Source organism: Pedobacter sp., from assembly GCF_040513095.1.
Classification (GTDB): Bacteria; Bacteroidota; Bacteroidia; order Sphingobacteriales; family Sphingobacteriaceae; genus Pedobacter.
Window position 1 is genome coordinate 57672 of record NZ_JBEVDX010000011.1, and the last position, 57671, is coordinate 115342.

Below are 57671 nucleotides of genomic sequence, written 5' to 3' on the forward strand. Positions count from 1 at the left end.
GGTGCCCTGAAGCGGAGAAGATCAAATTCAGCAGCCTTTACATACAAGGCTTTGGCCGATCTAAAATCACCTTTGGAAAAGGATAAATTAGCCCTTTGATAATACTTATCAGCAGAAAGTTTGTCAGCATTACTGATAAAGGGCTTTAAGTCTTTTTCATTGCTGACCAGTGTACTTAAAAAAACAGGAATATGCGCTGCCGACATCTTCTGACACAACTCATCCATATTCAGTTCAAATTGTTCAATTCCCTTTTGATAATCAGCAGATCCATAAGCTATTTGCTGGCTGAGGGCCATTCTTTTCATCAGATTATCACGAGTATCGGCTTTATGATTTTTGAAAGGCTGCTGAACAAAGCGGATTCCATTTTCTATCAATTGCACCAGCCTGAATTGCCGCAGCTCCAATATTGTGTTAATCCAGAAATGATTGCCTGCAATACGGCTGGTTGAACCTATTCCCAGGGCACCATAGTATTCATTGTGACCGGCATATATCAGTACCGCATCGGGCTGATAATGAATAACCTGCTTGCCGAAATCCAAAACGGTCCAGGAATTAACTGCAGTAAGTGATACATTGATCACTTCAAAATTAAGATTTGGAAGGGTATGCATCAGTCTGTACTGTAACCAGCGGTGAAACGAACCATTATGCATGTAAGGATACCCCGAGGTAGTAGATTCCCCCAAAACAAAGATTCTAAAAGTACCATGAGCTTTAACAGTTTTGAACCGCTCATGATTACCCCTTGTTGAGTTGACAGGATCGGAGAAAAATTTCGCAGAAGCTTCAGGGTTCATCACCAGACAGGTCTTATCATCGGGGTCCTTTACAAAAAGTGCTGTAGTGTACCCATAGTTACATAACCTGAGCAGTAATTCGGACAGGCATAACAAAACTACGGGCACCAGCAGAGCGAACACCTTAAACCAGGCTAACCTTCTTTTATTCAAAACCTTTTGATTAATTAGTCAACTTCTTTGTTCTGTTTTTCGGCTGGCATTTTAGCTGGAGCGGGTTTGGACAGATACAATTTGGACGAAGGAAACCAGACGGTCATTTCACCCTCACCACGGTTTGCCCATCCATAATAAGGTATGGCTGTCAGGATTTTACTTTTTAACACATTTACCCCGCCTAACAGATCTGGTTCAAACTGAGTTTTAAATACCGTTTTCGGTGGCAGTATCAAATTGCTTACCCTGCCGTCATTGTCTTTCCATTCCGCGCAATAAACCAGCGGGCCTCTTTGTAAGGCAGACTTTCCGATATCATCTTTAATATTTTTACTGGCCACTACCTGACGCACTTGCATTGGAAGATCCATCTGTACCATGTCGTTTGGTTTCCATGTGCGCGAGATTACCGCATAACCCGCATCAGTAGTATATTTTACAGCTTCACCGTTGATCTTAATGATAACCGGCCTGTTATTCTGATTACTAAAGCTGTACAAATCTGAAGGAATGGCCTGGTTTCTGGTCCAGCCCGGAAGACGGAAACGCAAAGTAAAGTCCTGTTCGCTTTTAGGCATGATATGGAAGGTTAACAAGCCGTTCCAGGGATAATTGTTTTGCTGATCAATAGTCACAGGCTGACCTGCAATCTGGAGTTCCGCACTTCCGCTGATATACAAATTGATATACGTGTCTTTATTGCGCTGCGCATAAATATATCCCGGCAACGAAGGCAGGAAGCGTGCAATATTAGTTGGGCAGCAAGAGCATTCAAACCATCCCGAACGTCCTGCTTCCAGTGCTTTGTGCGTAAATCCTTTTGTTACCTGTAACGCATTGGTATAAAAGAAAGACTTTCCATCAAGCCCCACTCCCGAGATCAGGCCATTATAGAGCACCTTTTCCATCACGTCGGCATATTTAGCATCCCCATGCAGTAAGAACATTCGCTGGTTCCAGAAAACGTTTCCAATAGCTGCACAGGTCTCATTATAGGCAGTTGCATTTGGCAGATCGTAATCTTCGCCAAAACGCTCACCATTTGGCACTGCACCAATTCCTCCCTGGACATAGATTTTTTTTCCAATCATATTGTTCCAGATCCGGTCAATAGCTTCGATATAGGCTTTATCGCCAGTGAGCGCCGCTACATCAGCCATGCCACTGTACAAATACATAGCACGGACGGCGTGGCCTTCCGCTTCATCCTGATCCGTTACAGGCTCATTATCCTGAAAATAACTGCCATTTTTCCATACATCTTTACTGTTTTTGTCATAGGTTCTTTTGCCGCGTTCGTCAATAAAGAATTTCGCCAGTTGCAGGTAATCCTGTTTTCCGGTGATGCGGTACAGCCGCACAAGCCCCATCTCTACAATTTCGTGTCCCGGCGCTACGTGTCTTTTGCCGGGACCAAAAGTCTGCACAAGCAGATCAGCGTTAAACAGAGCAATATCAAGAAAGTTGCGTTTTCCGGTAGCCTGGTAATGCGCTGCGGCAGCTTCAAACAAATGTCCTGAGTTATAAAGTTCATGGCTCATATTGTTCTCCTGAACCCATCTTTCCGGGCCTGACCAGGGGTGAGGATGCAGGGGATCAATCGTACGGGCCGTATACAGGTAACCATCGGGCTCCTGCGCAGCTTTCACCTTTGTAATCAGCGAATCAACGTATGCATCGAGTTTCGCATCGGGATGCATTGCCAGTGAATAGGATGCCCCCTCAATAGTTTTGTATATATCAGTATCATCAAAAGGAAATACCGTACAGAACTTGCCTTTTTTTGCCGCCGCCATTTCAAAATTTTTGATCCTGCCTGTATTTTCGCAGCGGGCAAATGACGCCGGAATAGTTACTGTGCGGTTTGTTTCTATGCGGGGCGACCAGAAAGTATCATCCAGCTTTACCTTTGTAAATGACAGCGGCTGAATCGGGTAGTCCTTCTGCTGCGCATATGTTAAGCCACTGAAGGCTAAGCCCAGCATTACTAAAATCGCTTTTTTCTTCATCTCTAAATTTATGAAATAAATATCTTGATATCTATACATCTTTAAGTTGTTTCATTAGTATCCGGCATTCTGTTTCAGATTGGCATTTTTAGCCAGTTCGTTCCTTGGTATCGGCAACAAAGTCCTGTAATCCCCATTAGGCGAATGGGAAAACCATGATTTTTTCGTGTAAATACCAAAGCGGATCATATCCTGTCGCCTGCGGCCCTCAGTAGTGAATTCCCAGCCAAGTTCATCAAGGAAACGCCCGTACTGAACATCTGTTCCTCCTTCTACCGTACTTCTCAGGTGGTTTCGCAATCCATAATTATAAGAACTTCCAGCGGAAAGCTGCGCCCCTGTAACTGTAGCTTTAGCGGGATTGCTACTGAATGATCTTTGCCGAACCTGAGTGACCAGAGCAGCGGCACCCCCGGCATCCCCGGTCCTTAGTAGTGCTTCCGCTTTCATCATCAGCACATCTGCATATCTCAACAAGGGAAAATCGTTGCTTAAACCAACCAATGCTCCCTTTTTGTATTCAAACTTTCCTAAACGGTAGCCATGCACTTCTTCGGAAGAATCTACCCCCGGTACCTCGTTCACGTATTTCAGGGGCTGACCATTGTTGGCACCAAACGTGCAGAGAATTGCCGTTCCGGCCGAAGTAAATTGCTGTCCCTGTACAAAATCATCTTTTAAACGGCTGTCATCGGCATCGAATGTGTTAATAAATTGCGGTGTAGCACAAATGCCGCCCCATGGCGAATTCTGAAAGTTATAGGTCTGCTGATTTTCTGGCTGCAGGGTTTCCATGTGGAGGGTAAAAGCATTTAAATTGTCAGGAGTGTACTGCTCGTCAAAAGGGATTGCAAAGATGATTTCTTTTGAATTTTCATTTTCTGTTAAAAACACGCTTTTCTGGTTCGCTTCCAGGATAAAAGTACCGGAGCTGATAATGTCGTTGCAGGCAGCAATACATTCTGCCCATGCCGGAGTTCCTGTATATACCTGTGCATTAAGATATACTTTAGCAAGAAGTGCACTTGCCGCCCAGTAGTTGAAGCGACCGTATGTCGCCGTAGTATTTGCCTTGGTCAGATTGGGGAGGCTTTCCTTGAGTTCTTTTACAATGAAAGCGTATACCTGTGCCCGGCTGCTCTGGGCAGGAAGAAATCCGACGGGAAGATCAAACTTTTCTACAATCGGCACATTTCCGAAAAAGTCACACAGTGCGTAATAATAGGAAGCCCTTAAAGCCCGTACTTCGGCTAAGGCAGCATCCTTGCCCGTAGCAATCGGAATGTTTCCGCTTTCGATCTGGTAGATAATGCGGTTACACGTGGTGATCCCCGCAAATGAATTGTTCCAGATCTGATAAGAGTTATCTTCATCGGATGTCCACTTATGTTCATGGACCCTGCGGTAACCTCCACCGTCTACCCAACCGTTAGGACGTGCGGGAAGGACCGCTTCATCACTGGAAATCTCACTTGTTCTGAAAATTGAGTTATTGCTTCTCCCGAGCATCAGGGGACGCCAGTAAGTGTAACCTGCACCAACCAATGCATCCACATCCGAACTGGTGGGTTTGAACTGATCTGTAATAATGGTACTGTAATTATCATCCTTTAGTTTAGTACAGGAAGCAAGCAGGATAAGAAATGCACTGCTTAAAAGAATGTTACTTAATATGTATTTAGTTTTCATCTTGTTCGGTTAAAAATTAGCAGAAAAACCAAGGGTAAAAGTCCTTGCTGTAGGATATTTGTCACGGTTATCGTTACCAGGTGCAAGTCCGCTGCGGTCAACTTCAGGATCAATACCTTTATATCCTGTGATCACAAAAGAATTGAGTGATGAAGCATAGATCCGTGGCGAATGGATAAACTTGGATTTCAAGTGATTAAATGTATAACCCAGGGTGATATTATCCACCTTCCAGAAATCGCCGTTTTCCACATAATAACTGTTAAATTCCAAAGGCATATTCCTGTTCAGTACAGCTGTGCCGAAAACAGGATCGTAGGCAGATTTTAAGCGGTTGTAATTCTGTACACTGGTATTTTCATAATACATGCGCTGAAAGTTGAGCACCTGATACCCAAAAGCCCCACGCATAGTAACTGCAAGGTCGAAATCTTTATACCTGATGTTATTGTTCCATCCTGCATAGTATTTTGGCAATCCGTTACCCAAAACCTTTTTGTCTTCGAAGGAATGATTAAACTGGTCGTATGGAACTTGCTCTCCATTTTTACCCTCATAAATCCATTTCCCGTCAGATGATACACCAACTACTTTAAAACCATAAAAATCACCGATATTCTGTCCAATCCGCACGATATTGGTAAAAGTGGTAATTGGAGAGCCGGTGTTGCCTGTTGTAAAATAATCACTTGTAGCCTGATAAAGATCATTGGACAAACTCACCAGTTTATTTGCGTTGGTAGAGAAGTTAAAACTGGTAGTCCATTCAAAATCCTTCTTACGGACAGGTGTAATATTAATCAGTACCTCAATTCCTTTATTTTGCATAGTACCTACGTTGGCGCGGGTAGTGTTATACAAGTTTGGTGGGCTTGGCACCTGATAATCATATAAAAGGCCCTTGATCTTACGGTCGTACAGATCTACTGTACCTGTGACCATTCCTTTCATCATGCTGAAATCCACCCCTACATCTGTTTCATGTTTCTCTTCCCATCTCAGGTCGGGGTTAGGATTCTGTGATGGCCCCAAGGCCTGTATCCATTGGCCATTGGAAAGAACATAATCATTATAGTTCAGCAGAGCAACTGCACCAAACCCATTAAGCGGTTGATTTCCGGTTACACCATAGCCAGCCCTGAACTTGATATCATCGAAAAACTTCTGGCCCTGCATAAAGCTTTCCTGCGTCAGCCTCCAGCCTACCTGTACAGCTGGGAAATTACCATAGGGAGATTTTGCACCATAGAACTGGCTGGCTCCCTCTCTTCTTATACTTGCAAGCAACAGGTACCTGTCTTTATAGTTATAGGTTAAACGGCTAAAATAACTGATCAGGTTAGTGGTGGAGTAATTGCTGTACAATGTTCCCAGGCCCCGGCCGGCTGCCCGTCCCTGTCCGATATTGTAATAACTGAAAATATCTGTGGGAAAATCATAGTTACGTTCATAAAAAATCAAAGTCTCATTTTCCTGGTAACTATATCCGCCTAATAAAGACATGCGGTGATCACCAAACTTTTTATCATATTGGGCTGTAAATTCCATCAGGCGATCAATACTCTGCCTGCTTCCGATACTGGCATAGCCGTTGAGATTATTCCGTATAGTCGAGATATTGTGTTTTGTTTCGGAATATCCGCTATTCTCATTATAGCGGGTGTAAGAGCCCAGTGCGTTAAATTTTAAGTCTTTGATTGGTGTATAAGTAATTTGGGTACTCAATCTCTGAAGTGTATTTTGATTGCGGCCATCGCTTTCATATAATCGCGCTACGGGATTATCATACTCAAAGTTATTGGGTTCTTCAAAATAATAACCGTCTTCTCCGCGCAGGGGCGAAGTTGGATTACGGATCAGCGCCTGACGATAGACATAACCCGTAAAACTTCCGCCATCGGTGGATTGTGTAAATTTATTCTCCTGGTTTAAAATTCCGAGGTTAATCTTCAGTTTATCATTAAACACGTAATGATTGATATCTGCACGGGCGGTTAATGTCGTATTATCCGATTTTTTAAAGATCCCATTCAATGAACGGTAATTTACCGAAGCGAGGTAATTCGTTTTACTATTGCCACCACGAAAAGTGAGGTTGTGGATGTTGGTGATCGGAGTTTCATTGGTGATCTCCTTTAACCAGTCTACCGAAGAACCCAAATCATAAGATTTGTCACGCGTACCTGCAGCAATCTGTGCCCTGTAATCATCAGCGGTAAACATCTTTGGCGACCTGTAAATAGACTGTGTGCTTACAGAGCCACTGTATTCTACGGTATTGGCAAATTTGCCGCTCGCTCTTTTAGTTGTGATGATAATGACGCCATTTGTTCCGCGAACACCGTAAATAGCTGCAGCAGAGCCATCTTTCAATACATCTATCGATTCAATATCTTCAGGGGCTACTGTTTTTAACGTACTGGGAATTCCATCAACCAAAACCAGCGGATCGGCATTGGCACCAAAGAGGGTGGTATTCCCTCTCAATTGGATCTGACTACCTGATGTAGGGTCACCGCTGGGTGCGGATACCGTCAATCCTGCAACTTTACCCTGGATCAGCTGTCCGGCATCCAGCACCGGAGCCTTTACAAAATTCTCGGATTTAATAGTTGCTACAGAGCTTGTAATATCGCCTTTGCGCTGTTGTCCGTAACCAATCACCACAACATCTTCCAGGGATCTGAGATTAACTTTGAGCTGGATACTCACTTGTGTTCTCCCGCTTAAAGGCACTTCCTGGGTGGTATAACCGATAGAAGAAAAAACCAGCACTGCATTGGCATCGGGAACACGTATAACATACTTTCCATTTGGGTCGGTCTGCGTGCCAGTTCTGCTCCCCTTGATTAAAACGCTTACGCCTGGCATGGGCCTGTTTTCATCATCAGTGACCGTTCCGCTGATAGTGATATCCTGTTTTTCATTGATAATCATACCCGCGGAGCTTTTTCGCTGAATAATTACATTTCTTTCATCCACCTGGTAAGTGATCGGTTGGTCTTTCAGACAAAGTTCAAGAGCCTCCTTTATAGAAGCATGGTTTAGTTTTAGGTCAACCGGCCTGGTATTCGTCAGCATTTGCTCTGTATACAGAAACTGATAACCCGTCTGGTGTTCAATTTCTTTGAAAATTTTTTCTACAGGTGCATTTTTAACAGACATGGTTATGTTCTGGCCACTGCTTGCCAGGGAAACCTGCAGCAAAACAGTGATCAGTAAAACAAACGTAAGTTTCATAACCAGCAGATATTTATGAATACAGGCAGGAAACCTATACCCGGTTAGCGTATAAAAGTTCATATCTTTGTAAGGTTTGGATTTTATATTTGGTTGTTATTATTAGCTTAATGATATCGGTTGCCATCCAAACAAATTGGTCAGGGTGTTCGCAGCACTCTGGCCTTTGTGTTTTATGAATTAAGCGCACCATGAGTAGTTTTTTAATTCATGACTATCACACTCCTTTCCCTTATTTTAAATCTTACTAAACCTGTCAGTTCCAGTTTATGCAGTACATCTGTCAGCTCTTTTGAGCGTGGGATGATGCCTACAAACTCTTCTTCGGTAATATTCCCCTGATATTGAATATCAACATCATACCAGCGGGAGATCTTTTTCATCACTACTCCGATCTTCTCATGGTCAAAGGTGAAATTTCCATTTTTCCAGCCTACCACCTGAGACGTATCTACCGGCCGTATTTTAATTTGCTTTTCAACTACAGCCTGCTGTCCGGGCACCATGTCTCTGCTATCAGCATCAATGCTGATTCTTACAGAACCCTCTAATAAGGTTGTACGGGTTGCCGGTTCATCGGTGTATCCCATGATATTGAAATGGGTGCCCAGAACTTTGACCTCAGTATGGTTAACGCTGACTATGAATGGCATGGATTTGTTTTTAGCCACTTCAAAATATGCTTCACCAGCTAATTCTATACGCCGTTCCCTTCCTTTAAATACAACAGGAAACTTCAAAGTGCTGGCAGCATTCAGCCATACTTTCGTTCCGTCAGGCAGCATTATTTTATACTGACCGCCTCTGGGGGTAGCAAGAACATTGTATTGCATCTCCGTATCATTTGACTCTGCTTTCTTATTGCTGTAGACCAGTTCTCCTTCTTTAACTTTATGCACCGTAAAATCCTGCTGCTGCACCAGCTGACCGTCCGCGGCATCTGAAAGGATAATCTTTTTGCCATTTGCGAGTGTCAACACTGCCTTATTGCCTCCTGGTAAAATTTTGGTATGTCTTAAAGCGATGATGTTTTGGTGTCCCTTTTGTATCTGCCTGGAAGAATTAAAATACAGGAACAGCAGACCGCATATCAGGGCCACGGCAGCGGCACTCCAATAAACCATGCGGTGGCCCGGTGTGCTGATCTTTTTGTACTGGTGCTGGTCACCTTCGTCCAGCTTCCCTTCGATAACTCCGATAAGGTTTTCATATTGCGGGACAAAAAAATCAGTTTGCTGTTCAAAAAAATAACCGCAGCGGTCCAAAACCTCCTTTGCTTCCTCATCCGGCAGCGAATTCAGCCAATCCACAAATTCCTGGTGTTCCACGGCAGAAGCCTGGTTTGAAGCGAACCTTTCAAGAAATGCGTTTAGTGATTTTTCGTCCATACCGGAGAAAGACGAATCAAAAATGAAAAAGAACCCCCCGAAGAAAAAATAAACTAGGAGTGATCAAGCTTGTGGATATAATCACGAACGAAATTCATTCCACTATAAAGCTGTTTCTTTACTACAGACTTGGAAATACTGAGCTGCGCAGCAATTTCGTCCAAAGACAGATCTTCCTGTGTTCTGAGTTCAACTATACGCTTGCGTTTTTCAGGCAGCCTGCTGATTGCTTCTATGGTGAACTGTTTGTATTGATTACAGATGATGTTGCTATCCGAACTCTCGGTATGCTCCATATCAGTGCGCAGCACCAATTCTTTTGCTTTAACCTCGACCTGGGATTTCCGTACCCTGTCCAGCAATAAATTTCTGGCAGAGCGGTAGAGATAAGGTTTAAAATGCCGGATATGCTCCAGGTTCTTGCGGTTAAGCCAGATTTTCAGAAATAGGTCCTGGACAACCTCCTCTGTAGTTTCCCTTGATTTGCAGATCAAGTGGATGTAGCTGTAAACATTATGCATATGCCTCCGGTAAAGTTCATTGAAACTTACACGGTCGCCCTCTGCAATTCTGATCAATAAATGTGTATCATCCAAGGGATTGTCCATACATCATGAATAAGTATAAGCTTACCACTACACCCAGGTAGTTGTTTATAATTGGTATACTAATGTACCAACAGATTTTTAATAAAAAAACTATTTAGCGTCAAAAAGACGATTATTATTTCATCATTAATTATTCAGCAATGAACTGCCCTTGTTTTGCTTCCTTCCAAATGGAATTAAGGCTTCAGGGTCATTATTTAAATACTTATTTTTGCAACTTCTATCAGCACACTGATAGGCTGATCAGATGCATTATGGTAAATTTAGAGTGGTACAGAACTTTCAAGGCGATTTATAAAACAGGGACCCTCACCGGGGCAGCACAGTCGCTCTTCATTTCGCAGCCGGGAGTGAGCCTGCACCTGAGTTCCCTGGAAAGTTATATAGGCTATAAACTGTTCGACCGCACCGGCAGGAAGATGGTGCCCACAGAGAAAGGGAAAGTATTTTACAATTTTATCATCGAGGCACTGGCAAAACTGGAAGATGCTGAAAAGAACTTTCAGCGCAGCACAGAAAAACATACGCCTACTATCAGTGTGGGTATGTGTTTCGAGACTTTCCAGATGACGCTTGAACCTTATGTTTCATCACTGCCCTTTAACCTGATCATACAGTTTGGAGAATACCCGGAAATGTTGGAGAACCTGGATAAGGGAATCCTGGACCTGATTATTACACCGCAAACCGGGACAACTACCAACATAGAACATGAGCCATTTTCTTCTGAAAGGATAGTTTTACTTGGCGGCATCCATGTAAACCAGGATGAGTTTAATGAATTGCTGGAAAAAGGCGACAAAAACAAAATCCTGGACTGGCTCAATCAGCACAAATGGTATGGTACCACCGGGGATATGGAACACCTGCGAAGGTTCTGGCAGCTGAACTTCAATAAATATCCTGATTTCAGGCCAAACTACATCGTTCCCAATATCAACTCTATCGTTCGCTGCTTAAGTGGCAGCAATGGACTGGCAGTAATCCCTAACCACCTTGGCAAGAAAGAAATTGAAGATGAACAGGTGAAAGTGATCTGGGAAGGCAGTCCGCTTCTGGAAAACACATTATACTTTGCCACACGTAAAAAGAACTTGTATACTGAGGAGACGCAGGCGATTAAAGAGCTGATCAGAAAAGTGATGTAAGAATTACAAAGAAATCTGGCAGCGTTCATTCTGCAAAACCTCCAGAAAGCTATCCCTGTCATATACCTTTTTCAAAAGCGCTTCCTCCCTTTTATAGGTGCTTTTTAACTCTTTCCTGTCCATTGCCTGCGAAAAACGCCTGATGTCATCCTGACTGCGCAGTGTCAGTCCGGGAACCTGTTTAGGCTTGTTATCATCACCAATAGCCACCATTGTGAAATAACTGGTATTGGTATGTTTCACCACATGCGTTTTCAGGTTCTCTGAGATAACCCTGATGCCAATGATCATCGAGGTATTTCCCACGTAATTCACCGAGGCCATTAAAGACACCAGCTCCCCCACTTCTACCGGGGCAAGAAAGTTCACCACATCAATGGAAGCAGTAATGCAGTAGCCATCAGAATGTTTGGCTGCGCAAACATAGGCCACTTTATCCATTAAACTTAGAATGATGCCCCCATGGATCTTGCCGCCAAAATTTGAATAAGAAGGGATCATGAGCTCAGTAAGCGTAATCTGGGAATCTCCAACAGCTTTGAAGTCTTGCATTGATAATGGAATTAGGCCTGCAATTTAGTTTTTTTTGCAGGACAGACAAATCTGAAGGGCATGATTATTGACGAAAACTGGCAAATCCTCACACATGTCTGCTCCCCAAAAGCGTTTTCAGGCTATTCCTTTTCTGATCAGTATCCTCATTCCAATGATCTTTGGCGCATTGGGCGGCCTGATTACCATCAGATCGGTAAAAACATGGTACCCGGGTATAGCAAAGCCATCTTTTAATCCGCCAGACTGGCTTTTCGGACCCGTATGGTCAACTTTATTTGTCATCATTGGCATAGCGGCTTATCTTGTCTGGATTAAAAGAACACAGGTTGTACATTTCCCAAGAACCGCAGCTATATATTTCATCCAGCTAATCCTCAATCTTGCCTGGTCATTCTTATTCTTTTACAACCATTTGATAGGGGCCGCGCTCATAGAAATATTTGCATTGCTGGCAGTAATCGTTATCAATGGAATCGTTTTTTATAAAATCGACAGAACCGCCGGATTACTGTTTATTCCCTATTTTCTGTGGGTAAGTTTCGCCAGCATCCTCAATTATAATATTTTTATTTTGAATCAGGTCTGAAAGAAAACCTGTAATTTAGGAAGGTGGTCTCTTCAAGAATACGCTTATTATTTATCCTTTGTTTTTGGACATTTCACGCTAATGGCCAGAAGGTTGGCCTTGTGCTGAGTGGAGGAGGCGCAAAAGGCCTTTCACATATCGGCACTTTGAAGGCTTTAGAAGAGAACCACATCCCCATAGATTATATTACAGGCACTTCCATGGGCGGCATCGTGGGCGCGCTGTATGCTGCGGGATATTCGCCTGCACAGATCGAAAAGATTGCTCTCACCACTGAGTTTCAGGATTGGGTTAACGGGAGGTATAAAAGTGATTACAGCTACTATTTTCAGAAGAGCAGTTCCAATGCATCGCTGATCACTGCAAAAATACAGGTAGATACCGCACTTAGAATGAGCATCAGGAACAACCTGGTGAATGATATACCTTTGAATTTTGCATTGATAGAACTGCTGTCGCAAGCCTCTGCCATAGCTAAAGATAATTTTGATAACCTGTTCGTTCCCTACCGCTGTATGGTATCTGACGTTTTCTCACAAACAAGTATCACGGTAAAAAGTGGAAGCCTGGCCGAAGCTGTACGGGCAACAATGACTGTTCCTCTGATTTACAGACCCATTAAACTGGATAATAAATATGTTTTTGACGGGGGATTATACAATAATTTTCCTGCTGATATCATGCAGAAAGAGTTTAGACCCGATTACATCATAGGGGTAAACGTATCCGCCAAGAACTTTAATGAATACCCTAAAACCGGTGACGAACGCCTAATGAACCGGATTATGATGTTCATGTTCCTCGCGAAATCAGATTCTACCCTGATAGGCAAAAACGGAATTTATATCCAGCCCAATGTACAGGATTATAGCGCAAGCAATTTCTATCCGGTGGCGGAGCTGATCAAAAAGGGTTACGACGCAACGATGGCAGACATGCCAAGGCTATTGCAGGCGGTACGCAGAAGAACGGACCCAAAAGATCTTGCCCTCAAAAGAAACGCTTTCAACAATAAAAAGCCGCAGCTCAAATTCAATGAAGTGGTAGTCACCGGCGTAAACAGTCAGCAGAAACGTTACATACAGCGGCTTTTCAAGCGCGATAAAGCTACATTCGACCTGGCTGATATCCGTCAGGGATATTATAAGCTGGTTGCGGATGAAACCTTTGAAACGATTTACCCCAAGATATCTTATCATCCTGCCTCGGACAGCTATACCTTCGAAATTGTAGCTCAGCCAAAACACAGTTTTAAACTTGACCTTGGCGGTAACATTTCAACCAGGCCCATCAGTACTGTTTTCCTCGGGCTGCAGTACAATTACCTCGACCGCAAGGCATATACTTTTGGCACAGAGTTCTATTCAGGCCGTTTTTATGAATCCGCACAGCTGAACGCAAGGATTGATTACCCTTCGCGCCTTCCCTTCTTCCTGGCAGCAGAGTTTACCTATAACCACTTCAACTATTACAATACAAGTAAGATCTTTATAGAAAATCCACATCCAACTTATATTGAACAGTCTGACAGGAAAGTTGAGATTAAGGGAGGAATACCGCTTAACCGGAATACAAGGATCACACTGAGTACTTCATTTATCAATAATGACGATAATTATAGTCCGACCAACAGTTTCAATACGGGAGATATCCTTGACCAGACGATTTTCAACGGACTGAGATCCGGCCTGGCCTTTGAGCAGAACACATTTAACCGTAAACAATATGCCGACCGTGGCAGAAACTTCCTCTTTGCCATCAACTACTTTACCGGCAAGGAAAACTATACACCGGGCAATATTTCGAGGAATATTCCTACGGCAGTTCCGGATATCACCGTCATCCGGAAATTCAGACAGTGGATGAGCCTGAAGATCAGCGATGAGAATTATTTCTTCCATAAAGGAAACTATACACTTGGATATGTTGCTGAGGGCGTGATATCGAGTCAGCCATTGTTCTCTAATTACTATGCAACTTTGCTGGCAAGCCCTGCCTTTTACCCCCTGCAGGACAGCCGGTCGCTCTTTCTTGAAAAGTTCAGGGCATCAACTTACCTGGCAGGAGGCTTAAAAAATGTTTACCGGTTGAGAAGAAATGTGGATTTCAGGATAGAGGGTTTTGTGTTCCTTCCTTACCAGGAAATTACGCAGATGGGATTCCAGGAGGTAAAAAACTCCCCCACCTTTAACCGGGTACATTACGCAGGGACAACCGGGCTTGTTTACCATACTCCCGTAGGTCCGGTTAGCTTAAGCTATAATTTGTATGATGATCCGATAAAAAGAAACGGCATTTTGTTACATTTGGGCTACCTGATCTACAATAAGCGATCTATAGAATAACAAAAATAAATCACCAGGATAAAAAATGAAAACGATCTTCTACTGTTTGTTACTCTCTCTGATCTCAGTATCAGCTTTTGCCCAAAAATCAGATATCAATAATTTTATTGTAAAGGAAAGCCTGCTGAAAAACAGCAAACTGGCCATTATTGCTGCAGATTCCCTGGAGCAGCCCGTAGAAACTATTAACGGGCTGTATACATTTACGGTAAGCGGATTTACGCAGCCCCTGAAATTCAATGATGGAGTGGCTATCCTTCCGATGCAGCTGGACAAATCGTCTTTTGTTTACATCAAGCACCAGAACGACTCCGGAACGCACAGCAAGTTACTGTATATTTATAAAAAAGACGGCAGCTTAAACCCATTTACGATCAATAGTCTATGGCTTGTTCTATTCCCACTGCTGCTGATCTTTCTGGCTTTTGCTTTCAGGAAACTGATTATCATTGTGGTGATTATTTTGCTGGTCTATATCTATTTTAACCACAGCAACGGCTTGCAGCTTTCTACTTTCTTTGAATCTATCTTTGACAGTTTGAAACGTGCCTTTTAGAAAGGCAGGCCAATACCAAAATTGTACTGGAAGAAATGGTAACCGTCCGGACTGTTTCTTTCCAGGTAGTTATCCTTGAATTCTTTGGTACCGCTGAACATTTTTGAAATTACCCACTGATCTGCCGGAGCGAACTGCGGGTCACGGAGTTTAAGCCCGACATCAAAACGGAAGACAAAATACTGCAGGTCATACCGCAATCCCATTCCTGTGCCTACCCCAATCTGGTTGCCAAGGTTCTTGAAATCAAAGTAGGTTTCGGGCTGTGAATTTCCGGAGGAGATGTTCCATACGTTACCTGCATCCAGAAAAGCTGCACCGTTTAACTTGGAGCCGAAAAAGTTATCCAGCAGTCTCCATCGGTATTCAAGATTCGCCTCAATATGCATCTGTCCCAGCTGGTCTATCCCGTACAGGGTTGTTCTTGCCTCTTCGGTAGTTAACCTGTCGCCACGGTTGTAATTACCCGGCCCGAGTGTTCTTGCCTGCCAGGCCCTAACGCCGCTTGCACCACCTGCAAAGAACAGCTTTTCAAAAGGAATCGCTGTAGAGTTTCCATAGGCGTAACCTACCCCTCCGTTTATCCTGGCGATGAACTGCCTGGTTGCACTTATATTCTTATACCAGCGCAAATCTACTTCGGGTCGAACATATTGGTTGTAGGGCAGCCCCAGCACACTTGCATAATCGCCGGCTTCAGGATTATGTTTGCTGCCAAACAGTTTATTTGCCGCAGCAAGGCCGTTACCGGCAATATCTATATTCCCCCTGAAATACACAAAGCTGTTTCCGGGCAGCAAGAGTTTATTGGCGTTTAGGGTATAGGCATATTTCATGCCCAGGGTGATGTCTTTTCTTGCCAGCAGCGTAATATTATACCGGTAATCCCTGTAAAGATTCTGCCCTTGTACGGTATTTGAATCGATCAGTAAACCACCAAAACGGTATTCAAAATTCAGAGGGGTAAATGAGTGCAGTTTCGATTTGGTTTCTACCCATTGATAAGTGAGTGAATTCAGGAATACCCGGCGTACAAAAAGGTCTTTTTGAAGGGAATACACATAACTGGTGGAAAAAATCGTATAAGGCATTCCGTTCTTGCCCATCATAGGGATATCAAAGGGAACCATCAGGCGCGGTACGGCCAGACTGGCACTCAGCGAGAAATCGCGCTGGTAAATATCGTTAAACAGAGAACCCTGGCCTATGCGCGACTGCAATCCGCCTTTGATCTGGAACTCAAAACGCTCGGCTCCCCTGAAAATATTGTTATTAACGTAAGTATTACTGAGTGTAAAACCTACGGTTCCGGCATTGAAAGGAACCTCTCCCTCCACCCTGTTGCTCATTCGTTTTTGCGGAGTAAGCTGAATAACCGGCTGCAGTATTGCACTATCCTTAGCCTTTACATACTCAATCTTTACGTTTTTAAACACATTCAGTTCATAGAGCCTGTCATAGGTCAGGTTTTCCTTCGAAATATCATAGGTTTCGCCCATTTTGATAAAGTCATACCTCACCACAGGGTTCCTTCTGAAACGCTTTGACAAATCGGTATACCTGATCCCTCTAAAAATGCGTTCATTCAATTTAATTGAATCCGGAAAACCTTCTGTTGTAGGGGCAATTACAATATTTGTTTCTCCTATTTTATACTGTTTGTGTTTAGTAGAATCCGGATCATCGATATAAAGGACAACATGAGTTGTGCTGTTACGCAGTGCAGAATCTACTGTAAACCTGACATAGGGACGGGAAAAATCATAATATCCGTTTTCCTTCATTACCTGATAGATCTGTTCGCGCTCATAGGATAGAGAATCATCGTCATACTGCATGTTCTCATGCAGATGCGTAAACTTCGATTTCCCATTCATATATACCTGGCGAACAGCAGAATCGGGTATTGAGTAAGCTACTTTTGCTATTTTGAAGGCAGGACCGGTATTGGCTTTAAACTCTACCTGCGCGCGCTGTTTTTTGATGCGGATATCTGATTTCACTTTAGCCATGAAGTAACCTTTGCTGATCAGGTATTTCTCGATCTGGTTCCTGGAGATCTCTACAAGCGTGCTGTCCAGCAAAGGTGCAGGTTTACCTACTGACTTGATTTTGAAAACCGTATAGAAAAAATTGTACAGACCTACATTGATACCCAGCTTGGATGCAGGCCGAATATCCTTCTGAATGTAGTTCAGTGCCTCCTCTTTATACTTGCCGGGAATACTGTCTATTTCTACCTTCTTTACGATCGACTGGTTGTCTTCAATCAACTTTGTAGAGGAGCAGGCACATATAAAAAGAATAATAAATAGTAATATTGCGGGAAACTGGAATTTATTTTTATAAATAGGATATGCTTTCAAAGTCTCAGATAGGGTTTATAAAATCATTACATCAAAAAAAGTACCGTAAAGAGCTTGGGATATTTATTATCGAGGGAATAAAATCAATTGCAGAGTTTATTCCTTCGGACTATCAGATCCATAGTGTATATTTTCTGCCACAATATCAATCTTTACTACCCAAATTACCAGCAAATATAAAGTTATTTGAAGTAACGAGTGCCGAACTGGAGAAGATAAGTACATTACAGGCCCCCCAAGGCATTCTTGCGCTGGTTAATATTCCTGAAACCTCTGCGATTGATAAGGCTACACTCAGAAATAATTTCTCGCTTGTGCTTGACGGGGTGCAGGATCCGGGCAATCTGGGCACAATTATCAGAACGGCCGACTGGTTTGGATTGAAACATGTCATCTGTTCCCCCAATACGGTAGAAGTTTACAATCCCAAAACAGTACAGGCAACGATGGGTTCCCTCTGCAGGGTTAATGTGAGCTACCATAGTCTGCCTGAGTTGCTAAAGGATATTGACATCCCGGTATTTGGGGCAATGCTCAACGGCAGCAGCCTGTATGAGACACAATGGGGCATTGAAGGCTTGGTGATCCTTGGCAACGAAGGACAGGGCATTAGTCCGGAGATTATCGATTTGATCAGCCGCCCGGTAACTATTCCGAGAGTGGGACAGGCTGAATCATTGAATGTTGCGGTATCGGCAGCAATATTTTGCGCCGATATTAGCAGAAATATGAATAAATAAATTGCATCTTAAGTATTAATTGCTATTTTTGCAGCCTGAATTTCAACAGGTCGAGTGGCCGAGTGGCTAGGCAGAGGTCTGCAAAACCTCGTACAGCGGTTCGAATCCGCTCTCGACCTCCAGATTTATATAAATTAAAAAAACTAAAGGTTAAGACCATGGCAGTTACCAGATTAAAAAGAAAAGACAGACAAAACCACGTAACTTCACGTTTAGAAGTTAAAACGTTGAAACTAGCTACAAACATCGAATTAGGCAGCCGTTCAAAACAGTCTAAAAAAGATCAGTTAGCTAAAAACAACCTGTTGTTAGATCAACTTTCTGCAGCTTTAAGAGCTTAAGTTCTTTTTGTTAAAAATAAAAAAGCCTTTCAGGACATCCTGAAGGGCTTTTTTCTTGGAGTCGAAATTCTACTTTACCAGCTCTTTACAGATCCGCTTTACAATACCCGGCCCCTCATAGATAAAGCCGGTATATAGCTGAACCAGCGAAGCACCTGCTTCAAGTTTATCTTTTGCATCCTGAGGAGAATGTATTCCTCCCACCCCGATGATAGGAAATGCCTTGTCTGACTTTTCTGATAAGTAACGGATAACTTCTGTTGAGCGTTTAGTAAGTGGTTTTCCGCTTAACCCGCCATTTTCTGCAGAAAGCTCAGGAGCCGTATATAAACCGCTTCTGTCGATAGTGGTATTTGTGGCGATAACTCCTGCAATCCCCGTCTCCTTTACGATGTCAACTATATCATCCAGCTGCTCATTAGTAAGATCTGGTGCAATTTTTAAAAGAATAGGCCTGGATATACCGTTTTTATGATTACGCTCCTGCAGCGTCTTTAAAAGCAGCGTCAGAGGACCCTTCTCCTGCAAAGCCCTTAAGCCGGGAGTATTTGGAGAACTTACATTGACTACGAAATAATCTACTACATCAAACAAGCGGTCGAAACACTTTACATAATCACTGACCGCATCTTCGTTAGGCGTATTTTTATTCTTGCCGATATTTCCGCCTACTACGATCGTCTTGTCTTTTGCTTTCAATGTTCTTAGCCTTTCAGCCAGTGTATCCACACCTTTGTTATTGAAACCCATCCTGTTGATCAGTGCTGAATCATCCGGCAACCTGAACATCCGTGGCAGGTCATTGCCGGGCTGCGGAAGCGGTGTTACAGTTCCCACTTCGATAAAGCCAAAGCCCAGGTCACTCAGCGCCTCTACATATTCTCCATTTTTATCAAACCCAGCCGCAAGGCCTACAGGATTTTTAAACTTTACCCCAAACACCTCGCGTTCCAGTCCTTTGACATGGATATCAAAACTGCTGCGTAAGATGGTCTTTCCCATCGGGAAATGTTCATGAAACCATTGCAGTCTTTTTACTACGAAATGGTGAACTTTCTCAGGATCAAACTGAAAAAATATAGGTTTAATAAGGCGATACATGCCACGAAGATAAAGAATATGTAATAAAAACGTAGTAATTCAGCAGAGATGCGCTTGAATATCAAACGAAATGCGCCTAAAAATTGTATTTTTGCACCTAACATGATTTCGATAAACGACTTAACATTCCTCATAGGTTCCAGAGCTTTATATGACGAAGCAAACTGGCACATTAAACCAGGAGAAAGAATTGGCCTTATTGGCGCAAATGGAACGGGAAAATCCACTTTACTAAAAATAATTGTCGGAGAATACGCGCCTTCCTCAGGAAGTATTTCTATGTCAAAGGACCTGAAAATCGGCTACCTGAACCAGGATTTACTTTCCTACGAATCCCACCATACGATTTTGCATGTTGCCATGGAAGCTTTTGAGCGCCAGAACCAGATACACGATGAAATTGAAGAGCTCTTAAAAAAGATAGAAACTGATTATTCTGAAGAAGTATTAAACAAACTGAGCGATAAGCAGCAGGAGTTTGAAGCTTTGGACGGTTATAACATCGAGTATAAAGCAAACGAAATCCTTGCTGGTCTGGGTTTCAGTACCGCGGATCAGCACCGCCCGCTAAATACCTTCTCCGGAGGATGGAGAATGCGTGTAATGCTGGCAAAAATTCTTTTGCAGACACCTGACATCCTGTTACTGGATGAGCCTACCAACCACATGGATTTACCTTCCATCAAATGGCTGGAAACTTACCTGGCAGGATTCGAAGGCGCCATTGTGATTGTATCCCATGACAGGTACTTCCTGGACAAGATTGTGAACCGTACAGTAGAATCCCGCAAGGGAAAACTGACCACTTATGCAGGTAACTATACCTTCTACCTGGAAGAAAAATCACTTCGCGGTGAGATCCAGAAAGGTGAGTTTAAAAACCAGCAGGCCAAGATCAAGCAGGAAGAAAAACTGATCGAGCGTTTCAAAGCCAAAGCGAGTAAAGCTAAAATGGCACAGTCACGCATGAAGGCACTGGACAAAATGGAACGCGTTGAGGATGTGGATGACGACAACCCTACAGTAAATTTCAGCTTCAAGTTTACTAAACCTTCTGGCCGCCACGTAATCAGAATTGAGAATGCCACAAAAAAATATCCGAATATAGATATCCTCGAGAACGCTGAAGCGGTCATTGAGAAAGGCGACAAAATTGCCCTGATTGGTGCCAACGGTAAAGGAAAATCAACCCTGCTAAGGATGGTTGCCGGCGTAGAGAAATTTGACGGAACCTGCGAGACAGGTCATAATGTAACCACTACTTTTTTTGCCCAGCATCAGCTGGAATCACTGCACCTGGGCAATACCATCCTGGAAGAGCTGCAGGCATTTGCACCTAAACATACAGATACAGAATTACGTGGTATCCTGGGCTGTTTCCTGTTTAGCGGAGACGATGTATTCAAGAAGATCAAGGTACTCTCAGGAGGAGAAAAATCAAGGGTTGCACTGGCGAAGTCATTAACAACAGACTCCAATTTCCTGATCCTTGATGAGCCTACGAATCACCTGGATATACAGTCGGTAAATATCCTGATCCAGGCTTTAAAGCAGTTTGAAGGAACTTTTATAGCAGTATCCCACGACAGGTATTTCCTGGATAATGTAGCCAACAAAATCTGGTTTATCGAAGAAGAACAGATCAAACAATATCCTGGTACTTATGCAGAGTATGAAATCTGGAACAGCAAACGCGTGCCGCCTGTTGCAAAGAGTATCCCTGTAAAACCTGTAGAGAAAGAAGTAAAGCCTAAAGCAGAACCAAAACCGGTGACAGCCAACAGTCAGCAGCAACTGAAAAAACTGAACGATCAGTTACAGAAGATTGAACTGGAAACTGTTGAACTGGATAAGGATGTTAAAACTATTGAAGCTGAGCTGGCTGATGAAAAAGTTTACAGTGACCAGGCCAGGCTCGCAGAGGCGAACAAAAAATATATGACAGCAAAACAGCTGCTGGATACTGCCCAGAACAAATGGGAAGAACTGGCTGCTGAAATTATGGAACTGGAAAGCAACTAATGATTAAACAGGGAGTATTGCTTTTTTTAAGTTTGTTCATCCTACAGATTGCCGCAGCGCAGCAGCAATTTGTGTACGACAATAAAGTGTATAATACACAGATCAAAACCGTACAATGTTACAATTCTCAGAAAGAGCAATCCATCCCGGTCATTACCCTTGGCTCTTCGGAGCAATTGCTTTTTTCATTTGACGACCTGCGGGGCGGCAGTAAAAACTACTGGTATACGGTAGAGCACTGCACTTACGACTGGAAATCATCGGGCATTTCTGCCCTGGATTACCTGCAAGGGACTACTGAGGACAGGATCATTGATTATGCCTATTCTTCCAAAACCCTGCAGAAGTTCACGCACTACACCCTAAGTTTACCCAACGATCAGATCAAGCCAAAACTATCAGGAAATTACCTGCTCAAAGTTTATGAAGATGGCGATCAGAGAAAGCCTGTATGTTCACAGCGTTTTTTCATTGCTGATAAATTGGTGAACATCAATACACAGGTCATACCGAGCAACGAGGTCTCTTTGCGTTTCAGTAATCAGAAACTGAATGTGACTGTTACCTATACCATGACTATCCAGAATCCCTATCAGGATTTGAAAATGGTATTGATGCAGAATGGCAACCCGCTGACGGCGAACCTGAATACAAAGCCTACATTTGTGAAACCCGGCTCCGTAATTTACAACGATCTGGGCAGTAATGACTTCCCCGGAAGCAATGAGTTCAGGAAATTTGACTCCCGCAGCATTCGTTTTAAAGGCGAACATGTGCAGGAAATCTCTACTGACAGCATCAATAATGTCATCCTGTTCCAGGATTTGAATGGCAACACTCCTAAATACACACAGATCAACGATGACAACGGGGCTTTCTTTGTACGTAACCAGGATAATATCGACAATGATACTGACAGCGATTATCAGCACGTCCTCTTTACGCTAAACGCAAAAACGCCTTCTGAAAACGGAAGTATCTATGTTGTGGGCAGGTTTAACAATTACACTTTGAGCGAGGAGAATAAACTGAGATTTGATCCTGCAAAGAAGAAATTCCTGACCAGCCTTTACCTGAAGCAGGGCGTTTACGATTATCAGTACGTATGGAAGGACAATACCAATAGCAAAGCCGATAATACAACTTTTGAAGGTTCTTTTTTTGAAACTGAAAACGATTATCAGGCTTTTGTTTACTACCGCAAACCCGGCAGCCGCTGGGATGAACTGATTGGGTACAACCTTGTCAGCACAGTACAGAAATAAGCTAAATTACATCTTTGATTTAGCTTATTTCTGTAAAGGTTGAGCAAGATAACGAACCTTATGAGGCCAATCAATAAGGCACCGTTAATTCAACTTCAGTACCCAGATTGACACGCTTCCGGCCTGACAGAAAAACTCCGCCCATCCGTCTTCTGCAACTGTAATCTCTTCAGTTCTGTAACCTAAAGCATCCACGAACACCTTACCCGCTTGCGCCGGGCCCATTTCCATATGTTTAGAGCCTTCTTCCCCATTGCTTAATACTACCGCAACTCCGGAGTTTTTCTGCTCAGCAGTTCCTTCTCTTGTAAAGCCGATACAATTCGGATGATCAAAGTATTCACGCTGGATACCATGCGCAGCATCACGGCGGGTTCTGAGCATTACATCCAGTTGTGGCACACCAATAAGCTCCACATCGGCATCGTTGCCATCAGTATCTTTATCTATATATTTTGCACCATAAAGATCGGGGTAGAACACACATGGTATTCCCTGTTCCCTGAGCAGGATCAATGCATAGGCTAAGGGACGGAACCAGAAATCTATATAAGCCTCGAGCGACTGCAGTGGTTGCGAATCATGGTTATCAACAAAAGTGACAGAGAGTTGCGGATGTGATTCTACCAGGGTATCATTAAAGATTGTACTCATATCATAATCACTGCCCTGTTTTCCTGCCTGATAAAAATTATGGTGAAGCATAGAGTCAAAAAGCTGCATCCTGCCCTCCGTCAAATCCACATAATCTCTCAATTTCTGTACATCATCAAGAATCCAGTTCTCTGCAACAATAAAGAAATCTTTATCAAATTTGGATTTCATATGATCCAGCCATTCCTTCAGATATCTTGGGGAAATATGTTTAACAGCATCAAGTCTGAAACCGCCCATACCGCAGGTTTCATAGTACCATTCGCCCCATCTTTTTAACTCCTCCCGTACAGCTTTATTTCTAAACTCAATATCGTTGAACATGAGGTAATCATAGTTGCCCATTTCATCAGAGGGCACATCTTCCCATCCGTCGCCGTATTCATTTTGTATAGAAAATATAGCGGATTCCTGCAGGTCTTCGGCCCAGTCGATTCCGCTGAAACAGCTTTTATCCCAAATAAACGCTGAGTATTTTCCCTTCCTTCCGGGAAAAGTAAACTTTGTCCAGGCCTCTATTTCAAACTGATCCGATGTAAATTCAGAACGATTATCGGGGTTTACACGTTTAACCGGCACTTTTTCAAGTTCATCTGCCCCTGCCTTATGATTAAACACCACATCAGCGACTACCATAATGTCCTGATCATGCAAATCTTTTATAGCCTGCAGATATTCTTCCTTATTACCATACCTTGTAGGCACACTATTCTTTTGATCAAACTCTCCAAGATCATACAAATCATAACAATCATATCCTACAGAGTTGCTCCCTTCAGTACATTTATATGCAGGTGGGAGCCATGCTCCTGTTATGCCTATATCTTTAAGTGTTTTAGCCTCTGCTGAGACTTTTTTCCATAACTTTAATTCGTCGTTGTAATACCAGTGAAAATACTGTATCAGAGTTTGATTGATCATTATCCTTTATACGTTATTTGATTGAGCGTACAGGGATAACATGAAGTCTTAGTTTTTGTTTACTTTTGCAGCCAATATGGGCACAATAGCTAAACATCCTAAGAATTCATTTACAGTGATGAATGAACTGGTTTTACCAAATGACACCAATACGCTGAATAACCTGATGGGTGGCAGGTTACTGCACTGGATGGATATTGCCGCAGCTATCTCTGCACAAAAACATTGTAACCGGATCGTGGTGACAGCCTCAGTGGATAATGTTTCTTTTCAGCATGCCATAAAACTGGGCGATGTGATTACTATTGAAGCCAAGGTAACCCGTGCTTTTCATACCTCCGTAGAGGTTCGTATGGATGTATGGGCAGAAAATATTCCTTCGGGAAGCCGTATAAAATCAAATGAAGCTTATTATACCTTCGTTGCGGTAGACCAGAGCGGACGGCCGATCCCGGTACCTGAACTTTCTCCGGAAACTGAAGAAGAGATTGAGTTATTTGCAGGTGCCTTACGGAGAAGACAACTGCGCCTGATTCTTGCAGGCAAGATGGATGCGAACGATGCCAAAGAACTGAAGGCATTATTCTTCAAAGAGTAAGTTCAGCCGAGTACCGAAAAATAATGCTGAAGGCAGCTTATCAGCTGCCCATTTCAAGTATTTTATCAAATTCGGTTGCTTTCAGCTGCATTACCGATAGCCTGCCCTGTTTAACGAGAGAAATATCTTTCAGGCTTTCTTCTGCCTTGATTTGCTCCAGTGACACGGGATTTTTGAGGCTTTCTACGGGCGATAAGTCTACCACTACCCAGTTTGCGTCATCTGTTGTTGGATCCTGATAAAATTCGCGTACTACCTTTGCAATCCCCACTACATTTTTTCCTTCATTGCTGTGATAAAAAAGAACCAGGTCGCCCTCCTTCATCAGCTTGATATTATTTCGGGCCTGATAATTTCTTACGCCGTCCCAAAATGTACGTCCGTCTTTGTTAAACTGGTCCCAGCTGTATTTAAAAGGTTCTGATTTGACTAAAAAATAGTTCATTGTATTGTATAATGGTAATTGGATTAATGTATCATTTTAAACAGCAGCTCCTTCAGGAGTTCCCCGTCGGTTACGTTGCCGGTACTGTCTACTCCTTTGCTTTTCAGGTCATATTCCCGCAGTAAACTGATAATATCAAAGGTTTTATTCATGTTGTAATTTCTTGCAGCCAGTTCATAATCTTTCACGAAATAAGGATTTACACCTAACTCTTTGGCCGCATCATTCTTGTTCTGCAGATAATGGTATTTCAGTATTTTGGAGAAGTAAGAATTCAGGTTTGCCATCACCATGACCATGGGATTTGCCTTGGGGTTGTCTGCAAAATAGTTGATAATCTGGTTAGATTTTAATACGTTTCTGGCCGCCAGTGCCTTCTGTAATTCGAACACATTATACTCCTTACTGATTCCTATATTTTTCTGCACAAGATCAGTATCAATAGTCGTTTCTTTACTAATATTGAGCATCAGTTTTTCCAGCTCATTGGAGATCTTGGACAGGTCAGCCCCCAGATATTCAGCCATCATGGCCGAAGCCTGGGGCGCGATCTTCATACCCTTTTCTTTAACCAGATCTTCGATCCACTGGGCAAGCTTATAATCCCTCACTGGATCCGACTGAAACACTACCCCATTTTTGGTGATAGATTTGAAGAGCTTCTTGCGTTTATCAAAATTGGCATATTTAAAGCCTAGTACCAGAATGGTGCTGCTGAGCGGGTTTTCAAAATAGTTCTGTACAAACTCGGCCTGTTTGCTGCTGCCTTCGGTTTCTTTTGACCACTTCAGGTCCTGCGCTTCTTTTACCACGATCAGCTGGTAGTCTGACATCATTGGATAGCGTTTTGCCGCATTCAGGATTGTGGCCATATCCGTATCCTTACCATACAAAACCGTCTGGTTAAAACCTTTTTCCATTTCATTCAGGATATGCTGTTCCATATAATGAATGATCTGATCAATATAGTAGGGTTCTTCACCATGTAACAGGTAAACAGGCTTAAACTTTTTAGCTTTAAGGTCTTTTATAATATCGGAAGCAGTCATAAATTATTCAAATGTAACGGCTTAAAACTAATTATTAAAGGTTATTTTTGCACAAATGGCATTTACACCAACCGCACTGAACCTTCCGCCGTATCCTTTCAGGATTACTTTGAAAGAGGACCAGCACTTCATTTTTGATGAAGTAAGGAGAAAGCACCTGGTTTTAACTCCCGAGGAGTGGGTAAGGCAACATTTTATTCATTATCTGATCAGAGACAAAAAATTCCCGAGGTCGCTGATTCAGATTGAAGGCGGCCTCAGCTTAAATCAGTTACAGAAACGTACGGACATTGTGATTTTTAACACGGCTGGCGAGAGGATTATGGTTATTGAATGTAAGGCCCCAGCTGTAAAAATTTCGCAGGGAGTATTTGATCAGGCTGCACGTTACAATTCCGTACATCAGGCAAAATGGCTGGTGGTCACCAACGGACTGAAACATTGTTATGCGCAAATTGATCATATCACCTCTCAGTTTTTATTCTTTGAAGAACTGCCGGAATATAGTATGCTCTAGAACAAAAAAGACATATAGATATCAGTGTATCTATATGTCTCAATATATATGACTATACTTTAAAGCGCTGCTAAGGAGTCTTCAATAATCTTGATTTTCGCATCAGCATCCGCCTTCTTGTTTCTTTCGTTCTGAATAATCTCCGGCTTGGCGTTCTGCACAAAGCGATCATTGCCAAGCTTCGCATCTACAGATTTCAAAAATCCCTGTAAATACACAAGTTCCGCGTTTAAGCGTTCCCTTTCTGCTTCTACGTCAATCGTTTCATTCAGCTGGATAAAGAATTCATCGTTGCCTACCATAAATGCTGAGGCGCCAGTTACTTTATCATTTACAAAATCAACTTCAGTAATATTCGCCAGCTTGGAAATGATCGTTAACCATTTGTCGTAAGCTATCGCAGAGTTCACTTTTATGCTCAAAGGCAAAGCTTCTTTTGGTGAGATTTGTTTTGTGTTTCTAATATTACGGACTTCAGCAACAATCCCTTTCACTATTTCAACATCCTTCAATAAGGGCAGATCAGCATTCCCTACAACAGGATAAGGAGCAACGATAATACAATCCAGTTCGCCTTTTTCGCCAAAAATGTCATCATGCCAGAGTTCTTCTGTAATAAAGGGCATGAAAGGGTGTAAAAGGCTCAGGACTTTTTCGAAGAAACCAATTGTCGCATTCAAAGTGGCCGCATCAACGGGATGTTGGTAAACGGGTTTTACCATTTCGAGGTACCATGCACAGAAATCATCCCATACCAGTTTGTAGGTAGTCATTAGTGCTTCAGACAAACGGTATTGTTTAAAGTTATCTTCAATTTCGGCCAAGGCTTCATTGAAGCGGTTTTCAAACCAGAGGATCGCCTGCTCATTTGGATTAGGAAGATTTTCATCAACTTCCCATCCTTTGATCAGGCGGAAAGCATTCCATATTTTATTGGCAAAATTCCGGCCCTGCTCACAATAGCTTTCATCAAACATGAGGTCGTTACCTGCAGGAGAGCATAACAGCATTCCTACCCGAACCCCATCAGCACCATATTTTTCAATCAGGCCAATCGGATCAGGTGAATTGCCCAGTGATTTCGACATTTTGCGGCCCAGCTTGTCACGAACGATCCCTGTAAGGTATACATTGGTAAATGGCTTTTTGCCCATAAACTCGTGTCCTGCCATGATCATACGCGCTACCCAGAAGAAAAGAATCTCCGGAGCAGTTACCAGGTCATTCGTTGGATAATAGTAGTTGATATCTTTATTTCCGGGTTCTTTGAAACCATTGAATACCGATATCGGCCACAACCACGAAGAGAACCAGGTGTCCATTACATCATCGTCCTGCCTGATAAAAGTTGCCAGCTGATGTTTAAAGCCATTGGCTTCTTCTTCAGAGAATTTACCGTCAATATCTTTTACCTTGAGGAATTCGTTCAATGCGTCTTCTTTGGTTTTAGCAACTACCCAGTTGCCTTTATCATCGTACCATGCCGGGATACGCTGGCCCCACCACAGCTGGCGGCTGATGTTCCAGTCGCGCACATTCTCCATCCAGTGACGGTAAGTGTTCACAAACTTTTCCGGAATCAGTTTTACATCACCGTTCAGTACATCTGCCAATGCGGGTTTAGCCATTTCATCCATCTTGCAGAACCACTGCATCGACAGTTTTGGCTCGATAGCCGCATCCGTACGCTCAGAAAATCCTACCTGTGACTTATAGTCTTCTACCTTATCCAGGTGGCCCGCTTCATCCAGCAACACCGCAATCTTCTTTCTAGCAACGAAGCGGTCTTCACCTACCAGGATCACTGCCAGTTCGTTAAGCGTTCCATCGTCATTCAGTATATCTATCACCGGGAGCTTGTGTTTTACCCCAAGTTCATAGTCGTTCAGATCATGTGCAGGCGTTACTTTTAAGCAACCCGTACCGAAATCCATTGTTACATATTCATCCTCTATTACCGGAATTTCGCGGTTGATCAGGGGTACGAATACCGATTTACCCTTCAGGTGCGTATAACGCTCATCATTTGGATTGATACAGATTGCTGCATCAGCCATAATCGTCTCCGGACGTGTAGTAGCAATGGTAAGATATTCAACATTGCCATCCGCATTTGCAGGGGCAATTGAGTATTTAATATAATAGAGCTTCTGGTTTACTTCCTTACGGATTACTTCTTCATCAGAGACTGCTGTTTTACCAGCCGGGTCCCAGTTTACCATACGGATACCGCGGTAGATCCTCCCCTTTTTGTACAGATCCACGAAGCAGTCGATCACAGCTTCGGAGAGATCTTCTTCCATCGTGAAACGCGTACGTTCCCAGTCGCAGCTCGCTCCCAGTTTTTTCAGCTGGTCAAGAATAATGCCTCCGTATTTTTCTTTCCACTCCCATGCGTAAGCCATAAACTGGTCACGGGTAAGGTCTTTTTTACTAATTCCTCTTTCCTTCAACATGGCCACCACCTTGGCCTCAGTAGCAATAGATGCGTGATCAGTTCCAGGTACCCAGCAGGCATTCTTGCCCTGCATCCTTGCACGGCGGATCATCACGTCCTGAATTGTATTGTTCAGCATGTGGCCCATATGCAGGACTCCCGTTACGTTTGGCGGAGGGATTACAATGGTATAAGGCTCACGTTCATCAGGTTCTGAATGAAAAAAGTTCTTTTCCAGCCAGTAGCTGTACCACTTATCTTCGGTTTCGGCAGGATCGTATTTAGTAGAAATGCTCATTATCGTATAAAAAATATCGGAGTTGAATTACAAAAATAGGGTTTTTGAGGGAAAATGTTTATGCTTTCCACTCTTCATCGAGAATAGCAAATTCAAAACTGTCCATCCAGCCGGTTTTCAGGGGCAGTATCTGGCGTTTTCTGCCCTCCTGTGTCATGCCTGCCTTCTCCAGTACGCGGATAGAAGCCAGATTTTCCACTGCACACCCCGCTTCGATGCGGTGTAGTTTTAACCGGCCAAAACCAAAGCCTATCACGGCTTTAATAGCTTCTGTTGCATAACCTTTATTCCAATGTTCTACATTAATCTTATACCATACCTCTGCGCTGTTAAACTTGGAGGAAGATAGCTTTAAAGCTATCAGGCCTACAAATCCGCCTTTCTCAAATTCTACAGTAAAAGTATAATTTTTGATTGTCCGTTTCTGATGGTCACTGATCCAACCATCCACAATGATATTGGTCTCTTCCAGGTCTTTGGGGATCCCCAGGGTATTGTACTGATCTGTCTCTGCAAGGTGATGCAGCAAATGAATGGCTTCGAGATCTGCCATTTCCACTAATCTTAACTTTAAGCGCTGTGTAAAAAATTTTAATTCGGCCATTGATATGTTCAATTGGAATATTCGGTTAACCTCAGGGATGGAACAGTTGGACCAGCCCCGGGTGCTGAGGAACAAATATAAGAAATATGGGAAGGCAGTTCATGTGTTGCGGCTGAAAAAGGCAGGCCACAGCCGATTGACACAAAAATCTGATGTACCTAATATAATTTTTCATATCTACACAATAATAAATGTTAAAATATGTTAATAGTATATATTTATTATCCAGCTATGAAGTCGATCAAAGTATTCCTGCTTCCGGGATTAATCATCAAAAAGCTAGGCCTGACCAAAATCTATTATTGGTTTAACAGGTAATATTTTTATTAAGAAACGTTTAAATAACGATATTTTATTACTTTCAGCCTAGCGATACCTTTCAAAAACTTGTTACCTGTTGTTTCAACATAATTCCTGACAAGGTTCATATAAGGTATCTTTATTAACTGAAAGAAATGAGACCTAAACATCTGAAAAGCTGCATGGCAGTTTTGGGCATACTAGCTGCAAGCTATTCGTCCTACGCTCAACAGGCACCCAAAAAATTTATTGATCCTGCAAATATGGATCTTTCCGTAAAACCGGGAGATAACTTCTACGAGTATGCGAGTGGCACCTGGATTAAAAACAATCCTGTCCCTGCAAAAGAAACCCGCTGGGGAAGCTTTAACGAACTCCGCGATTTCAATATCAACGCAGTAAAAAGCGTGGTTGAGGATGCTGCGGCCGATAAAGCTGCACCTGCAGGATCAGTAAAAAAACGTGTGGGCGACTTCTATGCGGCTGCGATGGACAGTGTTACTATCGAAAAGCTTGGATACAGCCCGATCAAGGCCGATCTGGCAAGAATTAAACAAATCAAAGATCTGCAGGGTGTGATTAACGAGGCACTCCTGATGCGTACTTCCGGCATTGGCTCTCCTATGTTCAGCTTCGGGGTAACACAGGATAGAAAAAACGTGACAAAATATGTAGCATCACTGGGACAGGGAGGCACAACCCTGCCTGACCGTGATTATTACCTGAAGGATGACAGCCGATCGCTGAAAATCCGTGAGGCTTACACGACTTACATGACTACCCTGTTTACACTGACAGGCTCGGCAGCAGCCGAAGCAGCTCAAAAAGCAGCTACGGTTATGGCGATTGAAAAATCACTTGCTGAAGCACAGATGCCGCGTATAGAAATGCGTGATCCCTATAAAACGTATAATAAATTTACAGTTGCAGCTTTCACTGCAACCACGCCAAATCTGAACTGGAGCGCCATATTGCCCAAATTACAGGTAGCAGGACAGGATACTGTATTGGTAGGACAGCCTAAGTTCTTTGTAGCCCTGGACGGTATGCTTAAAAGTGTTCCGCTGGCCGACTGGAAAACATACCTCCAATGGTCTGTACTGAAAGGCTCTGCCGCAAACCTTAGCTCTCCTTTTGTGAAAGCTAATTTTGCATTTACAAAGGCTCAGACAGGACAAAAAATAGAAACACCAAGATGGCAGCGCATGTCTTCTTTAACAGATGGCGCTATCGGTGAATTATTAGGTCAGCTATACGTAGCCAAATATTTCAAACCTGAGGCGAAAGCAAGGATGACAGAGCTGATTAAAAACCTGCGTACAGCATTTGAAATCCGCATCAAAGGGCTGGACTGGATGAGTGATGCCACTAAGGAAAAAGCACTGGCTAAACTGCATGCCTTTGTACCTAAAATCGGTTATCCTGATAAATGGAAAAACTATGACGGCCTGACTATTACCCGCACTACTTATTTCCAAAACTTAAGAAATACCGGAGTTTGGGGATATAAGGATATGGTTTCTCAGCTTGGAAAACCAGTAGACCGCAGCCGTTTTGGAATGACACCTCCGACAGTAAACGCTTACTACAGCGCTACCATGAATGAAATTGTTTTTCCGGCAGGAATCCTGCAGTTCCCGTTCTTCGCACCTGATGCTGACGATGCAGTGAATTATGGCGGTATAGGAGCCGTGATCGGCCATGAAATGTCGCACGGATTTGATGACAGCGGAAGCCAATATGACAAAGATGGTAACCTGCGCAACTGGTGGACAGCCGAAGACCGTACAAAATTTGAAGCAAAGACAAAAGCCCTCGGCGAACAGTTTGATGCCTACACTGTATTGGACACGGTCCATGTTATCGGTAAATTGACTATGGGAGAGAATATTGGTGACCTGGGAGGATTGAATGTAGCCTATACAGCGTTTAAACTCACTAAACAGGGCCAGTCTAACGAGAAGATCGATGGATTTACCCCTGATCAGCGTTTCTTCCTATCATGGGCACAAGTGTGGAGAGGCAATATCTTACCTGAAAGTGCTGCTCAACTGATCAAAACAGATCCGCATTCACCAGGAGAATTCAGAACGATCGGTGCCCCGGTAAATATGGATGCCTGGTATAAAGCTTTTGATGTGCAGCCAGGAGATAAATTATATAAAAAACCTGAAGATAGAATCAGAATGTGGTAAACTAACCACCCTATTAAAAGAGCGCCGCCGGTTTATCCCGTTGCGGCGCTTTTATTTAATCCCTGTATTTCTCCTGTATCTTTTTGGGCAGCTTGTTCAGTACCAGCTGGCGTGAATCTGCAATTCTTCTTTTTAGCTCCGTGGCAGGCATCACCTCAAGGTCTGTCAGCCCTATCCATTGCCCTTTTGCCAGGTGCCAGGCCTGACTGATTCCGTCGCGCGCTATCAGTTCTTCAAACTCTTCCGGATTGCATTTCATGGCGAGATTGCCATCAGTAAGGGAACTCATCACAAATATTTTTTTTTCGATCATGAAGCAAAGGTTATCCTCCCACTTTACTTCCTCAGTTGTGCCCGGCAGGCTCAGACAGTATTCCCGAAACATTTCTATATCCATCATCAATATAATTTAAGCTAATTTAAGTAAATAGGATAAATTTGCAGAAATGAATATTATCACCCCTACAGCAGACGGCTCCAATACTTTATACAACGAAACCATTGGCGAGCACTATCACTCTAAACATGGCGCTTTGCAGGAGAGCAAACATGTATTTATAGATGCCGGACTAAAATATGCTGAGCAAAGCTTTCCGGGAGAAAGGCTGGCTATTCTGGAAATTGGTTTCGGCACAGGATTAAACTTCCTGATGACTTCCGCTTATGCCAATGAACAGCAGCTGATGATCGATTATACGGGAATTGAAGCCTATCCACTGCGCATCCAGGAACTTGCATCCACGCTGTACGATCAGTACGTACCTTCGAAGATCTGGGATACCTTCATCCAGAATTATGAACAGGCCCTGACAGCAACAACTGCTTTGACTGAACAACAACAGCTGACCATCCCTCATACCACACTTCAGGATTTCCAGTCAGACAAGCTCTTTGATCTTGCCTATTTCGATGCCTTTTCAGTACAGCACCAACCCGAAATGTGGTCTGACGAAATTATCGGCCATGTATGTTCCTTTCTGAAGCCCGGGGGAATATTTGTTACTTACGCCATCACGGGAAAACTAAAACGGGCACTAAAAAGCGTCGGAATGACCATTGAAAAACTTCCGGGTGCTCCCGGAAAAAGAGAAATGCTCCGCGCAGTGAAAACGCCTTAGAGGCAGGGCGCATCAAAAACAGATTACATTTTTATTACACATACAGTATCTTTGAGCTCAAACCTATCCAGCCCTAAATTGTTCCTCCATTATCTAAGACAATTAAAATGGATAAAAGAAAATTAGGAAGTACGGACTTACTGGTATCCCCGATTACGTTTGGAGGAAATGTTTTTGGATGGACCTTGGACGAAGCAAAATCTTTTGAAATACTGGACGGATTTTTTGAGGCAGGTTTCAATTTTGTTGATACTGCAGATACTTATTCGAGATGGGCGGAAGGAAACGAAGGCGGTGAGTCTGAAAAGATCATCGGCAAATGGATGAAAGCAAGAAATAACCGGAATAAAGTGATCCTTGCCACCAAGGTTGGCGGCGATATGGGCAGCGGAAAGAAAAGCTTGTCAAAAGCGCATATTACGGCGTCAATAGACAGTTCACTGAAACGTTTGCAGACTGACTATGTTGATCTTTACCAGTCGCACTACGACGATCCTGAAACATCCATAGAAGAAACCCTTGAAGCATATGACCAGCTGATCAGGGCAGGAAAAGTACGGTGGATCGGTGCTTCCAACTTTAGTGCAGATCGCCTTAAAGAATCACTGGAAACCAGTCAGCGACTGAGCCTGCCGAAATACCAGAGCTTCCAGCCGGAGTATAACCTTTATAACAGAGAAAACTTTGAAAAAGAATTTGAGCAGATTTGTCTTGACAACCATTTGGGTGTGATCGGCTATTACTCCCTTGCAAGCGGGTTCCTTACAGGAAAATACCGCTCCGAAGAAGATTTTGGGAAAAGCAAAAGAGGTGCTGGGATAAAAGCTTATATGAACGACAGGGGATTCAGGATTCTGAAAGCCCTGGATGAAGTTTCTGAACAATACAATTCTGCTCCTGCAAGCGTCGCTTTAGCCTGGTTACTTGCACGGCCATCAGTTACAGCGCCAATTGCCAGCGTAACCAGTCTTGCACAACTCGAAGAGTTAACCAGGGCCGCAGCCTTAAAACTGAATGTAGAAGACATTTCTATTCTCGATGAGGCAAGTGCCTGGTCATGATCCTGCAAATTGGAGCATCAGATGCCCTGTCCGTTAATTCTGGCAGGGCATTTGTCGTTCAGCAGAATAACGCTTAAACTGAATATTAATGAGGAACATTTACCTGCCCTTTTACGCCAAACTGGCTCTGGTTTTATTTGCAATCATTTGTCTGGGCTACCTCGCCATTCTGGGACAGAGTATTCTCGCCCCCTTGTTGTCTTCCTTCCTGCTGGCCTTTCTGCTCCTGCCGCTGGCTAATTTTCTGCAGTTCAGATGCAGGTTGAAAAGAGGTCTGGCATCCATACTTTCAGTTGTAGTGATGATCGCTGTTATTGCAGGAATCATGGCTTTTCTGGCCAATCAGCTAAGCGATCTCGGGCAGGACTGGCCCCTTCTGAAACAGCAGGCAATGCATTCTTTTGAAGAACTGCAGCACTGGGTTTCAAAAACCTTCCATGTCAATGCCCATAAACAAATAGATTACCTGAAGAACAGCGCGACAAATGCCATCGCTACAAGTGCTACAGTGGTAGGCGTAACCCTGATGACCCTTTCATCTACCCTCCTTTTCCTGGCTTTTTTATTGCTGTTCACCTTTTTTATCCTTACTTACCGGGGCGTCCTTTATTCTTTCCTTAAAGCTGTATTCAAAGAAGAACACGAACAGAAAGTAAGCGATATTGTGGGTCAGATACAATACATCATCAAACGCTATATTCTTGGTTTATTTTTGCAGATGCTGATTGTCACCGGGCTTATGATGATCGTACTCAGCATCCTCGGTGTTAAATATGCAGTACTGCTGGGCCTCATAACCGGGATATTCAATCTTGTGCCCTATGTCGGAATATTTTCAGCCCTGCTGATTAGTATCGTAATAACTTTTGCTACTGCAGGTGCAGCAAAGGTTCTTCTGGTGATTATTGCATTTGTAGCTGTACATGCGTTGGACGGCAATATCCTCATGCCGCTGGTAGTGGGCTCAAAAGTAAAAATTAACGCCCTGTTTGCCTTTATAGGAATAGTAGTCGGAGAAATGATCTGGGGCATCTCAGGCATGTTCCTGTGTATCCCTTACCTGGCCATGTTAAAGATTATCTTTGACAGGGTGGATGACTTAAAGCCCTGGGGCATCCTGCTTGGTGAAAAGGTAAATCCTTCAAAAAAGAGGAAAGTTTACCGTATCACCAAAAAGATCAAACTGGAAGAACCTGAATAGAAAAATTGTATTTTTGCTGCTCAATCCTATATAATCATGCCCAATACTATCCCACCTGTTACAGCAAAAGACCCTTCATCAGCATTTTTGAGATTGTTAACCATCCTGGATTCATTAAGAACAGAATGCCCCTGGGATAAAAAACAAACCATGGAAACGCTGCGCCATCTGACAATTGAAGAAACCTACGAACTATCGGACGCCATCCTTGACGGCGACCTGCAGGAGGTAAAAAAGGAACTGGGCGATGTCATGATGCACCTGGTTTTTTATGCAAGGATCGCTTCAGAAACCAGTGATTTCACCATCGTGGATGTATTGAATAGCGTTTGTGACAAACTGATCAACCGCCACCCCCATATTTACGGGGATGTTGAGGTGCAGGATGAAAATGATGTAAAACGCAACTGGGAGCAGATTAAACTCAAAGAAGGCAATAAATCTGTGCTTGGAGGGGTTCCTGCTTCCCTGCCCGCACTGGTTAAGGCCGGAAGAATTCAGGAAAAGGCCCGGGGAATCGGGTTCGACTGGGACAATAAGGTTCAGGTTTGGGAAAAGGTAGAAGAGGAGCTTGCGGAATTCAAGAACGAGTATAACGTTATTGACAACGAGGCCATCGACATTGAAAAAGCTGAAAGTGAATTTGGCGACCTGATCTTCTCTCTGGTAAACTATGCAAGGTTTATTGGGATTAACCCTGAAAATGCACTGGAGAAGACCAACAAGAAATTTATCAAACGTTTCCAATATATTGAAAGCAAAGCACTCGAAAGCGGAAAGGCTCTGCAGGACATGACACTGGCAGAGATGGATGTCTACTGGAATGAAGCCAAGACAGTAAAATAGTATCAATAAAAAAGGGAGGATCAATGACCCTCCCTTTTTTATTGATCAGAGAAACTAAGAATGCTTCTTCTTCATGGTCATTTTAGCCTTCTGGCCGATGCCATAATTATAGGTCTTTGTATTGCTTTCCTTTTTATCATGATAAGCACCGCCACCGGCAGGCTCATCAGTTTTTACTTTTACCACCCGGTTTTTATCCAGCCCTTTAGGTTTGCTGTTCTTCTCTATCAGCAACTCAGCAGGAAGATCACTCAGCTCCATCTTCTGGCCAATTGACTGTTCAATCTTTTTCACCTGAATCAGTTCCATGTCTGTAGCAAAGGTTATGGCCACAACTTCGTCCGGATTCTCTTTATTTTTAATGATCCTGCTCAGGAAAGTTTCTTTTTCTTCAGGTACTTCGAAGTGAAAGATAAAAGGGACTTCATCTAAATTCAAAGGCCCCTCACCTTCATTGGCCACAACAAGTACTCTTGCTTCGGGGCTCTGTTTAAAATCTTCAAAATCGTCAAAGCCATCTTCATCAAAATGAAGGGGCTTTAACATCGAAAACTCCATCTCTTTACTGCTGGCAAGACTTTTCGCCAGTTTCTGAGCGGTTAAACGGGCATTTACAAAAACGACTACCTTGTCAAACACTTCATCATCACGCAGTAAATTGTGCAGCAGGTTGATTTTGGTTTTATAATTAGGCACATGATACAATACCTGCGTTACGGTTTCTGTTTTGGTATCACCGAAATCCTCTACCTCGATCACTGTAGGGAAATTCATAAACTGATCGGTCATTTTGCTCAGTTTTTCATGGATCACCTCTGTAAAAACCAGATGCTGACATTTACCTGCACTCCTTGCCAGTTCACACACAGGCAACTGCATCCCCTGCTTCACGATCAGCTCGGCATCATCAACGATAAAGGTTTGCAGTTTACTCAGGTTTAAGCCCAGCTTCAGATAGATTGCCCTGGCACGTGTAGGTGTAGCTACTACGATATCTATACCCAGTACCAATTCATTTACTTCTGCCTCTACCCCGCCTGTACCATAAAGGCCGACGATATTGAGGTCACGGTTTTTGCTGAGTGAAACAAACTGGTCGATCACAGCGATCGCACGGTCTTTGTCGGCCACTAGAATCAGCACTTTTGGTGCATCATCCCTGGTATACTTTAAACGCATTAAAACGCCAAGAATATACGTTGTTGTTTTTCCTGATCCTTCAGGTCCTACAGCAAGCACATCCTGTCCTCCAAGAATTCTCGACATGCTTTTCGCCTGAATCTCTTTTGGGCTCAAGTAGCCGGCATCAGTCATTGCTGCTACCAGGGACTTACTTAGTTTTAATTTATCTAACGACACAGTTTTCCAGTTAAAATTGATATTGCAGCAAATTTACGCAAATCAACCTAATATACGGTATGATCTACCCCCGGAAATTGTAAATTAGCGCATTAACTAATCTTTACCCACATGAAACGAACGCTACTAAGCCTGTTTTTACTGAGTACATCATTGGGCGTATTTGCCCAGGATGCTGTCAGTTATCAGCTGCCCCCCAAAGCCATGGCCGACTTACTCCTGGCGAAACCCACCCCAACTGTAAGCATTGATAGTAAAGCAGAATGGATGTTAATGAGCGAACGTAACTCGTATCCTTCTGTTGAACAACTGGCCATGCCGGAATTCCGCATAGCGGGATTAAGGATCAACCCATTAAATTTTTCACTTAGCAGGCAGATCTTTATCAGCAACTTTAGCCTGAAGAATATAAAAACCAGCAAAACTGCGGCAATCAGCGGTCTTCCCAGCCCACTCTTTGCCAGCCTTCCGGAGTGGAACCCGGGAGAAACCAAAATTTCATTCACCAATACCACTTCAGCAGGTGTTGATCTCTATATCATAGACATTGCTACAGCAAAAGCAACAAAAGTGAATAAACAACCACTAAATGTAGTATTGGGAAATGGTATCACCTGGGTAGACAATGAAACAATTTTATACAGGATAGCTACCAAATCTGCCAATGCTGTTCCAGTAAAACCTTTACTGCCAAAAGGCCCTACAGTGCAGCAGAACTTAGGCAAAGCTTCCCCAAGTCCAACCTTCCAGGATCTGATCAAATCACCTTATGATGAGCAGTTATTTGAATTTTTTGGTACTTCACAACTGGTACAATATAAAAATGGGACTGAAACCAGGATCGGACAGCCTGCAATCTATACTAGCCTGAGTGTTTCTCCGGATAAAAAATACCTCCTGCAAAGGACTGTCAACAAACCCTTCTCCTACCTGGTTACTTACAGGGGATTCCCTTCCACCGTAAAAATCACCGATTTGTCTGGTAAAACGGTAAAAATACTGGCAGAACTTCCTTCTACAGAAGGTACACCTTCGGGTTATGACAACACGCAAAATGTTGCCCGTGATTATGACTGGAGGGATGATGAAGCGGCAACTGTTACCTGGGCAATGCCTTTGGATAGTGGCCTGATCAAAAAGAAGGTTCAGTTCCACGATGCCTTATATGCCTTAGACGCACCCTTCAGCGGAACTGCAAAGGAATTGTTCAAAACCGAAACCCGTTACCGCGGAACTGAATGGGGAGATGCTGCACTTGCATTGGTTTTCGAGGGCCTTCGAAGCAAGCAAACCAGCAAAGTAAGCCGTTATAACCCAACTACAGGTACTCTGGAAACTTTATACGCGCTGAATCAGACTGATGCCTACAACGATCCGGGAGATCCTGTTTTGACTAAGAATAAATTTGGCCGGCAGGTGGTGCAAACAGTAGATAACGGAACGAAATTACTCATGAACAATACAGTCGGATCTTCGCCAAAAGGGGATTTACCCTTTCTGGCTAAGTTTGACCTTGCTGCCAAAAAGAACGACATCATCTGGCGCAGTGCTGAAGGTACCTATGAATATGTAGCGGATGTACTCGATGCCAATAAACTTGTGCTGCTGACCAGAAGAGAATCGCAGAAAGATGTGCCGAACTATTTTATCAAAAACCTTGTACTGAGAATGGCAGACAGGCCACTTACCAGTTTCAGCAATCCTTACCCAGGACTGGAGGGGATCAGCAAAGAAAAGATATCGTATAAGCGCTCTGACGGGGTGGATCTTACAGGTAACCTCTACCTGCCAAAAGGATATGACCGGGCAAAGGACGGTCCTCTGCCAACATTGATCTGGGCTTATCCGCGCGAGTTTAACTCAGCAGCAGATGCCGCGCAGATCAGGGGGTCAAAGGATCGTTTTACCGCAATCAGCTGGGCATCTCCAATCTACTGGGTAACGCAGGGATATGCTGTGCTGGACGAAGCTGAAATGCCTATCGTAGCCAAAGATGGTAAAAAACCGAATGATACTTATGTAGAACAACTCGTGGCAAATGCAGAAGCCGCTATCAATAAGCTTTCAGATCTCGGTGTAGGTGACAGGAACAGGATGGCTGTTGGCGGACACAGCTATGGTGCATTCATGACGGCAAACCTGCTGGCACACACGAAGCTTTTCAAAGCAGGTATTGCCCGCAGCGGAGCTTATAACAGGACATTGACACCTTTCGGATTCCAAAACGAGGAGCGTACCTACTGGGAGGTTCCTCAACTCTATTACGAAATGAGCCCATTCAGCTATGCAGACAAAATTAAAACACCTATCCTGCTGATCCATGGTGATGCTGATGATAATACCGGTACTTTCCCCATCAACAGCGAGCGTTTGTTCAATGCAATCAAAGGATTTGGCGGCACAGCTAGATTTGTGTTTTTGCCTTACGAGGCCCATAGTTACCGCGGCAGGGAAAACCTGTTGCATATGCTGTGGGAAATGAACAACTGGTTGGATACGTATGTGAAAAAAGCGAAATAGCTGTATTCATTCATCTATGGATAAGGCCCCGCTGGTTTACAGAAAACCACCGGGGCCTTATTATATTATTTAAAACGGATCGCTTTGAGTGGTGAAATCCTGCTGACCAGCATCGAAGGCACTACAAGCACTATCAGACAAATCAGCAGCGTCGCCAGGTTCAGCAGCAGTACATCCGTCAGATGAAATTCTATAGGCACGTAAGCCAGGTAATAGGACGTTTGATTAAGCTTAAAGATATGGGTATAGTGCTGTAAAAAGCCGAGGCCCAGGCCCAGTAAGTTACCCAGCAACAAGCCAATGCCAACAAGGTAAACTGCATTGTACAGAAATACCTTCATTACACTGTAGTCGGTCATCCCAAAAGCCTTTAACATTCCAATCATATTGGTACGTTCCAGGATCATGATCAGTAAAGCTGTAATCATATTGATCACACCCACGATCATCATCAGGATCAGCAGCACCTTAGTATTGATATCAAGTAATGATAACCAGGTAAAGATATTCGGAAAATATTCCTGTACGGATTCTGATTTAAGGTTGATCTCCAGATTGGAGTAGATCTCGTCAGACAGTGCCTGCAGCCTTGAGAAATCTTTAAGCCTGATCTCTATTCCCCCGATCTGGTTTGGCGTCCAGTTGTTTAAACGTCTGATAATATTAATATCGCCAAGTACAAAGCCTTTATCAATCTCTTCTACCCCGATATCATAGATGCCTACAATTTTAAAAGGCCGCTTTCTTGGTGGGTTTTGCACAAAGTACATGATAAAGGTATCTCCGGTCTTCAGCTTCAGCCGGTTGGCGGTAAAAGCAGATACCATGATCTCCTTGCTGGCCTTTAGGCTGTCTGTAAAATCGATTACCCTGCCCGTTACCAGATGCTTCCGGATGTAATCCCAGTTAAAACCACTGTCTATCCCCTTAAAATTTATCCCTTCCACTTCTTCATTGGCTGAAATGATTGCCGGTTTGGTAGCGTAAGACTGATAAAAAAGGATATTCCTGTTCTTTTTAAGATCAGAAAGGGTTTTTGTAGATGGTACAAAAGGTGTAAGCTCAAAGGAATTGTTCAGGTCCAGTTTAAAAATCCGTACATCGCCTACATAACCTCTTACTTTTTCCTGGATTTCTGTTTTAAAACCTTTAATGATGGCTATAGAGAGCATCATTACAGCCAGACTGAGCATCACCCCCGAAATTGCAATACGAACGATCAGCTTAGAGAAGGTGCGCTCAGATTTTATGGCAATACGCCTTGCTATGAAATATTCTGTATTCAAATTTTTTCAATAAACTGTAACTTAGCAAAAGTGGTTATTTGATTTTGAATTCAACCATAATTAATTAAAAAAGGTAAGTATGAAACTGTTTCCCAAATTAATCTATCCCTTCGCCCTATTGATCCTTGCGGTACAGGCTTGTGACGCCAGTCCGAAAGCAGCGAAAAGTACAGGCTCATCAGCAAATGAACTTCATGCTGACAGTTTAAAAAACTCCGCAGCAGAAATCCTTACCGGTGCAGCACAGACAGAAAAGTATCTTCCATTGCTGAACGGAAAACGGGTAGGAATGGTAGTCAACCCGACTTCAGTGATCGGGAAAATGACGGCTGTGGACAGCCTGATTAAAGTTGGGGTTAATATTGTGAAGATCTTTGGGCCGGAACACGGCTTCAGGGGTGATGCCAGTGCAGGTATTACTGTAAATGATGCTATTGATGAAAAAACTGGTATCAAGGCGATATCCTTATATGGTAAGCACAATACGCCAAGCACCGAAGACCTTTCTGACATTGACATTATGGTTTTTGACATCCAGGATGTTGGCGTACGTTTTTACACTTATATCAATACCCTGCAGCATGTGATGCAGGCTTGTGCAGAAAATAATAAAGAACTGCTTATTCTTGATCGTCCGAATCCAAACGGGTTTTATGTAGACGGCCCGGTTCTTGATCCGCGTCTGGTTTCTGGAGTTGGTTTGAAAGCGATCCCTATTGTCCATGGGCTTACTGTTGGAGAATATGCGCAGATGTTAAACGGTGAGGGCTGGCTTGATAATAAGGCACAGTGTAAGATCAGCATAATCAAAGTGGCAAACTATACACATGATATGCCATATGAGCTGCCGGTGAAACCTTCTCCAAATCTGAATACGCAGCAGTCCATTCTTCTCTATCCTACCTTATGCCTTTTTGAAGGAACGTATCTGAGTCAGGGTCGTGGTACACAGTTTCCCTTCAGTGTGTTAGGTGCGCCTGCGTTAAAGGGTAAATATTCGTTTTCCTTTACGCCGCAAAGCATCAGGGGAATGGCAGAAACGCCTTTACATCAGGATCAGGTTTGTTACGGGCTCGATCTCAGAAATTATGATATTTCAAACATTAGAAAAGATAAAACGTTAAACATTAAGTGGATGATCGAATTGTACAAGGCATATCCCAACAAGGCCGACTTCTTTAATATGAAACTTAGCAAACAAATGGGTAGTATTGATAAACTGGCTGGTGTATATTCCTTAAAAGAGCAGATCATTGCCGGTAAATCCGAAAAGGAAATCAGGGCAAGCTGGGAACCCGGATTAAGCCGTTACAAAGAGATACGCAAGAAATACCTTTTGTATCCTTAACTCAAAAAATCTACAAACATGAATACTGAACCTAAAAAGAAAAACGAAAAACCAAGCAGTAATTTCGAGGAGCCTTTATCCGGCGTTGACGAAGGAAACAAGGCTGTAAAAAAACCTGAGGATAAAGATTACACCAAAGATACGCCAGAATATAAAGATCCTGCAAAGCAACGGGAAAGGGAAGAACAACCGGTTGATCCTATTAAAAAAGCACCAAAGGACTAAAATAAAAGGGATAGCGCTTCAGCGTTATCCCTTTTTCTGTTATCTGTTAAAAGGCCCAGACTTTAAGCAACCTTTGTCAGCTTCTGTGCTTCCTTCAAAAACTTCATTAGTACCTTCTCGTCATTTTCAATAGCCTGCTGCGTATTGGGCGTGTGGGTATGGATCTTCTTCAGGTATTTTGCCAGCTGATCATTCTCGAAAGCTTCGAGCAGCAAAGGATAAACGTATGAGCTTTTGCAAACTGCACGGGTATTTCCGAGCTTGCTAGCCACACAATCCAGCACCTGAACAATAATTTTCTTTTTAGGCCGCTCCTCTTCAATGTTACCGGAGCAAAGAGCCAGTTGCCTCAGCGCCTCCAGTGTACCACCCCAGGTACGGAAATCCTTGGCCGTAAAATCACTCCCTGTAATCTCGCGGATATAGTTATTGATCTTGCCCGAATCTACTCCCCGGTGTTCCTTTCCCTCCGTATAATACTGAAATAAATCCTGACCGGGAATCTCCATACAGCTTTTCACCATTTTTGCAAGGCTCTTATCATTGAGTGCTACTTCCTGTTTTACCCCTTTTTTGCCAATGAATTTAAGCTTCAAAGTATTGCCGTCAACTTTGGCATGTTTAGTTCTTAGCGTAGACAGCCCATAGCTGCCATAAAGCTGCGCATAGGACTCATTTCCTACCCGGATCAGCGTTTTCTGCATCACCTCTACACAGATCGCAAGTACCTTCTGCTCATCATAGTCCTTCCTTTTCAAATCTTTTGCAAGCCTCTTTCTTGCAACCGGAAGTGCCTTTCCAAATTCGAGCAACCTGAAATACTTATGCTCGGATCTTCTGGAGGTCCATTTAGGATGATAGCGGTATTGTTTACGCCCGGCAGCATCCAGTCCGGTAGCCTGTAAGTACGCATTTTTTTTCGCAGCAATCCAAACTGAGGTCCATGCCGGCGGCAGCACCAGTGCTTTGATCCTGCCAAGCTGGGTTTCATCAGTAATTTTGTCCCCATTTTTATCCTCGTAATAAAAATTACCGGGTTTTCCTTTCCTGTAAATACCAGGCATACTGTCGGTAACATATACTAAACCACTTTCTTTAATCTCCTCCGGGGTCTGAACCATATAGTTTGAACAAAATATGCGTTAAATTTTTAGTTATTTTGTTCTCTAAAACACAGAAAAATGAAGATAGTTTTCATGGGTACCCCCGATTTTGCAGTAGCATCCCTAAATGCCTTATTTGAAAATGGTTATGATATCGCAGGCGTGGTAACGGCGGCAGATAAACCGGCAGGAAGAGGCCAGAAGTTACAGGAAAGTGCAGTAAAAAAGTACGCGGTGGATAAGGGCCTTAAAGTTTTGCAGCCCCTGAAACTTAAAGATCCTGACTTTATTGAAGAATTACATTCACTCAATGCAGACCTGCAGGTAGTAGTTGCATTCCGTATGCTTCCGGAAATTGTGTGGGATATGCCCGCAAAAGGCACAATTAATCTCCATGCATCCCTGTTACCCAATTACCGTGGTGCAGCACCTATCAATCATGCAATTATCAACGGAGAAACTGAAAGCGGGGTAACTACCTTTTTTCTGAAACACGAAATTGACACCGGCGATGTTATCTTCTCAGAAAGAGTGGCCATTGCTGAGGATGATTCAGCGGGCGACCTGCACGACCACCTTATGGAAGCTGGCGCTGGCCTGCTGGTTAAAACTGTAAAAGCTATTGCTGAAGGCAATTATAAAGAACAGCCCCAAACTGCATCAGCGGATTTGAAACATGCACCTAAAATATTCAAGGAGTTTTGTAAAATAGACTGGAACCAGCCTGTAAAAACAATTTACAACCTGATCCGTGGCCTTAGCCCCTATCCAACAGCCTTTACTGAGCTGAATGGTAAAACCATTAAAATATTTAAAGCACAGTATGAAGAAAGTGCGGCCGGCATGGCTCCGGGTAATTATGTTACTGACGGGAAGACCTTTTTGAAGTTCGCGGCGGCAGATGGCTTTATCAGCGTACTGGATGTGCAATACGAAGGTAAAAAAAGAATGATGACAGATGAGTTTTTAAGGGGAATGCGCCTATAAGGCATTGAGCATTGCACTTAAAGATTTGGTGATTTCATTGAAGTAACGTTTTCTGCCATATCCCATTACCCAGCGGATGCCGGAACTGGCATTCGTGATAAATACTTCTTCTGCCTCGTTTAAAACTTCGGGATTGATCTGTGCTTCGATAATTGAAATGCCATTAGCCTTTGCAGTCTGCATAACTATATTGCGCATTACGCCGGCAATACAGCCTTCAGAAAGTGCAGGGGTATAAATTTGCTTGTCATAAACTACAAATACATTGGAGCTGATGCTTTCACACAGAAAACCATTCTGATTGAGGATAAAGGCTTCATCCAGCCGGTGCTGCTTTTTGTAGAGCCCGGCCATCACAAATAATAAAGAATTGCTGGTTTTATAGTTCGAAAGTTTATTTACCGGCTTGGTGATTTCATCATAAACGTTAATGATCAGCCCCTTTTTGTTAAGTCCGTACCCAGTCTCCTGCACTGCGGAAGCTTCCAGGATATATCCTGATTTATTAGTATCGGGTGTATACAAACCGTCAGCATCGCGGTAAACGGAAAGGCGGAACCGTGCATTGTCCTTCAGTTTGTTCTTCTTGCATAATTCGGCAGTCTTCTGCTTCAGGAAATACTCATCAAAGAAAATGCCCCCGTCCATCTTCAGTGCATTCATGCCGGCCTGCAGACGATCGGCATGCAGTTCAGCAAACTTCAGTTTGCCCCCCGTCATACGCATGGATTCAAAAAGGCCATCACCATACCTGAAACCACGGTTTTTTACCGTGAGTATCTTTTCATCTATGGCAATGAACTCGTCATTATGTAAAATATATTCCTGTTGCATTAATTGTTAGGCCTGTCCAACATAGTTTCTCCATTTGTTTAATACACCATCAAAATCTGGTGGAAGCGGTGCCTCAAACTCCATATATTCCTTAGTTGTAGGATGTATGAAACCGAGTGTCTGTGCATGCAGCGCCTGGCGTGGTAACATCTCAAAGCAGTTGGCAACATATTGCTTGTACTTCGTAAACGTTGTTCCCTTCAATATCTTATCTCCGCCATAATTGGCGTCGTTAAATAAGGGGTGACCGATGTGCTGCATATGTGCCCTGATCTGGTGTGTCCGCCCTGTTTCCAGCTGACAACTGATTAAAGTCACATAATTTAAACGCTCCAATACAGAATAATGGGTAACAGACCACTTTCCTTTCTCCTCCTCATCATATACATCCATCACAATCCTGTTTTTTGCACTTCTGCCGATATACCCAGAAACTGTGCCATTTTCTGCAATATCTCCCCATGCCAGTGCAATATATTTTCGCGTAATACTATGGTCAAAAAATTGCTTAGCCAGCTTGGTCATCGTGATCTCGTTTTTACTGATAATCAGCAACCCTGAGGTGTCTTTATCAATCCGGTGTACCAGGCCGGGACGGCCTTCATTACCAGGTAATTGCGGCAACTGGTCAAAGTGAAAAGCCAGGGCATTTACCAGTGTACCGGTATAGTTATTAAATCCCGGATGTACGACCATCCCTGCCGGCTTGTTAACAATCAGCAAGTCGTTATCCTCGTACACTATATCCAAAGGAATATCTTCGGGATAAACTTCTGTATCTCTTGGAGGATGAGGGAACACGATAGAGATCTCGTCTGCAGGCTTTACCTTATAGCTGGCCTTCACTGTAGCTTTGTTCACTAGCACATTGCCCGCATCAATTGCATTCTGAATGCGGTTCCGGGACGCATTCTGCATACGCTGCATCAGAAATTTGTCTATGCGCAATGGCGACTGCCCACCATCTACAACAATATTAAAATGCTCATATAAATCCTGCTCTTCCAGTTCCAGCCCGCTATTCGTATTTTCCATTCGTAATTTTATGATTTTATCCTGATGTGAAGAACCTGGTGCTGGCTGCTTTAAAGCAATCCCAACCGGTTCATCCCAGTTTACAAAACTAACCTTTAACAATTACATTTCTCAAAAGAAATCAAACAGCTGTAGAGAATGGTTTATATTTGCCTGATGTTTACAGCTCTGAACAGTCCTTTTCAACACCTGACCCATCCTTTCTTAACACAACTATGGGTAAAAAGGGATGATCTGATTGACCCCTATATTTCCGGGAACAAGTGGCGCAAGCTTAAATATATACTCCAGGATGCGGCTGAAAAGGGTAGAAAGCACCTTGTAACTTTTGGCGGGGCATATTCAAACCACCTTGTTGCTACTGCTGCAGCCGCTGCCAGGTCCGGGCTTAAAGCAACAGCCTTTATAAGGGGAGAAAAGGTACTGAACGAAATGCTGCTGCTCTGCCAGCTATATGGCATGGAGCTGATTTTTACCGACCGCGAAAGCTATAAAGACAAACCTTCCTGTTATCAGAAACATTTTGCAAACGATCCTGACACTTATTTTATTGATGAAGGAGGCGCTTCTGCTGAGGCTGTAAAAGGTTGTGCGGAGATCATCGCAGAACTGCCGGCCGACCTGGATCATCTCTTTTGCGCGGCAGGCACGGGTACTACCGCAGCAGGTTTATTACAGGGCATACGCACAGCTGGTCTAAAGACCAGGCTTCACGTGGTGCCCGTACTGAAGGGGGGCGACTTTATCAGGGAGGAGATCGGCAAATATGTTCCTGATCCCATGGTTGCAGATAACATAATTGCGGGCAGCAATGATCTGATCCTGCATACAGACTATCACTTTGGCGGTTACGCAAAAACACAGCCTCAGCTGCTGCAGTTTATGAGAAAGTTTACTGCAGGTCATGGTATCCTTATCGACCCTGTGTACACGGCTAAAATGTTCTTCGCTATTGATGACCTGGCAGATCAAAATTATTTCCAACCCGGCGAAAAGATTGCTGCCCTGCATACCGGAGGCCTCCTGGGCATTATGGGGATGAAAGAAAAAATTGCGTTATGAGCACGCTTCCGCTCATATATGTCATGATGAAGACCACGGCCACACCAAAGAAAGTGAGCCAGAGCGGATGCTTATAATCCCCAACAATGCGTACCTTATATGCGGCAAAAAGAATTGTACCGAGCGTAACCGGCAGGATAATACCGTTGAGTGCCCCGGCGATGATCAGCAATGTAACCGGCTTTCCTATTCCCACAAATATCGCAGCAGAGCTTAAAATAAAAGCAATAATCACTTTATTTTCGTTGTTACTGATCTTGTGGCTGAAGGATTTGATAAAGGATACGGATGTATAGGCAGAACCGATTACGGACGTAATTGCCGCCGCAAACATGACTAAACCAAACAGTTTATACCCCAGCTTTCCCGCAGCCAGCTGAAATACAGATCCTGTTGGATTGTCCGCATTGATAGTAAATCCTTTACTGATTACACCAAGAGAAGCCAGAAACAGGAATATACGTACCAGGGCAGCTACGGAAACCCCCATTACTGCGCTGGTATTTACTTCAGGTAAAGCGGCCCTGCCTTTAATTCCTGCATCGAGCAAACGGTGCCCGCCGGAAAAAGTAATGTAACCGCCTACTGTTCCCCCTACCAGTGTAATTATGGTCATCAGGTCAATTTTAGAAGGCACTATGGTCCTCAGTGCAGCCTCAGCTACCGGAGGCCGGGAGGTAAATGCAATATAAATGATCACGATGATCATCACAAAACCCATCAGCCGGGCAAACCTGTCCATTGCCTGGCCTGCTTCCTTTACCAGAAAGATGGCAATAGAAAGCACTGCAGAAATAATAGCTCCTGTAATCACGGGAATACCCATTAAGGCATTGAGCCCTAAACCGGCGCCGGCAATATTACCGATGTTAAATGCGAGTCCGCCGAGTACGATCAGAAATGAAATAAAGCCCCCAAGTCCGGGCATAAGCAGATTTGCAATGTCCTGCGCACGTTTTTCAGAAACAGCAATAACTCTCCAGATGTTCAGCTGCACACCGATATCAATTAGGATAGACGTAAGAATCACAAAACCGAAACTGGCACCCAGGCTCTGGGTAAAAACGGTCGTTTGTGTTAAAAAACCCGGACCAATGGCAGATGTAGCCATTAAAAAAGCAGCTCCGGTTAAGATATTCCAGTTTCTTTTTGATTTCATCCGGCGGAGGCTTAGGCAGGGGACTGTAAGACGATCCCTTCGTTTTTAAATGCAGTATAAATCTTTTCGGCAAACAGTACGGCATGTTTTCCATCGCCGTGGATGCAGATGGTATCAGCTATAATTTTAATATCAGTGCCCTGCTGAGACGTAACTTTTCCTTCTTTAACCATTCTTAAAACCCTGTTAATAGCGATCTGTTCGTCAGTCACCATGGCATCGGCGAACTTCCTTGAAGTTAATGATCCGTTTTCCTGATAAGTTCTGTCGGCAAACACTTCGTTGGCCACCTTCAGCCCCGTTCTTATACCAGCGGCAATCAGCTCGCTGCCGGAAAGTCCGTATAATACCAATCCCGGATCCACTTTATAGACTGCTTCGGCAATGGCAGATGAGAGTTCCTTACTTACTGCTGCCATATTGTACAGTGCTCCGTGAGGTTTAACGTGGTTCAATACCCCACCTTCCGACTTCACAAATGCAGCAAGTGCGCCAATCTGGTAAACAACCATATCGTAGGCTTCTTCAGCAGAGACTGACATTTCCCGCCGTCCAAATCCCTGAAGATCGGGCAAACCCGGATGAACGCCCATTGCCACACCATTTGCAATTGCCCGCTTTACGGTTTTTTTCATTACTGCCGGGTCTCCTGCATGAAAACCGCAGGCAATATTTGCAGAGGTCACAAAGGGCAGAATGAGTTCATCGCTGCCCAGTGAAAAAGCGCCATAGCTCTCGCCCATATCACAATTCAGGTCAGCACTATACGTGTCAGATGTCATGATTATATTTAAACGTTAAGGTTTGCTGCAGTTGTTTAAGCTGCTGTTCACGATATAGCAAAGCAGCATGTGCCTGTGCTAAAGTTAATAATTCAAAGCGTATTTTCTGTCCGCTCTGCAATTGGGCAAGTTTAGAAAAATCAGCGGTAATGACCTGCACAATTCTGGGGTAGCCACCGGTAGTCTGGTGATCCGCCGTCAGCACTATCGGGTCGCCGTTGCTGGTGACCTGAACTGTTCCAAACGTTACGGCTGAAGAAATCATTTCCCGCGGTCTTTCCAGTTTCAGGGCTTCACCTTTCAGGCGATAGCCCATCCGGTCTGATTCATTGCTGAGCTGAAACTCCTTTTCAAAAAAAGCCTGTTTACCGTTTATGCTGAACAATTCAAACTCCGGCCCTTCAATTACCCTGATGACATGGTCATTTAAATCAGGGTACAATGTGCTGAGATCGCAGGACCAGTTAAAGTCCTGCAGCGTTTCATGGTACCTTTCTCTGAAGGGAATATAATCGCCTGCCTGTAATGCCCGTCCATTCCATCCCCCAAATTCCGCACGCAGATAGGTAGAGCGGCTGCCCAGTACCTTGGGGACACTGAATCCTCCGGAGACTGTCAGATAAGTACGGCATCCTGATTTTGCAGCACCAAAGCTCAGCACTGAACCTTTTTTTACCAGTACCGGCCGCCACATCTGTAAGGGCATTTTATCTAACACAGCAGAAAGATCCGCACCAGTCAGCGCAATCAGTTGCTCCGCTTCGAAACGCATGGTGGGGCCTGTTAAAGTACATTCTATCCCGGCTTCATCTTGGGGGTTACCAACCAGCAGATTGCCTGTCCGCAGCGCAAGGCTATCCATAGCACCGCTAACAATAATTCCATCTTTCCGGTATCCAAACCTGCCTGTGTCCTGTATGGTACTGAGCAGCCCGCCTTTGAGCACCTTAATTCCCATATCCTGTTTTTTCATTTACATCAAACTCAGCCTGGGTCACAGGCACAAAACGGATCCGGTCGCCCGCCCTGAGTAGTGAAGGCTCCTGCCTTTTGACATCAAATAAACGGACTGCTGTGCGTCCGATAATCTGCCAGCCGCCTGGAGTTGCTATAGGATATATCCCTGTCTGTTTGCCGGCTATCCCCACAGATCCGGCAAGAATTTTTGCCCTCGGGATTTCTTTTCTGGGGGCTGCGATTTTTTCATTCAAACCTCCCAGGTAAGGAAATCCGGGAGCGAAGCCGATCATATGCACCAGGTACTCTGCTTCTGTATGTAACCTGATTACTTCGGCAGTATCAAGGTTGGCATGAGAGGCAACAATATCCAGATCTGGCCCCCATATGCCGCCATAGACAACAGGGATCTCAACAAACCTGGACACTGGCTTTTCGGGCCTCGCCATTACTTCAGCAAGCATCTCTTCCAGGTGAGCCTGTACAGACTGATAGCTCAGGGTCATCGGCTCATAAAAGATGGTAACGGTGGTGAATGCCGGTACATATTCTGTAAAACCATCGAAAGAATATTCTTCAAGGTAATTACAGACGGATTGGATGAGATCATGAGTTGCATTACTGATCTCCTCAGCAAACCGGGCCACAATAGCTGTGTCTCCCAATGGGTAAAACCGGACATCCCTGATTTGGAGTTCATTCATTTATTGAGTTTTAGCTGACAAATAAATATACTCATTAAAGCCGTAAAAACTATTGCTATATCTTTTAATCCGACATCCCTTTCAGGTCTCAAAAACCCCCTCAATCGGGGGTTTCATAGCAAGTGTGCTTGAAATATTTTTACACATTCAAATTGACTATTAATATTTACCAGACAGCATACCAATGCTGGACGTTTGTGATTTAACCTTATTAATGAAAAACTTAAACATATTTTTAGCTTCCTGCGCAGTCCTGCTGCTATTTTTCAATGCAAGTGCACAAGAGAACAACCCAAATGGCAGCCTCACAGGCAATGTAATCGATGAACAGAAAAAACCACTCGATTATGTATCTGTTGCACTTTTAAAAGCTCAGGATTCTACGCTGGTTAAAGGGTCTTTTACCAGCGCCAAGGGCACATATGCTTTTGATCATTTACCTGAAGGGGCCTATCTGATCGCTTTAAATATGGTTGGTTACGGCAAAGTGATTAAAGGCCCTTTCAATATCAATAAGGCACACCTTAGCTACACATCAGCAAATGTACAAATGACCGCCGCTGCAAAACAGCTGAGCATCGTAAATATTGTAGGCAGGAAACCACTGGTAGAAAGACAGGTTGACAAAACTGTGCTGAATATTGAAAACAGCATTCTTGCGACAGGGAATACTGCGCTGGAGATCTTAAAAAAGGCACCAGGAGTAACGGTGGATAAAGACGGCAATATCAGCCTGCGGGGTAAAAAAGGAGTCGGTATTATGATCGATGGCAAACTGTCTTACCTTTCAGGTGAGGAGATTGCCAATTTATTAAATGCAACGGAAGGCAATGCAATCACCAGTATTGAACTGGTCACCAACCCTTCCTCAAAATATGACGCATCCGGAAACTCCGGCATCATCAATATCAAATTAAAAAAGAACCGCAATTACGGAACCAACGGGACGGTAACTGCAGGCGCGGGATATGGAAGATATTACAAAGCCAACGGCGGTTTCACGCTCAATCACATGGAAAAGAAATTTAATTTTTTCGGCGACTTTAACTATGCGAGAAACAAGAGATTTGCAGATCAGGGGATTAACCGCATTAACGGCACTGGTGCCCGGCAGACCTTCTTTGACCAGACAGGCGGTTTTGTGGGCATCAGGAACAATACAAATTATAAAACCGGTGCAGACTATTTTATCAACGACCAGCATACAATAGGCCTCGCAGTAAATGGTTATCTTACCAAGGCAGATCAGGTAAGCGATATCTCTACCCGGATAGGTGGAAGCCCGGCACAAACGGATTCTACATTGAAAGTGATTAACCCTGCGGATTATACCTACCGGAATACAGCATACAATCTAAACTACAGAGGGGTGTTGGACACTACCGGACAGGAAATTAACATTGATGCCGATTTCTCGAGGTATCACAGGGACAAGACTGATGCCTATTTCAACAGGCTTCTCGACGCCAGCGGACAGCCATCCACACCTGCCACAAGTTTTAGAAACCGCACGCCTTCCAGCGTTAAAATCTGGGCCGCAAAAGCAGATTATATTTATCCCATTAACAAAAAGACAAAAATTGATCTGGGCTTAAAGACCAGTTTTGTCAACACAGACAACAATTCTATCATTGAAAACCTCGCAGACTATCAATGGCAGAATGACCAGAGTCAAAGTAACCACTTTCTATACGATGAAAACATCAATGCTGCTTACGCCAATTTTCACCGCGAATTTAAAAGTACCACTGTACAACTTGGTTTAAGGGCAGAGCAAACCAATTCAAAAGGCAACTCCCTCACTACACAAAGTATTGTCGACCGCAACTATTTAAACTTGTTTCCCAGCATCTTTGTAAATCAGGTATTATCCAAAAACCATGAGATCGGATTTTCCTACAGCAGAAGGATTGAGCGCCCCAATTATTCTTCATTAAACCCCTTTATACACTTTATTGACTCCTATACCTATTTTCAGGGGAACCCCTTTTTAAAACCCCAATACACCAATTCCCTTGAAGCCTCCTGGTCCTATAAGAAAACTATTAATGCCACAATTGGGTACAGCTCTACCACTGATGTCATCAGCTTTGTCACTTTTAATGATACTGCAAGGAAAACACTGGGCGCAACAAACAGGAACCTTGCCTCTTTAAAGGCATACAATCTGAACATCAGCTCCCCGGTGTCTGTCACAAAATGGTGGACTTCCAATAACAACCTTACCATTTTCTACAATAAATATGCAGCACCTGAACTCCTTGGATTGCCATTTGAAAGCGGACGGCTGGCCTTTAACTTCAATAGTATACAGGCAATCAAACTGAACTCTACCCTCAATGCTGAACTATCAGGTTATTATCATTCCAGAAGTGTTGATGGCACTGCTGCGACCAGACAGGAATACAGTATAGACCTGGGAATAAGCAAAACACTGCTGGATAAAAAACTAAATCTCAAATTTGCTGTAAACGACATTTTTAACAGCCTGAGATACTTGAATACAAGTACAATACCCGGACAAACTTACACTTACAGGGAAAAAGATGAAAGCAGAATATTTCGTCTGACAGGTTCTTATCATTTCGGCAGCAACAGTATCAAAGCAGCCAGAAAAAGAACCAAAGGCTCCGAGGAAGAACAGAACCGGATATAATTTGAGGGATTATCAACAATAAAACCTGCTCCGTAAGAAAGCAAATATCAAAGTTGCTGCAGCTGAGGAAACGCAAAAGGCATGAACTATTTGCTTCATGCCTTTTGCGTTTCCGGATAAAGATTGTCTTACTGACCTCTGCTGTTCCTCAGTTCAGTTTTTAAGATTTCTATTTCCTTTTCATTATGGCGGTTTTCAATATAGAAATAGATGGCGCATGCCAGGAATATCTTCCCAAGCAGGAAAACACCTGCAAATATCCACCTCCATATTTTGCGGATGCGCATATGACCAGATTCAGCTTCAACCTCCACAAACTGGCTGCTTTTCCGGGATCTCGAAGATTCCCGCGGCTGATCCCTGTATGGCATATCTATCGTTAAAGCATCAGATTCACGCGCTTTAATGATTTCATTGATATTGGCTTCTATTTTCGTCCAGGTACCGGGAGGGGGAGTAATAGCCATCTTTTGCGCAATATGCTCCAGATCTGTCTCCAATGCCCTCAATGCCTCTGATACTTGTGGGTGTTTTGCTTTCAGATACAATAACTCTCTGGTTTCCGCTTCGGAGGCTGAACCTAATACATACGCCTCCAGTACCCCGCTTTCTATGTATTCATTAATTTTCACCACTTTTTCTTAGTATAGCGAAAGCCTCTTTTAAAGTCTTCCGAATGAATTCTTCAGTTCTATTTAATTCTGCTGCAAGTAGGCCGACAGATTTCCCATGATAATAGATATCATGAAACACACGTTTTTGCTCTGCTGAAAGCGCTGCCAGGTGCTGATCATTTGAATGGTGCATGGCAATGCCTTCTGCAGCGGCACCATTTTCTGCAACTGCTGTAAAAGCCTGTAATTTACCTTTTGCAAATCTTTGCAGCTGGGACCAGTTTTGAGGACCGTCAGAATTCTCTTCACCGAACGCTGCTGAAAGTTCACAAAATATATGCACAAGACATTCCTCAGCCAGTTTTCTGTCTTTTACATTTTCAAAAACATAACCCAGTAAAATTCCTGCATACTTGTCATAAAGACTGCGTACATCTACGGGTCCGCTTTGTGTGAGTACCTGTCTGTCAGTTTTCAGCATGTGTTTTTTCTCTGTCAGTGCATAACTATTTTTGGCTCAACCACAGGCCTTTGTCTGCTCTGATAAAGCATAAAATTAAATAAAGTTTAGAGGAATTAAAAATAAATAAACATTTTACGCTGCCTGAGGCCAAACAGGCTTAGGAACAACGCTTGAAACGATACATTTATTAATTAAATGGCACAACATGCAAATGATTAAATTCTGCCAACTTATCAACATTTGTTCACACTGATCCTGTTTCCATAAAAAACAAGGTTTAAATGATTTAAAGTTGGTTTTTGCTTTTATCCTCTAAATATGCCCTGGATTTGTTATTCAGGGGGTTTTTACTACATTTGACAGGAACCAAATAATAAAATTATGTACCAACTAACTGTCGCTCCGGACCAGGTGAATGAAACTTTAAGCCAGCACGTTTTAGCTGACGGTTTCGATATGACTTATGATATGGAGAAAAGCCAGGGCGCATATTTGTATGACTCAAAGTACAACCGTAAGCTGCTGGATTTTTTCACCTGTTTTGCATCCGTCCCACTGGGATATAACCATCCAAAGATGCTACATGACGAAAATTTCAGGCACAATCTTTTCCTGGCGGCGATGGCTAATCCTTCCAATTCAGATGTTTATACACAACAATATGCACAGTTCGTAAAAACATTTGGTAAAATCGGGATTCCTGAGTATTTGCCACATGCATTTTTTATTGCAGGCGGGGGGCTTGCCATTGAAAATGCACTCAAAGTAGCCATGGACTGGAAGGTTCAGAAAAACTTTGCCAAAGGATATAAAGAAGAAAAAGGGTTTAAGGTACTGCATTTTGAAAAGGCCTTTCATGGAAGAACAGGTTATACATTAAGCCTTACCAATACATCACCCGAAAAAACCAAATGGTTTGCCAAGTTCGACTGGCCGAGGGTTTCTGTACCAGAGGTTACCTTTCCGCTGGAAGGTGATCACCTGGCCCAGGCTATCCATACTGAAGAAGTATCAATCGCCCAGATTAAACAGGCCTTTGCAGACAATAAGGATGATATCTGTGCAATCATCATCGAACCGATCCAGTCTGAAGGCGGCGATAACCACCTGCGCGAAGAATTTCTTATCCAACTCCGCAGCATTGCAGATGAAAATGATGCTTTCCTGATCTATGATGAAGTACAGACAGGTGTTGGTTTGACTGGTAAATTCTGGTGCCATCAGCACTACAGCGAAAAGGCACGTCCGGATATTCTTGTTTTTGGAAAAAAAATGCAGGTATGCGGCCTACTTGCCGGCCATAAAGTTGATGAGGTGGAAAACAATGTATTTCGCATACCTTCAAGAATCAATTCTACCTGGGGCGGAAATCTGGTGGATATGGTCAGGGCAACACAGATCATGCAGATTAT

At 43.4% G+C, this 57671-nt stretch carries 48 protein-coding genes and 1 tRNA gene (2 of these 49 cut by a window edge); 23 read left to right on the plus strand and 26 right to left on the minus strand.

Features of this window, described 5'->3' with window-relative positions:
* The 6 genes from ABWY16_RS01730 to ABWY16_RS01755 all read right to left on the minus strand — a co-directional run.
* Positions 1–959: the 5' portion of an SGNH/GDSL hydrolase family protein gene (locus tag ABWY16_RS01730; RefSeq protein WP_353902924.1), read on the minus strand. 730 nt of this gene lie to the left of the window's left edge; 959 of the gene's 1689 nt are visible here — the first part of the coding sequence; its start codon is at positions 957–959; the stop codon falls past the left edge of the window.
* 14 nt (positions 960–973) lie between these two features.
* Positions 974–2971: a glycoside hydrolase family 127 protein gene (locus ABWY16_RS01735; RefSeq protein ID WP_353902925.1), complete on the minus strand. Its 1998-nt coding sequence runs from the start codon at positions 2969–2971 to the stop codon at positions 974–976.
* Between the two features lie 54 nt (positions 2972–3025).
* The gene (locus tag ABWY16_RS01740) at positions 3026–4660 is read right to left on the minus strand and encodes a RagB/SusD family nutrient uptake outer membrane protein (RefSeq protein ID WP_353902926.1); all 1635 of its coding nucleotides are present in this window, start codon (positions 4658–4660) and stop codon (positions 3026–3028) included.
* A gap of 9 nt (positions 4661–4669) precedes the next feature.
* Positions 4670–7900 (minus strand): SusC/RagA family TonB-linked outer membrane protein, encoded by a 3231-nt coding sequence (locus ABWY16_RS01745; RefSeq protein ID WP_353902927.1) that lies wholly within the window; start codon positions 7898–7900, stop codon positions 4670–4672.
* 203 nt (positions 7901–8103) lie between these two features.
* Positions 8104–9288, minus strand: a complete 1185-nt coding sequence (locus ABWY16_RS01750; protein WP_353902928.1) for a FecR family protein — start codon at positions 9286–9288, stop codon at positions 8104–8106.
* A gap of 53 nt (positions 9289–9341) precedes the next feature.
* The gene (locus tag ABWY16_RS01755) at positions 9342–9896 is read right to left on the minus strand and encodes an RNA polymerase sigma factor (RefSeq protein ID WP_353902929.1); all 555 of its coding nucleotides are present in this window, start codon (positions 9894–9896) and stop codon (positions 9342–9344) included.
* Between the two features lie 254 nt (positions 9897–10150).
* Here ABWY16_RS01755 and ABWY16_RS01760 point away from each other — a divergent pair, with 254 nt between their 5' ends.
* Positions 10151–11044, plus strand: coding sequence for a LysR family transcriptional regulator (locus ABWY16_RS01760; RefSeq protein ID WP_353902930.1), 894 nt, complete (start codon positions 10151–10153; stop codon positions 11042–11044).
* 3 nt (positions 11045–11047) lie between these two features.
* Here the strand turns inward: ABWY16_RS01760 and ABWY16_RS01765 are convergent, their stop codons facing one another.
* The gene (locus ABWY16_RS01765) at positions 11048–11596 is read right to left on the minus strand and encodes an acyl-CoA thioesterase (RefSeq protein ID WP_353902931.1); all 549 of its coding nucleotides are present in this window, start codon (positions 11594–11596) and stop codon (positions 11048–11050) included.
* Between the two features lie 94 nt (positions 11597–11690).
* Here ABWY16_RS01765 and ABWY16_RS01770 point away from each other — a divergent pair, with 94 nt between their 5' ends.
* The 3 genes from ABWY16_RS01770 to ABWY16_RS01780 are packed head-to-tail and all read left to right on the plus strand — an operon-like array spanning position 11691 to position 15086.
* Positions 11691–12185: a TspO/MBR family protein gene (locus ABWY16_RS01770; RefSeq protein ID WP_353902932.1), complete on the plus strand. Its 495-nt coding sequence runs from the start codon at positions 11691–11693 to the stop codon at positions 12183–12185.
* Between the two features lie 23 nt (positions 12186–12208).
* Entirely contained in the window at positions 12209–14530 is a 2322-nt protein-coding gene (locus ABWY16_RS01775) for a patatin-like phospholipase family protein (RefSeq protein ID WP_353902933.1), read from the plus strand.
* Between the two features lie 25 nt (positions 14531–14555).
* Entirely contained in the window at positions 14556–15086 is a 531-nt protein-coding gene (locus ABWY16_RS01780) for a hypothetical protein (protein ID WP_353902934.1), read from the plus strand.
* Here ABWY16_RS01780 and tamL read toward each other — a convergent pair.
* Positions 15083–17452, minus strand: coding sequence for a translocation and assembly module lipoprotein TamL (gene tamL, locus ABWY16_RS01785; protein ID WP_502930980.1), 2370 nt, complete (start codon positions 17450–17452; stop codon positions 15083–15085). The genes ABWY16_RS01780 and tamL overlap by 4 nt on opposite strands.
* Here tamL and ABWY16_RS01790 point away from each other — a divergent pair.
* The 3 genes from ABWY16_RS01790 (at position 17443) to ABWY16_RS01800 (ending at position 18533) form a co-directional block, all read left to right on the plus strand.
* Positions 17443–18192 carry a TrmH family RNA methyltransferase gene (locus ABWY16_RS01790; RefSeq protein ID WP_353902936.1) on the plus strand — a complete coding sequence of 250 codons (750 nt, stop codon included), beginning with the start codon at positions 17443–17445 and terminating at the stop codon, positions 18190–18192. The two genes, tamL and ABWY16_RS01790, sit on opposite strands and share 10 nt — an antisense overlap.
* A gap of 48 nt (positions 18193–18240) precedes the next feature.
* Positions 18241–18314, plus strand: a tRNA-Cys gene (locus tag ABWY16_RS01795).
* 36 nt (positions 18315–18350) lie between these two features.
* A complete protein-coding gene (locus ABWY16_RS01800; RefSeq protein ID WP_090555001.1) occupies positions 18351–18533 on the plus strand; it encodes a spore protein in 183 nt (60 codons plus the stop codon).
* A 69-nt stretch (positions 18534–18602) separates the two neighbouring features.
* Here ABWY16_RS01800 and ABWY16_RS01805 read toward each other — a convergent pair whose 3' ends face one another.
* On the minus strand, positions 18603–19634 hold the full coding sequence (locus ABWY16_RS01805) for a quinone-dependent dihydroorotate dehydrogenase (protein ID WP_353902937.1): 1032 nt from the start codon (positions 19632–19634) through the stop codon (positions 18603–18605).
* Between the two features lie 102 nt (positions 19635–19736).
* Here ABWY16_RS01805 and ABWY16_RS01810 point away from each other — a divergent pair, with 102 nt between their 5' ends.
* Positions 19737–21656, plus strand: a complete 1920-nt coding sequence (locus ABWY16_RS01810) for an ABC-F family ATP-binding cassette domain-containing protein (RefSeq protein WP_353902938.1) — start codon at positions 19737–19739, stop codon at positions 21654–21656.
* Positions 21656–22921 (plus strand): type IX secretion system plug protein, encoded by a 1266-nt coding sequence (locus tag ABWY16_RS01815; RefSeq protein ID WP_353902939.1) that lies wholly within the window; start codon positions 21656–21658, stop codon positions 22919–22921. Before ABWY16_RS01810 ends, ABWY16_RS01815 begins: the two co-directional genes overlap by 1 nt.
* Positions 22922–23005: 84 nt before the next feature.
* Here ABWY16_RS01815 and amyA read toward each other — a convergent pair whose 3' ends face one another.
* Positions 23006–24496 carry an alpha-amylase gene (gene amyA / locus ABWY16_RS01820; protein ID WP_353902940.1) on the minus strand — a complete coding sequence of 497 codons (1491 nt, stop codon included), beginning with the start codon at positions 24494–24496 and terminating at the stop codon, positions 23006–23008.
* Positions 24497–24572: 76 nt separating this feature from the next.
* On the opposite strand from amyA, the gene ABWY16_RS01825 reads away from it, so the two are divergent.
* Complete coding sequence (locus ABWY16_RS01825; protein WP_353902941.1) at positions 24573–25094, plus strand: acyl-CoA thioesterase; 522 nt, start codon at positions 24573–24575, stop codon at positions 25092–25094.
* A 40-nt stretch (positions 25095–25134) separates the two neighbouring features.
* Here the strand turns inward: ABWY16_RS01825 and ABWY16_RS01830 are convergent, their stop codons facing one another.
* Together ABWY16_RS01830 and holA are read right to left on the minus strand one after the other, a co-directional pair.
* Positions 25135–25539 carry an EVE domain-containing protein gene (locus tag ABWY16_RS01830; RefSeq protein ID WP_353902942.1) on the minus strand — a complete coding sequence of 135 codons (405 nt, stop codon included), beginning with the start codon at positions 25537–25539 and terminating at the stop codon, positions 25135–25137.
* A gap of 23 nt (positions 25540–25562) precedes the next feature.
* Positions 25563–26588 carry a DNA polymerase III subunit delta gene (gene holA, locus ABWY16_RS01835; RefSeq protein ID WP_353902943.1) on the minus strand — a complete coding sequence of 342 codons (1026 nt, stop codon included), beginning with the start codon at positions 26586–26588 and terminating at the stop codon, positions 25563–25565.
* 55 nt (positions 26589–26643) lie between these two features.
* Here holA and ABWY16_RS01840 point away from each other — a divergent pair, with 55 nt between their 5' ends.
* Complete coding sequence (locus ABWY16_RS01840) at positions 26644–27105, plus strand: type I restriction enzyme HsdR N-terminal domain-containing protein (protein ID WP_353902944.1); 462 nt, start codon at positions 26644–26646, stop codon at positions 27103–27105.
* A gap of 59 nt (positions 27106–27164) precedes the next feature.
* On the opposite strand, the gene ABWY16_RS01845 is transcribed toward ABWY16_RS01840, so the two are convergent.
* Together ABWY16_RS01845 and ABWY16_RS01850 are read right to left on the minus strand one after the other, a co-directional pair.
* Positions 27165–29840 carry a valine--tRNA ligase gene (locus ABWY16_RS01845; protein WP_353902945.1) on the minus strand — a complete coding sequence of 892 codons (2676 nt, stop codon included), beginning with the start codon at positions 29838–29840 and terminating at the stop codon, positions 27165–27167.
* Positions 29841–29898: 58 nt separating this feature from the next.
* The gene (locus tag ABWY16_RS01850; RefSeq protein WP_353902946.1) at positions 29899–30444 is read right to left on the minus strand and encodes a GNAT family N-acetyltransferase; all 546 of its coding nucleotides are present in this window, start codon (positions 30442–30444) and stop codon (positions 29899–29901) included.
* A gap of 455 nt (positions 30445–30899) precedes the next feature.
* Between ABWY16_RS01850 and ABWY16_RS01855 the strand changes: the two genes are divergently transcribed.
* On the plus strand, positions 30900–32939 hold the full coding sequence (locus ABWY16_RS01855) for a M13 family metallopeptidase (RefSeq protein ID WP_353902947.1): 2040 nt from the start codon (positions 30900–30902) through the stop codon (positions 32937–32939).
* Between the two features lie 55 nt (positions 32940–32994).
* Here ABWY16_RS01855 and ABWY16_RS01860 read toward each other — a convergent pair whose 3' ends face one another.
* On the minus strand, positions 32995–33339 hold the full coding sequence (locus tag ABWY16_RS01860; protein ID WP_353902948.1) for an MmcQ/YjbR family DNA-binding protein: 345 nt from the start codon (positions 33337–33339) through the stop codon (positions 32995–32997).
* Between the two features lie 46 nt (positions 33340–33385).
* Here ABWY16_RS01860 and mnmC2 point away from each other — a divergent pair, with 46 nt between their 5' ends.
* From mnmC2 to mazG, 4 genes are all read left to right on the plus strand, one after another.
* Positions 33386–34057, plus strand: coding sequence for a tRNA (5-methylaminomethyl-2-thiouridine)(34)-methyltransferase MnmC2 (gene mnmC2, locus ABWY16_RS01865; RefSeq protein ID WP_353902949.1), 672 nt, complete (start codon positions 33386–33388; stop codon positions 34055–34057).
* 107 nt (positions 34058–34164) lie between these two features.
* The gene (locus ABWY16_RS01870; protein WP_353902950.1) at positions 34165–35118 is read left to right on the plus strand and encodes an aldo/keto reductase; all 954 of its coding nucleotides are present in this window, start codon (positions 34165–34167) and stop codon (positions 35116–35118) included.
* Positions 35119–35206: 88 nt separating this feature from the next.
* Positions 35207–36319, plus strand: a complete 1113-nt coding sequence (locus tag ABWY16_RS01875; protein WP_353902951.1) for an AI-2E family transporter — start codon at positions 35207–35209, stop codon at positions 36317–36319.
* 36 nt (positions 36320–36355) lie between these two features.
* Positions 36356–37165: a nucleoside triphosphate pyrophosphohydrolase gene (gene mazG / locus ABWY16_RS01880; protein ID WP_353902952.1), complete on the plus strand. Its 810-nt coding sequence runs from the start codon at positions 36356–36358 to the stop codon at positions 37163–37165.
* A 54-nt stretch (positions 37166–37219) separates the two neighbouring features.
* Here the strand turns inward: mazG and ABWY16_RS01885 are convergent, their stop codons facing one another.
* A complete protein-coding gene (locus ABWY16_RS01885; RefSeq protein WP_353902953.1) occupies positions 37220–38524 on the minus strand; it encodes a DEAD/DEAH box helicase in 1305 nt (434 codons plus the stop codon).
* Positions 38525–38635: 111 nt separating this feature from the next.
* Here ABWY16_RS01885 and ABWY16_RS01890 point away from each other — a divergent pair, with 111 nt between their 5' ends.
* On the plus strand, positions 38636–41044 hold the full coding sequence (locus tag ABWY16_RS01890) for an alpha/beta hydrolase family protein (RefSeq protein ID WP_353902954.1): 2409 nt from the start codon (positions 38636–38638) through the stop codon (positions 41042–41044).
* Positions 41045–41109: 65 nt separating this feature from the next.
* Here ABWY16_RS01890 and ABWY16_RS01895 read toward each other — a convergent pair whose 3' ends face one another.
* On the minus strand, positions 41110–42330 hold the full coding sequence (locus ABWY16_RS01895; protein ID WP_353902955.1) for an ABC transporter permease: 1221 nt from the start codon (positions 42328–42330) through the stop codon (positions 41110–41112).
* 79 nt (positions 42331–42409) lie between these two features.
* Between ABWY16_RS01895 and ABWY16_RS01900 the strand changes: the two genes are divergently transcribed.
* Together ABWY16_RS01900 and ABWY16_RS01905 are read left to right on the plus strand one after the other, a co-directional pair.
* Positions 42410–43678: an exo-beta-N-acetylmuramidase NamZ family protein gene (locus ABWY16_RS01900; protein ID WP_353902956.1), complete on the plus strand. Its 1269-nt coding sequence runs from the start codon at positions 42410–42412 to the stop codon at positions 43676–43678.
* 18 nt (positions 43679–43696) lie between these two features.
* Entirely contained in the window at positions 43697–43903 is a 207-nt protein-coding gene (locus ABWY16_RS01905; RefSeq protein WP_353902957.1) for a hypothetical protein, read from the plus strand.
* Between the two features lie 62 nt (positions 43904–43965).
* Here the strand turns inward: ABWY16_RS01905 and ABWY16_RS01910 are convergent, their stop codons facing one another.
* Positions 43966–45024 carry a DNA topoisomerase IB gene (locus ABWY16_RS01910; RefSeq protein WP_353902958.1) on the minus strand — a complete coding sequence of 353 codons (1059 nt, stop codon included), beginning with the start codon at positions 45022–45024 and terminating at the stop codon, positions 43966–43968.
* A 60-nt stretch (positions 45025–45084) separates the two neighbouring features.
* On the opposite strand from ABWY16_RS01910, the gene fmt reads away from it, so the two are divergent.
* Positions 45085–45993: a methionyl-tRNA formyltransferase gene (gene fmt / locus ABWY16_RS01915; RefSeq protein WP_353902959.1), complete on the plus strand. Its 909-nt coding sequence runs from the start codon at positions 45085–45087 to the stop codon at positions 45991–45993.
* Here fmt and ABWY16_RS01920 read toward each other — a convergent pair.
* Together ABWY16_RS01920 and ABWY16_RS01925 are read right to left on the minus strand one after the other, a co-directional pair.
* The gene (locus ABWY16_RS01920; protein WP_353902960.1) at positions 45988–46827 is read right to left on the minus strand and encodes an aminotransferase class IV; all 840 of its coding nucleotides are present in this window, start codon (positions 46825–46827) and stop codon (positions 45988–45990) included. The two genes, fmt and ABWY16_RS01920, sit on opposite strands and share 6 nt — an antisense overlap.
* Before the next feature lie 6 nt (positions 46828–46833).
* Positions 46834–47862, minus strand: a complete 1029-nt coding sequence (locus ABWY16_RS01925) for an RluA family pseudouridine synthase (RefSeq protein WP_353902961.1) — start codon at positions 47860–47862, stop codon at positions 46834–46836.
* Between the two features lie 156 nt (positions 47863–48018).
* On the opposite strand from ABWY16_RS01925, the gene ABWY16_RS01930 reads away from it, so the two are divergent.
* The gene (locus tag ABWY16_RS01930; RefSeq protein WP_353902962.1) at positions 48019–48924 is read left to right on the plus strand and encodes a 1-aminocyclopropane-1-carboxylate deaminase/D-cysteine desulfhydrase; all 906 of its coding nucleotides are present in this window, start codon (positions 48019–48021) and stop codon (positions 48922–48924) included.
* Here ABWY16_RS01930 and ABWY16_RS01935 read toward each other — a convergent pair.
* Genes ABWY16_RS01935 through pxpB form a run of 4 tightly spaced genes read right to left on the minus strand, consistent with a single transcriptional unit; the run spans position 48893 to position 52526 of the window.
* A complete protein-coding gene (locus tag ABWY16_RS01935) occupies positions 48893–50083 on the minus strand; it encodes an NRAMP family divalent metal transporter (RefSeq protein ID WP_353902963.1) in 1191 nt (396 codons plus the stop codon). The two genes, ABWY16_RS01930 and ABWY16_RS01935, sit on opposite strands and share 32 nt — an antisense overlap.
* Before the next feature lie 11 nt (positions 50084–50094).
* On the minus strand, positions 50095–50865 hold the full coding sequence (locus tag ABWY16_RS01940) for a LamB/YcsF family protein (protein ID WP_353902964.1): 771 nt from the start codon (positions 50863–50865) through the stop codon (positions 50095–50097).
* Positions 50855–51838, minus strand: coding sequence for a 5-oxoprolinase subunit C family protein (locus ABWY16_RS01945; protein WP_353902965.1), 984 nt, complete (start codon positions 51836–51838; stop codon positions 50855–50857). Before ABWY16_RS01945 ends, ABWY16_RS01940 begins: the two co-directional genes overlap by 11 nt.
* A complete protein-coding gene (gene pxpB, locus ABWY16_RS01950) occupies positions 51813–52526 on the minus strand; it encodes a 5-oxoprolinase subunit PxpB (RefSeq protein ID WP_353902966.1) in 714 nt (237 codons plus the stop codon). Before pxpB ends, ABWY16_RS01945 begins: the two co-directional genes overlap by 26 nt.
* Positions 52527–52740: 214 nt before the next feature.
* Between pxpB and ABWY16_RS01955 the strand changes: the two genes are divergently transcribed.
* Positions 52741–55182 (plus strand): TonB-dependent receptor domain-containing protein, encoded by a 2442-nt coding sequence (locus tag ABWY16_RS01955; protein ID WP_353902967.1) that lies wholly within the window; start codon positions 52741–52743, stop codon positions 55180–55182.
* A gap of 128 nt (positions 55183–55310) precedes the next feature.
* Here the strand turns inward: ABWY16_RS01955 and ABWY16_RS01960 are convergent, their stop codons facing one another.
* Positions 55311–55817, minus strand: coding sequence for a hypothetical protein (locus ABWY16_RS01960; RefSeq protein WP_353902968.1), 507 nt, complete (start codon positions 55815–55817; stop codon positions 55311–55313).
* Complete coding sequence (locus ABWY16_RS01965) at positions 55804–56277, minus strand: sigma factor-like helix-turn-helix DNA-binding protein (RefSeq protein WP_353902969.1); 474 nt, start codon at positions 56275–56277, stop codon at positions 55804–55806. Before ABWY16_RS01965 ends, ABWY16_RS01960 begins: the two co-directional genes overlap by 14 nt.
* A gap of 363 nt (positions 56278–56640) precedes the next feature.
* Between ABWY16_RS01965 and lat the strand changes: the two genes are divergently transcribed.
* On the plus strand, positions 56641–57671 hold the 5' portion of the coding sequence (gene lat / locus ABWY16_RS01970) for an L-lysine 6-transaminase (protein WP_353902970.1). The gene runs 301 nt beyond the window's last position; 1031 of the gene's 1332 nt are visible here — the first part of the coding sequence; its start codon is at positions 56641–56643; the stop codon falls past the right edge of the window.

Bases quoted from the DNA above. Each gene is read 5' to 3' on its own strand.
- ABWY16_RS01735 (WP_353902925.1), bottom strand. From the start codon at position 2,971: ATGAAGAAAAAAGCGATTTTAGTAATGCTGGGCTTAGCCTTCAGTGGC.
- ABWY16_RS01740 (WP_353902926.1), bottom strand. From the start codon at position 4,660: ATGAAAACTAAATACATATTAAGTAACATTCTTTTAAGCAGTGCATTT.
- ABWY16_RS01745 (WP_353902927.1), bottom strand. From the start codon at position 7,900: ATGAAACTTACGTTTGTTTTACTGATCACTGTTTTGCTGCAGGTTTCC.
- ABWY16_RS01750 (WP_353902928.1), bottom strand. From the start codon at position 9,288: ATGGACGAAAAATCACTAAACGCATTTCTTGAAAGGTTCGCTTCAAAC.
- ABWY16_RS01755 (WP_353902929.1), bottom strand. From the start codon at position 9,896: ATGGACAATCCCTTGGATGATACACATTTATTGATCAGAATTGCAGAG.
- ABWY16_RS01760 (WP_353902930.1), top strand. From the start codon at position 10,151: ATGGTAAATTTAGAGTGGTACAGAACTTTCAAGGCGATTTATAAAACA.
- ABWY16_RS01765 (WP_353902931.1), bottom strand. From the start codon at position 11,596: ATGCAAGACTTCAAAGCTGTTGGAGATTCCCAGATTACGCTTACTGAG.
- ABWY16_RS01770 (WP_353902932.1), top strand. From the start codon at position 11,691: ATGTCTGCTCCCCAAAAGCGTTTTCAGGCTATTCCTTTTCTGATCAGT.
- ABWY16_RS01780 (WP_353902934.1), top strand. From the start codon at position 14,556: ATGAAAACGATCTTCTACTGTTTGTTACTCTCTCTGATCTCAGTATCA.
- ABWY16_RS01790 (WP_353902936.1), top strand. From the start codon at position 17,443: ATGCTTTCAAAGTCTCAGATAGGGTTTATAAAATCATTACATCAAAAA.
- ABWY16_RS01800 (WP_090555001.1), top strand. From the start codon at position 18,351: ATGGCAGTTACCAGATTAAAAAGAAAAGACAGACAAAACCACGTAACT.
- ABWY16_RS01805 (WP_353902937.1), bottom strand. From the start codon at position 19,634: ATGTATCGCCTTATTAAACCTATATTTTTTCAGTTTGATCCTGAGAAA.
- ABWY16_RS01810 (WP_353902938.1), top strand. From the start codon at position 19,737: ATGATTTCGATAAACGACTTAACATTCCTCATAGGTTCCAGAGCTTTA.
- ABWY16_RS01815 (WP_353902939.1), top strand. From the start codon at position 21,656: ATGATTAAACAGGGAGTATTGCTTTTTTTAAGTTTGTTCATCCTACAG.
- amyA (WP_353902940.1), bottom strand. From the start codon at position 24,496: ATGATCAATCAAACTCTGATACAGTATTTTCACTGGTATTACAACGAC.
- ABWY16_RS01825 (WP_353902941.1), top strand. From the start codon at position 24,573: ATGGGCACAATAGCTAAACATCCTAAGAATTCATTTACAGTGATGAAT.
- ABWY16_RS01830 (WP_353902942.1), bottom strand. From the start codon at position 25,539: ATGAACTATTTTTTAGTCAAATCAGAACCTTTTAAATACAGCTGGGAC.
- holA (WP_353902943.1), bottom strand. From the start codon at position 26,588: ATGACTGCTTCCGATATTATAAAAGACCTTAAAGCTAAAAAGTTTAAG.
- ABWY16_RS01840 (WP_353902944.1), top strand. From the start codon at position 26,644: ATGGCATTTACACCAACCGCACTGAACCTTCCGCCGTATCCTTTCAGG.
- ABWY16_RS01845 (WP_353902945.1), bottom strand. From the start codon at position 29,840: ATGAGCATTTCTACTAAATACGATCCTGCCGAAACCGAAGATAAGTGG.
- ABWY16_RS01850 (WP_353902946.1), bottom strand. From the start codon at position 30,444: ATGGCCGAATTAAAATTTTTTACACAGCGCTTAAAGTTAAGATTAGTG.
- ABWY16_RS01855 (WP_353902947.1), top strand. From the start codon at position 30,900: ATGAGACCTAAACATCTGAAAAGCTGCATGGCAGTTTTGGGCATACTA.
- ABWY16_RS01860 (WP_353902948.1), bottom strand. From the start codon at position 33,339: ATGATGGATATAGAAATGTTTCGGGAATACTGTCTGAGCCTGCCGGGC.
- mnmC2 (WP_353902949.1), top strand. From the start codon at position 33,386: ATGAATATTATCACCCCTACAGCAGACGGCTCCAATACTTTATACAAC.
- ABWY16_RS01870 (WP_353902950.1), top strand. From the start codon at position 34,165: ATGGATAAAAGAAAATTAGGAAGTACGGACTTACTGGTATCCCCGATT.
- ABWY16_RS01875 (WP_353902951.1), top strand. From the start codon at position 35,207: ATGAGGAACATTTACCTGCCCTTTTACGCCAAACTGGCTCTGGTTTTA.
- mazG (WP_353902952.1), top strand. From the start codon at position 36,356: ATGCCCAATACTATCCCACCTGTTACAGCAAAAGACCCTTCATCAGCA.
- ABWY16_RS01890 (WP_353902954.1), top strand. From the start codon at position 38,636: ATGAAACGAACGCTACTAAGCCTGTTTTTACTGAGTACATCATTGGGC.
- ABWY16_RS01900 (WP_353902956.1), top strand. From the start codon at position 42,410: ATGAAACTGTTTCCCAAATTAATCTATCCCTTCGCCCTATTGATCCTT.
- ABWY16_RS01905 (WP_353902957.1), top strand. From the start codon at position 43,697: ATGAATACTGAACCTAAAAAGAAAAACGAAAAACCAAGCAGTAATTTC.
- ABWY16_RS01910 (WP_353902958.1), bottom strand. From the start codon at position 45,024: ATGGTTCAGACCCCGGAGGAGATTAAAGAAAGTGGTTTAGTATATGTT.
- fmt (WP_353902959.1), top strand. From the start codon at position 45,085: ATGAAGATAGTTTTCATGGGTACCCCCGATTTTGCAGTAGCATCCCTA.
- ABWY16_RS01920 (WP_353902960.1), bottom strand. From the start codon at position 46,827: ATGCAACAGGAATATATTTTACATAATGACGAGTTCATTGCCATAGAT.
- ABWY16_RS01925 (WP_353902961.1), bottom strand. From the start codon at position 47,862: ATGGAAAATACGAATAGCGGGCTGGAACTGGAAGAGCAGGATTTATAT.
- ABWY16_RS01930 (WP_353902962.1), top strand. From the start codon at position 48,019: ATGTTTACAGCTCTGAACAGTCCTTTTCAACACCTGACCCATCCTTTC.
- ABWY16_RS01935 (WP_353902963.1), bottom strand. From the start codon at position 50,083: ATGAAATCAAAAAGAAACTGGAATATCTTAACCGGAGCTGCTTTTTTA.
- ABWY16_RS01940 (WP_353902964.1), bottom strand. From the start codon at position 50,865: ATGACATCTGACACGTATAGTGCTGACCTGAATTGTGATATGGGCGAG.
- ABWY16_RS01945 (WP_353902965.1), bottom strand. From the start codon at position 51,838: ATGAAAAAACAGGATATGGGAATTAAGGTGCTCAAAGGCGGGCTGCTC.
- pxpB (WP_353902966.1), bottom strand. From the start codon at position 52,526: ATGAATGAACTCCAAATCAGGGATGTCCGGTTTTACCCATTGGGAGAC.
- ABWY16_RS01955 (WP_353902967.1), top strand. From the start codon at position 52,741: ATGAAAAACTTAAACATATTTTTAGCTTCCTGCGCAGTCCTGCTGCTA.
- ABWY16_RS01965 (WP_353902969.1), bottom strand. From the start codon at position 56,277: ATGCTGAAAACTGACAGACAGGTACTCACACAAAGCGGACCCGTAGAT.